The sequence below is a fragment of the Brevundimonas naejangsanensis genome, from assembly GCF_003627995.1.
Lineage (GTDB): Bacteria > Pseudomonadota > Alphaproteobacteria > Caulobacterales > Caulobacteraceae > Brevundimonas > Brevundimonas naejangsanensis_B.
The window spans coordinates 1,956,969-2,014,639 of the sequence record NZ_CP032707.1; the positions used below are offsets into that span (position 1 = coordinate 1,956,969).

Here is a 57,671-nt window from a genome sequence, read left to right on the forward strand (position 1 = left end):
GCGATGCGGCGCATGACGCCGTTGTCGAAGATGGCGGTGACGAAGCCCGTCTCGTCGATCTTGACCTCGGTCAGGTTCCCGAAGGCGGTGCCGTTCGTATAGGTGGCCTGGACGATCGAGGTGCTGTCGTACTGGGTCAGGCCGCCCGCCGAGGCGTTCAGGTCGAAGGTGATGGTTTGGGCGGCGATGCCCAGCGAGGGATCCCAGTTGCCGACCGGAGGGACCGGGCCGGCGGGCGCGGTGCCGTCGGACGCGCCGATGCTGAGCACCGCATTGGTCGGGTCGTCGAACAGGCCGGTGCCCGCCGGCCACCCCTGCATGGTGGCGACGTCCAGGCGGCCGTCCTGGGTGAAGGCGATGCGGCCCGAGCGCAGCAGGCCGAAGGCCGTGGTCGGATCGGCCGGGTTCGGCGGCGAACCCAGGTCGGTCACGATGCCCGCCGGAGCGCGGATTTCGGCGTACCACTCGTTGGCGACGTCGCTCTTGAGAAGGGCGATGGTGATGTTGCGCTGGCCGCCCTTGGAATCGGAGACCGGAACGGTGATCTCGAAGTCGGGCTTCACCCCCGTGGCCGGGTCGGTGGCGTACATCGACATGGAGTGGGTCGCCGGGTCATAGGCGGTGGCGCCGGCGGGCAGGGGAACCTGGGCCGATTCATTGATCGCCTGGCTCGACTTCAGGTTGGCGTTCAGGCTGACGCGGGTGGTCGGTTCGGCGGCGCCGCCGACCGAGCCGACGTTGATGGTGCGCAGGCGGCTCATGTCCGACGGGTCGCTGTTGACCGTGCCGTCGGCGGCCACCGGCCAGCCCTGCAGGTACAGCCCCGAGGTGTTCTGCAGATAGCCCAGGTCGTCGATCTTGAAGGCCCCGGCGCGGGTGAACAGGCGCGCGTCCGAGAGGGTCAGGTTCTCGGACTTCTCGGTCACGACGAAGAAGCCCTGGCCGGCGATGGCCAGGTCGGTGGCCGAACTGGTGCGCTGCAGTTGCCCGGCCTGGCTGATGAAGTGGCGGGCCGCCGCTTGGACCCCCCCGGCCGAATAGCCGACGCCCGCCGTCTGGGCGTTGACCACGGTGGAGAATTCCGTCGACGCGCGCTTGTAGCCGACGGTGTTCACGTTGGCGATGTTCTGCGAAATCGTCGAAAGGGCCGCGGCGTTCGCGGTCAGGCCGGACACGCCGGCCAGCATGGCGCCGTTGATGCTCATGGCGGGGGTTCCTTACGAGAGAAGATTGAGAGGGTTGAGGCGGGAGGCGAGGGCGTTGAGCGCGCCGGCGTCCTCCTCGGGATCGGGTTTGGCGGCGACCTTCTGCTCCTCCAGCGCGATCAGGCTGGAGACCGGCATGATCGACTTGCCGACGATGACGAAGGGCGTGCCGTCGTACATTTCGACACCCGTAACGCGACCGCGGATCAGCACTTGGGCGTCGACGTCCTTGCCCGCGCCGTCCTTGGCGACGACCTTCAACGTATAGACGCCGCCGTCGTCGACCTGGCCGCCGCCGGTGGTCTTGCCGTCCCACTTGAAGTCATGCAGGCCGTTGGTCTTGTCGGGGGCCTCGCCGCTCCAGACCACCTTGCCCGAAGCGTCCAGGACCTGAAGCGTGGCGTTGGTCGCGTCGGCCGCCAGTTCATAGCTCCAGCTGGCCTCGCCGTCCTCGAAGCGGGTGGCGGCCCAGACGGCGGTGGCGTCCTTGCCGATGTACTGGGCGGCGCCCGTCAGGCCGTCGCCCTGCTGGGCCTTCAGCAGGCTGGTCAAGAGGTCGTTGGTCAGGAGCTGCTGCTCGACGCCCGCCATCTGGGTCAGCTGGGCGGTGAACTCGTTGGAATCGACCGGCGACAGCGGATCCTGGTTCTTGAGCTGGGTGGTCAGCAGTGACAGGAAGGTCTGGAAGTTGGAGGCCAGCATCTGGCCCCCGGCGTTGACCCGGCCTGCGGCGTTGCTGTTGGAGACGGCGTCAACCATCGTCAGACCTTCAGATCGACGCGGTCAGGCGTCAGGGAAAGGGATGTCCAGGCGCCGGGCGGCGGCACGGCGGCGTCGGCCTCGGCGGCCAGGCGGGCGGCTCCGGCGAAGGCGCGACGGTCGGGCTGGCGCTCAAAGCCGCCGCCGAAGTTCGAGGACGGATCGCGCTCGGCGAACTCCAGCGAGTCCTCGGCCAGGTGGAAGCCGGCTTCCTGAAGCTGGCGGCGCAATTCGTCGGCCCGGCCACGCAGGTCGGCGGCGGCGGCCGGATTGTCGAAGGCCAGGCGGGCCGTCAGACGGCCGTCGCTGTCGATTTCGAGACTGACGTCGACGCGGCCCAGCTCCTCGGGCGTCAGGGCCATGTCGAAGCGCGTCGAACGGCCGTCCAGCGTCTTCAGGATGCGGGCGGCGATCTGAGCCGTCGTCTCGACCGTGGCGCGCGACAGCGTGGACAGACCGAGATCACGCGGAGCGCTCGAGGCGGACTGCGCCTCGGGGGCGGGGGGCGGAGCCTCGCCGTTGACCGTGGACGGGGTGTCGGGCGCGGCCGAGGAGATCGCGGCGGCGGCCGGGTCGGCCTGAGCCGCGCTGGCCGGGGCGTTGGCCGTAGTGCTGATCGTAGCGCCGGCCTTAGGCGAGGCGGCTGCGTTCGGACGGGCGGCGGGCTCCGAGCCGGAGCGCGGCTCCTGGGCGGCGTTCGCATCGACCTTCATGGGCGCGGCGGTCAAGGTCGAGGGTAACGGCGGCGGCTGCGACGACGGCGCGGCGCGTGGAGCGGTCGGGGCGGCGGGCGCGGGCGGCTCTTCGCCTTCCGCGACGGCGTCGGGCGCGTCGTCCAGACCCATCGTCGGCTGCGGTCGGGCGGGGGCGCTCGACGCAGCCACGGCGGCCAGGGCGGCGTTGACGGCGCGGTTTTCAGCCGGGCGGGCCGGAGGCGCGGCGGGGATAGCCCCGGCGGCCGTCTCCGGTGGCCGCGGCGCGGGCGACGGCGCCTCGGCAGAAGCCGGAGCGGCCGGGGTGATGACGGCGCCGGGCCGGGCCGGGGGTGGAGGCTGAGGCGCGCCCGGCTGCGGCGTCGCGGCCTGGGGCTGGGCGGAGGCGGGCGCCTCGGCGTCGGGCTGAGCCGTTGTAGCGGCCGGGGCCGAAGCGACGGGGACCTCGACGTCGGCCGGGACGGGCGCTGCTTCCAGGACAGGGGCCGAGGCGGCGGGCGAGGACGGGTCCGAAAGAGCATCGCCGCCGTCGAGCGCGGCGGGGAGCGTCGCCAGGGACGCAGGCGCGGCGACCGGCCAGAACGGCAGGGCGGCGGGATAGGCGGTCTCGCTCGACTCCCCCGCGGCGTCGGGCGAAGCGAGCGCGGGCGTTTCGGCGGCGGTCGCGTCCGGCGCAGGGACGGAAGCCGGGCTGGCCTCGGCCACCAGGGCGGCGAACAGGCCGTCGGGCGCCGCCCCCTCGGCGGAGGCGTCGCCGCCCGCGCCGGGGACGGCGACGGGCATCAGGACGGACAGGACGCTATGCGCGGACATGGCGGCGGCAGGCGCTTTCACGAGGGAGATGGAGGCGGCGCCTGCTGCGCCCGGGTCATTCGACAGGGCCGTCGCAAACGGCGGGCCAACTGGCGATGGCGGCGATAACCGTATGATATTGCTGATTAATGTGTGTGGTTTTGGGGCGGTTCATAGGGGCCGGGCGCCGGGCGCTTCTTGCCGCGCCCGTCGCTTTTTGCCGGGCGTGGGCGGCGCCGGGCGACTTGGCCCGCCGCTTGCGCCTCTGCTGGACGACTGCACAAGGGCCGAATGCCGATGTCTAATAAAATCAAAGAGATGGCTAGAAAGCCTGCTCAGAACGCCGGGCAAGATTTGCGCGGACGGCTGCAAGCCTTGCCGGGCGGCGCGCCCGTGGCTGGACCGAGAGGAGACGCCTGATGTCCCTGACGTCGATCATGAACATCGCCACCTCGGGCATGAACGCGGCCCAGACGCAGCTGCGGGTGGTTTCGGACAACGTCTCGAACGTCAACACGCCCGGCTATGTCCGCAAGATCGCCGACCAGCAATCCTGGGTCAGTCAGGGCGTCGGCGCCGGCGTCGAGATCGCGCGCATCCGCCTGGCCACCGACCGCTTCCTGCAGGCCGCCAGCCTGAACGCCAGCGCCGACGCGGGGCGTCAGACGGTGCGTTATGAACTTTATGACCGCATCCAGTCGCTGTTCGGCGATCCGGGCGCGGACAGCGGCTTCTTCTCTCAGATCGACAACGTCTTCGCCGCCTTCGCCGCCTCGGCCGAGAATGCGACCTCCAATCCTCTGCGCCAGGAAGCCCTCTGGAAGACGCAGGGACTGTTCGACGACGCCGCCCGCATCGCCGCCCAGATCCAGTCGGTGCGCGAGGACGCCGACGCCCGGATCAAGAGCGCGGTCGAGACGGCCAACGCCCTGCTGGAGCAGATCGAGAAGCTGAACGTCGAGATCGCCAAGGCCACGGTGGTCAACGCCGACGCCTCTGGCGCGCAGACCGCCCAGGCGGCGCTGATCGACCAGTTGTCGGGCCTGATGGACATCCGCATCACCGGCCGGGGCGTCGGCGGGGTCGAGATCCGCACCGGCGCCGGCATCCTGCTGGCGGGGCAGGGGGCGGCTCGGCTCGACTACGGCCGGGCGGGCGCCGTTTCGTCCGAGACGGTGTTCAACGAGGTGATGGTGATCGAGCCGCCGGCCGGCAGGCCGCGTTCCCTGGCCGAGGGGCTGACCTCGGGCGAGATCAAGGGGCTGCTGGAGTTGCGCGACGGCGAGGCTCCGGCGGCGGCCGAACGCCTGGCCGAGCTGATGACGCGCCTGTCTGATGAATTGAACCGGGCGCATAACGCCTCCTCGGCCGCGCCGCCGCCCAACAGCCTGACCGGGCGCAATGTCGGCCAGACGCTGGAGACGGCGGTGGCGGGCTTCACCGGCAAGACGTCCATTGTCATCACCGACGGCCAGGGCGTCGCCCTGCACCGGGTGGACCTGGACTTCGCGACAGTGAACCCGGCCACCTTCCTGGCTGACCTGAACGCCCAGTTGGGCGCGTTCGGCAGCGCCAGCTTCGTCGATGGGCGGCTGTCGATCCAGGGAGCCGGAACCAACGGCGTGGCTGTAGCCGACGATCCGGCCGCCCCCACGAACAAGGCGGGGCGCGGCTTCTCCCATTATTTCGGTCTCAACGATCTGGTCACGACCCAGCGTCCGGCGATCTATGACACGGGCCTGGCCCCGGCGTCGTCGCACGGATTCACGCCGGGCGGGACCATCACCTTCCGCTTCAGCGACGCATCGGGCGTCAAGCTGCGCGACATAGAGGTGGCCGTGCCCGGCGGAGCCGGCGACATGACCGGTCTGCTGGCGGCGCTGAACGACCCGGCGACGGGGGCGGGGCGGATGGGGACCTTCAGCCTGAGCGCATCGGGCGAGATGGTCTTCACCCCGCGCCCCGGCACGGGCGCGACCCTCGCGGTGCTGCAGGACCGCACGATCCAGGTTCCCTCGGGCGTGTCGATGAGCGACCTGTTCGGCCTGGGCGGGACGCGCGCCTCGCGATCGGACGCGTTCTCGATCCGCGCCGACATCGCCCGCGACCCGGCCCGCATGGCCCTGGGCCAGGTCGACCTGACGGTCGCGCCGGGCGTGGCGGTGGTGAGTCGGAACGACGCGCGCGGCGGCCGTCTGTTGGCCGGCGCGGACCAGAGGGCCTCGCCCTTTTCAGCGGCGGGCGGGGCGGCCGGGGGCTCCATGTCGGTGGGGCGCTATGCGTCGGAGCTGTCGGGCGAGATCGGCAGCCGGGCCTCGATGGCCAAGAACAGCGCCCACAGCGCCCAGGCCCTGGCCAAGGAGGCGACGGCGCGCCGCGTCTCCGTCGAAGGCGTCAATCTGGACGAGGAGCTGGTGCTGATGACCACCTATCAGCAAGCCTTTAACGCTTCGGCCCGCATGGTCCAGGCGGCCAAGGACCTGTACGACATCCTGCTGGGAATGGTGCGATGACCCGCGTATCGACCTATGGAAACTATCAATCGGCCCTGCTGGACCTGATGTCGGCCCAGTCGCGAGCCGAGGCGGCGCAGAAGAAGGTCAACACCCAGAAGAACGCCACCGACCTGGTCGGCTTCGGGCGAGGGGCGGAGACGGTCAGCGCGCTGAAGTCCAGCCAGACCCGCATCCAGAGCTTCATCGACACCAACACGTCGGTCGCCGCCCGGCTGGAGACCCAGGACCTGGCCATGGGCCGTGTCGCCGACGCCGCCACCGAGGCGCGCAAGGCCCTGGCCGACGCCATCGCCGCCGGGCGCATGGACGCGCTCGTGAGCACGCTCGAGAGCCTGTTCATGGAGGCTCAGGACGGGCTGAACGCCAAGCATCAGGGCAAGTTCCTGTTCGCCGGAGGCGCGATCGACCAGGCGCCGGTCCAGGTTGCGACCCTGGCCGATCTGGCGGCCCTGCCGGACGCGCTCTCGGCCTTCGGCAACGACCAGTTGAGGCAGACCTCCTGGCTGGACGAAAACGTGGCCCTGGACACCGGCTTCCTGGCGGACGCCATGGGCCAGGAGCTGTTCGCCATCTTCCGCGACATACAACTTGAGCACCAGACGACGCCGCTGGACGGCCAGATGAGCGACGCCCAGAAAGCCTTCCTGACCACCCAGATGGGCCGCTTCGAGGCGGCGGCGAAGGGCGTGGTCGAGCTGCAGGCCCGCAATGGCGGGATGCAGAATCGGGTTGAACGCCTGCTGGAGTCGCAGGAGGCGCGCAAGATTTCGGTCGACACCATCCTGGCCGGCAAGACGGACGCCAACATGGCCGAGGCGGTGACCGAGCTGGAAATGGCCCAGGTCGCCCTCCAGGCCTCGGCCCAGGTGATCAGCCAACTGCGCCGGGTCTCCCTGCTCGACTATCTGCGCTGAGGCGCCGCCGCCTGACCTCCGCCTGAACGAAAACCGCCCGGCGACGTTCACGAAGCTGCGCCGTGGCGGGAGAGCCGGGCTTGCGTCGAGGATCGCCGGAAGTGGTCGTGGATTGTCATCGGGCGTTGACGAGGGGCGAGAAGCGGAGCTTTAAGCGGCGTATGCGAGCGGGCGGGCCTGTGACAGTGTCGAACTCATGAAACGGGCCGCGGATTTCCAGATCGGCGAGGCGGAGGACGGGCAGGCGCAGCTGCGGCTGTCGGGCGACTGGTCGACCACCGCCGTCGGGCGCACCGGCGAACGGCTGAAGGCCGCGCTGGGGGGGCGGCCGGTGACGGCGCTGGATCTGGATGACCTGGGCCGGTTCGACACGGCCGGCGCCCTGGCCGTGGCCCAGGCCATGACGCGCGCCATTCCCGAGGCCGCCTGGACGGCCCGCCCCGAAGCCGGGCGCCTTTACCGCATGGTTGCGCGGCTGGACTGCATGACGGCCGAGCCGCCGCGCCGGTCGGCGGGAATGACGCGCGGCTTCGCCAAGGTCGGGCGCGGGGTCTATGACTTCGGCGCCGAGGCCATGCTGTCCCTGGCCTTCCTGGGGCGGTTGATGGCCGCCGTGGTGACGGCGCTGAAACATCCGGGCCGCATCCGCTGGGCCGCCTGGTTCAGCCAGGCCGAGCGCACGGGCCTGGACGCCATTCCGATCGTGGTGGTGACCAACTTCTTCATCGGCGCCGTGGTGGCCTTCATCGGGGTGGACCTGCTGACCCAGTTCGGCGCCGGGGTCTTCGCCGTGCAACTGATCGGCGTCGCCGTGTTCCGCGAATTCGCCGTGGTCATCACGGCCGTCCTGCTGGCGGGTCGTTCCGCCTCCTCCTTCGCCGCCGAAATCGGCTCCATGCGGATGAACCAGGAAGTCGACGCCATGCAGGTGATGGGGGTCGACCCGTTCCAGGCGCTGGTGATCCCGCGCCTGGCGGCCCTGCTGGTCATGCTGCCCCTGCTGACCTTCCTGGCCATGCTGGGCGGTCTTCTGGGCGGTCTGCTGGTGTCGTGGAGCCAGCTGAACCTGGGGCCGGCCTTCTTCCTGCAGCGGCTGGTCGAGGACGGCTATATGCCCACCCACATGATGGTCGGCCTGATCAAGGCGCCCGTCTTCGCCCTGGTGGTCGCGGCCATCGGCTGCCGCCAGGGGATGTCCGTGGCGGGCGACGTCGAGAGCCTGGGTCGTCGGGTGACGGCGGCGGTGGTGCAGGCCATCTTCGCCATCATCCTGCTGGACGCGGTCTTCGCCCTGATCTTCATCGAGCTGAACATATGACGGGCGCGGCGCGGGCAACCGAGGACCGGGAGCCGGTCATCCAGGTGCGCGGCCTGCTCAGCCAGTTCGGCGAGCGGGTGATCCATCAGGATCTCGACCTGGAGGTGATGCGCGGCCAGATTCTGGGCGTCGTCGGCGGCTCGGGAACGGGCAAGACGGTGCTGCTGAACTCCATCATCGGCCTGAAGGAGCCCGAGGGCGGGGAGGTCCGCCTGTTCGGCCGGGACCGCGCCGCCATGACCAAGGCGGAAGCCGAGGCGGTCGAGCGCCGCACCGGCGTCCTGTTCCAGCAGGGGGCGCTGTTCTCGTCCCTGACGGTATTGGAGAACGTGGCCTCGCCCCTGGTCGAGCACACCCGGCTGCCCAAGGCGACGATCCGCGAACTGGCGGAGATGAAGGTGGCCATGGTCGGGCTGAAGCCCGAGGCCCTGTATCTGAAGCCGGCCGAACTGTCGGGCGGGATGCGCAAGCGCGTCGGCCTGGCCCGCGCCCTGGCGCTGGACCCCGAACTGGTCTTTCTGGACGAGCCCACGGCGGGGCTCGACCCCATCGGGGCGGCGGCCTTCGATGACCTGATCCGTCAGTTGTCGGACGATCTGGGGCTGACGGTCTTCATGATTACCCACGACCTCGACAGCCTTTACGCCATCTGTGACGAGGTGGCCGTGCTGGCCGACAAGCGGGTGGTGGCCAAGGCGCCGGTGGCCGAGCTGGAACGCTCGGACCACCCGTGGATCAAGGAATACTTCCTGGGGCCGCGCGGTCGCGCGGCCCACAAGAGCGCGGCCTGAGGAGGACGCGAGACGATGGAAAGAGACGCCCACTACGCCGCCGTCGGCATCGCCACCATCGCCCTTGTGGTGGCGCTGGCGGTGTTCACCATCTGGCTGGCGCGACTGCAGTTCAACAAGGACTTCGACATCTACGACATCGTCTTCCACGGGCCGGTGCGCGGCCTGTCGGAAGGCGGCGAGGTCCACTTCAACGGCATCCGCGTGGGCGAGGTCACCGACCTGAACCTGAACCCCAAGCAGGCCGATCAGGTCATCGCCCGCGTCCGCCTGAACGGCACGACGCCGGTGCGCGTCACCTCGCGCGCCCAGTTGGAGCCCCAGGGCATCACCGGCCTGAATTACATCCAGATCACGGCGGGCGATCCCAACAGTCCTCTGCTGAAGAGCCAGTATCCCGAGCACGTGGTTCCGGTCATCCAGAGCCAGCCCAGCCCCATCGCCGAGCTGCTGAGCGGATCGGGCACGGTTCTGGCCCAGACGGTGGACGTCCTGAATCGCATCAACCGGGTCCTGTCGGACGACAACATCCGCAGCTTCTCATCCAGCGTGAAGAACGTCGAGGCCCTGACCGCCGAACTGGAAGCCCGCAAGGGCATGTTCCAGCAGCTCGAAGAGACGATCATCAAGGCCAACGCCGCCGTCGGCGAGTATCAGGCCTTGGGCGCCAGCGCGCGCCAGATGGTCGACACCGACGGCAAGCAGGCCATCGCCAACATCAACGCCGCGACGCGCGAGGCCCAGGCCGCCATCGCCTCGATCAACCGTTCGGCCACGGGCCTGGAAGGGCCGCTGGGCGACTTCGGCACGCAGACGGTGCCGCAGATGAACGACACCATCCGCCAGCTGGATCAGGCGACGCGCTCGCTGCAGGCGCTGATCGACAGCGTGCGCGAGAGCCCGCGCGACTTCATCGCCAGGGCCCCGTCCAAGGAAATCGAGGTGAAGCCATGATCCGCAACCGCCTGACCGTCGCGGCCGCCTGCCTTTTGCTTGGCGGCGCCCTGTCGGGGTGCGCCCTGCTGGCGACGCCCGATCCGGTGCAGCTCTATCGCTTCGGCGGGGCGTCGGCCTTCGCCGGGACGGGGGCGACCTCGGCCTGCCCTGACGTCAACGTCAGCATGCGCCGGGTGGACTTTCCCGAGGCGGCGCGCGGCGACCGCCTGCTAGCCGTGACCGGGGCCGAGGCCGCCTACATCAAGGGCGCGCGCTGGGTGTCGCCGGCCGAGACCTTGTTCGAGGAAGCCCTGCGCAACGCCTTCCTGGACGGCGCGGCCTGCACGGTGCTGAGCGCGGGGCCGATGGCGCGCGACGCCCTGACGCTGAGCGTCGACGTGCGCCGGTTCGAGGCCGCCTACGCCGCGCCGGGCGCCGTGCCGGATGCGAACATCGTGGTGCTGCTGCGTCTGGTCCGGCCGGGCGACCGTTCGATCGTGGCCGAGGACCGCATTTCGGTCAGCGAGAGCGCCGGCGAGAACCGCCAATCGGCCATCGTCGCCGCCTTCGACCGCGCCACCGCCGAGGCCAGCCGCCAGATCGTCCTCTGGACGGATCAGCAGGCCAGCCAGGCGACCCAGAACTAGTTTCCTTCTCCCACAAGGGGAGAAGGAAGAATTGAAAAACCCCGGCGGCCTCGCGGTCGCCGGGGTTTGTTCGTTCAGACGGGCGGGGGGATCAGGCGACGCCCGGGGCCACCGTGTAGTCGGCCTCGGTCTTGGCCGCGACCTCGTCCAGGGTCACGCCCTCGGCCAGTTCGATCAGCTCCAGGCCCGAGCCGTCCGGGTTGACGTCGAAGGTCGCCAGGTCGGTGATGATGCGGCTGACCACGCCCGTGCCGGTCAGCGGCAGGGTGCATTCCTTCAGAACCTTGGACTGGCCGTGCTTGTTGGCGTGCTCCATGACCACGACCACGCGCTTGACGCCCGCGACCAGGTCCATGGCGCCGCCCATGCCCTTCACCAGCTTGCCGGGGATCATCCAGTTGGCGATGTCGCCGTTCTGGGCCACTTCCATCGCGCCCAGGATCGACAGGTTGATGTGGCCGCCGCGGATCATGGCGAAGCTGTCGGCCGAGGAGAAGTAGGCGCTCTCGGGGATCTCGGTGATCGTCTGCTTGCCGGCGTTGATCAGGTCGGGATCTTCCTCGCCCTCATAGGGGAAGGGGCCCATGCCCAGCATGCCGTTCTCCGACTGCAGGGTCACGACCATGCCTTCGGGGATGTAGTTGGCCACCAGGGTCGGGATGCCGATGCCCAGGTTGACGTAGAAGCCGTCCTGCAGCTCCTTGGCGGCGCGTTCGGCCAGTTGTTCGCGAGTGCGGGCCATCAGGCGGCTTCCTTCTTGCGGACGGTGCGCTGTTCGATGCGCTTTTCGGACACGGTCTGGATCAGGCGGTCGACATAGACGCCCGGCGTGTGGATGCAGTCGGGGTCCAGCGAGCCGACGGGGACGATCTCCTCGACCTCGACGACGGTGACCTTGCCGGCTGTGGCCATCATCGGGTTGAAGTTGCGGGCCGTCTTGCGGAACACGAGGTTGCCGCGCTCGTCGGCCTTCCACGCCTTGATGATGGCCAGGTCGGCGACCAGGCCGGTCTCCATGATGTAGCGGCGGCCGTTGAACTCGCGCTCTTCCTTGCCTTCGGCCACCAGGGTGCCGACGCCGGTGGCGGTGAAGAAGGCCGGGATGCCCGCGCCGCCCGCGCGGATGCGCTCGGCCAGGGTGCCCTGGGGGTTGAACTCCAGCTGCAGCTCGCCGGCCAGGTACTGGCGCTCGAACTCCTTGTTCTCGCCGACGTAGGACGAGATCATCTTGGCGATCTGGCGCGTCTCCAGGAGCTGGCCCAGACCGAAGCCGTCCACGCCCGCATTGTTGGAGATGACCGTCAGGCCCTTGACGCCCGAGGCCTTCAGTCCCGCGATCAGGTTTTCGGGGATGCCGCACAGGCCGAAGCCGCCGGACATGACGGTCATGCCGTCGAATGTCAGCCCCTCCAGCGCGGACGTCACGTCAGCGTAGATCTTGCGCATCGCTCTCCCTTTTTCACCGTCTGATGAATATTGCGGTCTTATCCGTCCTTAAAGCGGGCGAGGGCGGCGGGCAAGCGGCAAGCGCGGCTGTCAGGCGGGCGATCCGTCCAAGCCTGACGGTTGACCCCGAAGGCGGAGGGCTCCAAACCGGACGCTACGTAAAATCGTCTCAGTGGGGAAAAATCTGATGCGTCATCGACTGCTGCGGGCCGCGCTGCCCGCCCTGGTTCTCGCCGCCGCCGTTCCGGCCCTGGCCCTGCCGGTTGCGGCGATGGCCCAGGACGCGGCGCCCACCTATCACCAGCCGCCGTCGCCGATCGCCCAGATCCTGGACGCCAAGCCCAATCCGGGCGTCAGCGTCAGCCCCGACCGCAAGACCCTGCTGCTGAGCGACCGCTCCAACCTGCCGGCCATCGCCGAACTGGCCGAGCCGATGCTGCGTCTGGGCGGCTATCGCATCAATCCCAAGAACAACGGCCCGGCCAACAGCCGCGTCTCCTGGCTGACGGGGCTCAGCTTCCAGGCGGTCGACGGCGGCGCCGCGCGCGCGGTGACGGGCCTGCCCGCCAATGCGCGCCTGACCAATGTGTCCTGGGCGCCGAACGGCCAGGCGGTGGCCTTCCTGATCAATGCGCCGAACGGGCTGGAGCTGTGGACGGCCGACGTCGCCCAGGCCAAGGCGCGCAAGCTGAACGGCCCCATGGTCAACGCTGCCGTCGGTTCGGGCTTCTCCTGGCTGCCGGACTCCTCGGGCCTGCTGGTGCTGGCGGTTCCGGCCGGGCGCGGCGTGGCGCCGAACGTGGACCATCCGCCGGAAGGCCCGATCGTGGACGAGACCGGCGGCCGCGCGGCCCCGGTGCGCACCTATCAGGATCTGCTGGCCAATGCCGGCGACGAAGCCCTGTTCACCTACTACTTCACCAGCCAGCCGACGGTGGTGTCGCTGAACGGGCGGGCCCGCACCGTGGGCCAGCCGGGCGTGGTGATGGACGCCTCGGTCTCGCCCGACGGCCGCTACGTCCTGCAGACGCGGGTCAAGAAGCCTTACTCCTATGTGGTTCCGGCGCGTCTGTTCCCGACCGATGTCATCGTCACCGACCTGAACGGGCGCGAGGTTCACCGCGTGGCCGACCTGCCGCTGCGCGACAATGTGCCGACGCCGTTCGACGCCGTGGCCCCCGGTCCGCGTTCGGTCCAGTGGCGGGCTGACGCCGACGCGACCCTGGTCTGGGCCGAGGCCCAGGACGGCGGTGATCCGCGCAACGCCGCCGAGGTGCGCGACCGCGTCTTCATGCTGCGCGCGCCGTTCAACGACCGTCCTCAGGTGCTGATCGACCTGAAGGAACGTTACGCCGGGACCACCTGGGGCCGGAACGACGTGGCCATCGTCAACAGCCGCTGGTTCAACACCCGCCACGAGACCCGCACCCTGGTCGATCCGTCGAACCCCGGCGCGGGCCGCGTCCTGGTCGATCGCAACTATCAGGACCGCTACAATGATCCGGGCTCGGTGGTGACCGAGCCGAACGCGCGCGGCCGCTCGGTCATGCGCTTCAACGCCGACGGCTCCAAGGTCTTCGTCGAGGGCGACGGCGCCACGCGTCAGGGCCAGTATCCCTTCCTCGACCTGATGGACCTGAAGACCGGCGAGACCGAGCGCGTCTGGCGCTCGGCCCAGGGCGAGTATGAGACGGTCGTCGGCGTGCTGGACGAGAACGGCCGCAAGCTGGTCACCTACCGCGAAAGCCGCAGCGACCCGGCCAACCTGCGCGTGCGCGACCTGGACGGCGGCGTGACGGCCCTGACCCACTTCCCGGACCCGGCGCCGCAGCTGGCCGGGGTCAGCCGCCAGCTGATCACCTACACCCGCGACGACGGGGTGGAGCTGTCGGGGACGCTGTATCTTCCCGCCGGCTACGACAAGGACCGCGACGGCCCGCTGCCGCTGCTGATGTGGGCCTATCCGGCCGAGTTCACCGACGCGGCCGTGGCCGGCCAGGTCGTTGACACCGACAACCGCTTCGTGCGCCCGTCGGGGTCGAGCCACCTGTTCCTGCTGACCCAGGGCTACGCCGTCCTGGACAACCCGACGATGCCGATCATCGGCCGCGACGGGGCCGAGCCGAACGACACCTACATCGAGCAGCTGTCGGCCAGCGCCAAGGCGGCGGTCGACGCCGTGGTGGCCCTGGGCGTGGCGGATCGCGAGCGCATCGCGGTGGGCGGCCACTCCTACGGCGCCTTCATGACGGCCAACCTGCTGGCCCACACCGATCTGTTCAAGACCGGCATCGCGCGTTCGGGCGCCTATAACCGCACCCTGACGCCGTTCGGCTTCCAGGCCGAGCAGCGCACCTATTGGGAGGCGACCGAGACCTATACGGAGATGTCGCCCTTCACCTACGCCAACAAGGTGAACGAGCCGATCCTGCTGATCCACGGCGAGGCCGACGACAACTCGGGCACCTTCCCGGTGCAGTCGGAGCGCTTCTATGCGGCGCTGAAGGGCAATGGGGCGACGGCGCGCTATGTCGTCCTGCCACTGGAGGCCCACGGCTACCGCGCGCGGGAATCGGTTGGGCACGCTCTGTACGAGATGTCGTCCTGGCTGGACCGCTGGATGAAGTAGAACGCAGCCCTTCTCCCCTTGTGGGAGAAGGTGGCCCGTCAGGGCCGGATGAGGGGTGTTGGCTCCATGCTTGATTGGAGCCGACAGCCTCGCATCCTCGCACCCCTCATCCGTCCGGCTACGCCGTCCACCTTCTCCCGCAAGGGGAGAAGGGTCATTTGTCCCATTCTGGGACATCGCCATACAGGCCGCTCAGGAAGTCGATGAAGGCGCGGACGCGGGTTTCGGCCCGCGCCCGCCCCGCCGTCAGGGCGAAGATCGCCACGTCGGACGAGCCGGCATATTGAGGCAGCACCACCTTCAGCCGCCCGTCCTTCAGTTCCTCGCCGACGTCCCAGGTCGAGCGCAGGGCGACGCCGAGGCCCGCCAGGGCCAGTTCGCGCGCCACTTCGCTGGAGTTGGTCCGCACCCGGCTGCGGGCGCGGAAGACGACGGGGCCTTCGGGGCCTTCGAGACGCCAGGTCGACTGGTTCTCGGCCGCCAGCTGGGCGTGTCGGCGCAGATCGTCGAGACTTTCCGGCGCGCCGTGCGCGGCCAGATAGGTGGGCGCCGCGCACAGCACCCGCCGGTTCGGTGCCAGCCGGTGCATCAGCGGGTTTTCCGCCTCATAGCTGCCGATCCGCACCGCCACGTCCACGTCCTCGGCCATCAGGTCGACGAAGGCATCGGACAGGTTCAGCTCCAGCGTCAGGCGAGGCTGTGCCGCCAGAAACGGCTGGAGCAGCGGCGCCAGCCGCCGCCGCCCGAAGGAGGTCGGGGCCGAGACGCGCAGCAGGCCGCGCGCCTGGGTCGTGCGGCGCGACACCACGGCCTCCAGGTCCTCGACCCCTTCTAGCAGTTGCGCCGCGCGGTCATAGACCAGCCGCCCCGCCTCGGTCGGAGCCAGGCGGCGCGAGGTGCGCTCGATCAGGCGCACCCCCAGCCGGTCCTCCAGCCGCGCCAGCCTGCGCGAGGCCACGGCGGGCGACAGGTCCAGCCGACGTGCCGCGGCGGACAGGCTGCCTTCCTCGAGAGCGCGGACGAAGATCTCGTATTCGGCCAGCATGGCGGCGCCTCATCTTTGTGGATTCGGCAAAGATAAGCGTCTTTCTTCGCCGTGGATAGTGCGTGCTGTCCAGAGTAGCTTTGAAGCTGCCGCCTCTCTCGATCGTCATCCTCGGCCCTGTGCCGAGGATTCAGAAACGCCGACGTTGATCGTGAGGGACGCCGCCCATTGGATTCTCGGGACAAGCCCGAGAATGACGGATGAAGGAAAAGCCTGTGACCCCCTGCGGGGCGCGGGACGAAGGAGACCGCCATGTTCGACGCCCCCGAAACCTCCGCCTACGTCCGCCACGGCGGGCTGAAGGTCGCCGCCGAACTGGACGTCTTCGTGCGCGATCAGGCGGCGCCTGGCACGGGCGTTACGGCCGAGGCCTTCTGGGCCGGGGTCGAGGGGCTGCTGGCCCGGTTCGGTCGCCGCAACCGCGACCTGCTGGAGCGCCGCGACCAGCTTCAGGTCAGGCTGGACGACTGGCACCGCGCCTATCCGGGCCCGCCGGATCAGGCGGCCTATCAGGCCTATCTGCGCGAGATCGGCTACATTGAGCCCGAGCGCGAAGACGTGCAGGCCGAGACGGCTGACGTCGACCCCGAGATCGCCAGCATGGCTGGGCCGCAACTGGTCGTGCCCCTGACCAACGCCCGCTATTTGCTGAACGCGGCCAATGCGCGTTGGGGCAGCCTGTATGACGCCCTCTATGGCACGGATGCGCTGGGCGAGGCGCCCCAGGCGGGCGGCTATGATGCCGAACGCGGCGCCCGCGTCATCGCCCGCGCCCGCGCCTTCCTGGATCAGGCGGCGCCCTTGGCCGAGGGCGGCCACGGCGAGGCGGTCGGCTATCGCGTCGAGGACGGGCGGCTGATCGTCGCCCTGTCCGGCGGGCGCGAGACGGGGCTGGCCGATCCGGCCGTCTTCGCGGGCCATGCGGGCGAGGCGCCGTCGCCGTCGGGCGTCCTGCTGCGTCACAACGGCCTGCATCTGGAGATCGTCATCGACCGCGCGCACCGCATCGGTCGGGATGACCCGGCGGGCGTCGCCGATGTCGTGGTCGAGGCGGCCCTGTCGGCCATCGCCGACGCCGAGGACAGCGTCGCCGCCGTCGATGCGGCGGACAAGCGGCTGGTCTACGCCAACTGGCTGGGCCTGATGCGCGGCGACCTTCAGGCCGAGTTCGAGAAGGACGGCCGCGCGGTCGAGCGGCGCTTGAACCCGGACCGCCTCTATACGGCGCCGGACGGCTCGGCGCTGGCGCTGAAGGGGCGCAGCCTGATGCTGGTGCGCAACGTCGGCCTGCACCTGACGACCGACGCCGTGCTGGACGCTCACGGGCGCGAGACGCCCGAACACCTGCTGGACATCGCCATGACCGGCCTGATCGGCCTGCACGACCTGAAGCGCCCGGCCATTGAGCGCAACAGCCCGGCGGGCTCGGTCTATGTCGTGCGGCCCAAGATGCACGGTTCGGACGAGACAGCCTTCGCCGACGACCTGTTCGGCGCGGTCGAGGCCATGCTGGGCCTGCCCGCCCTGACGCTGAAGATGGGCATTATGGACGAGGAGCGCCGCACCAGCGTCAATCTGATGAACTGCATCGCGGCGGCGAAGGGGCGGGTGGTCTTCATCAACACGGGCTTCCTGGATCGCACGGGCGACGAGATCCACACGGTGATGGAGGGCGGTCCCGTCGTGCGCAAGGAGGCGGTGCGCGAGACCGGCTGGATCAAGGCCTATGAGGACCGCAACGTCGACATCGGCCTGAAGGCGGGCCTGTCGGGCCGGGCCCAGATCGGCAAGGGGATGTGGGCCGCGCCCGACCGCATGGGCGACATGCTGGCGGCCAAGGCGGGCCATCCGCGCGCGGGCGCCTCGACGGCCTGGGTGCCTTCGCCGACGGCGGCGACGCTGCACGCCCTGCATTATCACGAGGTCGACGTCTGGGCGCGGCAGGCCGAGATCGCAACGCGTCCCGCGACGGGACTGGCGCCCCTGCTGACCCCGCCGTTCGCGACGGGAACGCCCGGCGCCGACGAAATCCGGCAGGAGCTGGACAACAACGCCCAGGGCATCCTCGGCTACGTCGTGCGTTGGGTGGATCAGGGCGTCGGCTGCTCCAAGGTGCCGGACATCCACGACGTGGGCCTGATGGAGGACCGGGCGACGCTGCGGATCTCCAGCCAGCACCTGGCCAACTGGCTGCGCCACGGCGTCACGACCGAGGAAGAGGTCATGGCGGCCCTGAAGCGGATGGCCGTGGTGGTGGACCGCCAGAACGCGGGCGATCCGGCCTATCGCCCCCTGGCGCCCGCCTATGACGGCCCGGCCTGGCAGGCGGCCTGCGACCTGGTCTTCAAGGGCCGCGAGCAGCCGAACGGCTACACCGAACACCTGCTGACCCACTGGCGGCGCAAGGCCAAGGCGGGCTGAAGCTCACAAGAAAACCCCTGCAATCCCATAATGAAACATTCGCTTGCCCTGCTGGCGACGTCGCCCTAGAGAGCTTGACGTTAACGTTTCATTAACCATTGTTCGGGCGGCCGTAGCCGCCTGAACGCTGGAAAGTGTGCCGAAATGGGATGGCACGCCTCTTGGAACGCTGACCGCTGAAGCCCTCGCGGAGAGGGCGCCGCGATCTGCGGCCAAGGGGAGGCGACTGGTGAAGCTCGGGGGGACCACTTCCACTGCGAAGCGCGCAAGCACGCGCCTGGCGGCCTGTGCATTCGGCGCGCTGGCGCTGGCCGCTGCGGCCGCCGCGCCGGCGAGGGCTGAGACAATGGTCGCCGACGGCGCGCGGCTGGACGTCGAGGTGACGGGCCGCATCACGGCCAGCTGTCGCCTGGCGGGCGGCGGCGACATCGATTTCGGTGAACTCACCGGCGGCCAGCAGGTCGATGCGGAATTCGCCCTGGCGTGCAACGTGCCCTTCGACATCAGCTTCCAGTCGCAGAGCGGCGGCCTGGCTCACGTGAGCAAGCCGCGCGGCGAGGGGCCCTTCGCAGGCCTGCTCGGCTACACCCTGAGTGTCGCCATCCCGACCCTCAGCCCCCATGCGGCGACGCTGGGCGGCACGTTCGCCAGTCAGAACCTGATGGCCAAGAAGACCCTCAGCAGCGGCGACGGCATCGCCCAGGGCGGCGGCCGCATCCAGATTCGCACCGATCGATTGGAAGGCGCTGGTCTTCTGGCTGGCGAGTATTCGGAAGTGCTAAATATCACTCTGACGCCAAGAGTGTAGCGCTCCAGCTGCATTATCAATGTATTCGATAGATTTCTAGGCGACCGATCTTGATATGATCGGTCGCTAAAGGTGTTTAATTGGGGCAGTTTATTTATCCCCTTGCGGTTGAATTGAAGAAAACATGCCTAACGGCGGTTTATTTTCATTGACTTGCTTTTTAGCGTCTTGCTAACAAATCCTCAGATCGGGGGGGCTTCTCCATCTCGGTCGGCACATTTCGTCAGAACCTCGCTTGGAGAATTCCTATGAAAATCGCTTCGATCCTCGCCGGCGTCGCCATCGCCGCCCTGTCCGCCTCGGCCGCTTCGGCCGAGATCAAGACTTATGGGCAGTACACTCTCGGCGCCGCTGCTCCCGTCGGCCCGATCAACGGCGGCGCTGCCGGGGCTGCCTATAATGCGAGCCAAGTCCGCACCATCGCTTCGGGCGGGACGATCCCCGGCGCTTCCACCTCCAACGTTTCGGCCTGGGCGGTGAACAGCAACTCCGCGGACATGCGCGGCACGGCTTCGACCTCGGACGGCGCGACGTTCACGCTGCAGGGCAAGGTGTCGCCGAGCTGCATCTTCTACTCGGGCGACAACACGACCCAGACCCTGGATTTCGGCACCATCGGCATCTGGGCGGATGAAAACGCCGGCCCGAACAACGCCTTCCGGATGTCCGGCCAAGCCTACTTCAACATCGACACCAACCTGGCCGGCTGCAACACCGCCAACACGGTGACGCTGTCGAAGACGCACATGACCAATGCCTCGGCCTCGGCGGCTGGCTATGACACGAACGTCTTCACCAACCAGCTGCGCTTCACGGCCGACGCCAAGTACACGGCGGGCGCCAAGGGCGTGGCCGCCAATGCTGCTGAAACCACCCTGTCCCTCACGCGCGAACAGATGACCAAGCCCGCTGAGCACGGCGCCTGGAAGTCGCGCATGAACATCTATGTGCTCGTTGGTCAGCCGGACAAGGCTCTGGTCGCGGGCGACTACGTCGGCTCGGTGTCGATCCAGCTGCAAGCGCTCTGATCCGTCAGTAGCGCTGAAACGAGCGGCGGCCCTGCCGCCGCTCGTTCTCAATTTAGTGATGTCTGACTGGCAGAACGACTGTTTCCGAATGAGCTGGAGCGCCTGATGCCCAACCGCAAGTCTGTCCGTAAGAGTGTCGTGGCGCTGGGCTCTGCTGTCGCGCTTCTGGCCAGCGTTACCCTGTTCGCCGCCGGTGCATGGGCTATGCGGGTTTCCCCCATGGTGTCGGAGCTGACGACGACGGGGGCGGGTTCAGCTGCCCGGATCGAGGTCGGAAATGTCGGCTCGGCCACACTGCCGTTCGAGACCATGATTACTCGGATGGACATGGACTCCGACGGGAACATCGTCGAGACACCGGCCGATGAGGATTTCCTGGTATTTCCCCCGCAGGGGCTGGTCCCTGTCGGCGGCCGCCAAGTGGTGCGGGTCCAGTGGGTCGGCGAGCCCGCTGTCGATTCCTCGCAAGCCTATTATCTGTGGGTGAAGCAACTGCCGGTGGTGACCGACCCCAATGCGCCGGAGAGCGGGGGAGCGTTGTCGGTCCAGGTGCTTTACACCATGAAGGCGCTGATCGTCGTGGCCCCGCCAGGCGCTCAACCTAGGGTCGAAATCGTTTCGGTTTCGCCGGCCATGGTGACGCCGCCGGCCCCCCAGGTCGATCCGAGCTTGAGCGGCGATGAAGCGCCGCCCCCGCCGCCCGCCGAACCTGGCGTGGAAGTGGTCGTGACCAACTCGGGCAAGAGATACGCGCTGATGAGCGGCGCGACCTGGATCATCGAGGGGACTGACAAGAGCGGCGACGCCTTTCGCCGGGAATACGCCGGAGGTGAAATTTCCCAACTTGTCGGCGTCGGCTATCTGGCGCCGCTAGGCGGCAAGCGGACGTTCAAACTGCCGACCGGCGTCGAACTGGACCCGGCCAAGCCGGTGAACGTGCGGTTCGCGCGATGAAAACAACGGGGGGGCAGGTGCTGCGGGGCGCAGCATCAAGGATCGCTTTGGTGACCGCCGTGATGGCCGTGCCAGGCGGCTGGGCCCACGCCCAGGTCACGGGGCTGCTTCACACTGCGTCCCAGGCCGTCGCCCAGGCGGCTGATGTGGTCGCGCCTCAGCCTGCGGCCGCTGAAGCGGCGCGGCAAACGCGGCCGAACATCAATCCGTACGAGCGCGACATCGCCATGACGGTGCCGCTGAATTTCAACCGGCGCGTTCTGGGCGAGATGCCTGTGGTGTTGACGCGCGACGATCGTTTCATTGTCGAAAGCGCCGGGTTCCGCGCACTGATCGATCCCTTGCTGACGCCCGAGGCGCAGGAGGAGTTGCGGCTGAAACTTGAAGGGGTGGACTCCTTTGCCCCGGAAGAGATCAACGAGACCGGCATCAAGCTGGACTATGATCCCGATCAGCTGGCGGTTCTGGTGCTGCGCATCGACCCGACCAAGAGGTCGGTCGAATCCCTGTTCCAGGGCGGCCGTCCTGAAGCGCCGGGCAGTGCGCCCGAGGACTTCAGCGCCTATCTGAACACCAATCTCGCGGTGTCGCGGCGACAGTCGACCGGCGACATCTCTTCGCCCAGCGTCTTTTTCAACGGGGCGATGCGCTACAAGAGCCTGGTGTTCGAGGCCGACGTCCAGGGGCGTGAGGACTTTTTTTCGGGCGATTACGAGATCGAACGTCGGTACGCGCGTTTCGTCTTCGATCAGCCCGAGGACTATCGCCGCTGGTACCTGGGCGATCTCAACGTGGAGACACGCGGCCGCCAGGGCTTTGTCGAAATGGGTGGCGTCGGCGTGACCCGTCAGAGGCAGCGTTTCGACAGCTACCGCAACAATGTTCTGGCCGGCGGTCGTCAGCTGGTGTTGCAGGAATCCTCGACGGTGCGTGTCCTGCGCAACGGCGTCTTTGTGCGCGAGTTCCAGCTCGATCCGGGCCAGTACGACGTCTCCAACCTGCCGCTCGACACCGGTTCGAACGACATCCAGCTCGAGATTCAGAATGAGTCCGGCCGCCGCGAGACCATCGCCTATAGCGCCTATCTGGATTCCATCGAACTGGAGCCGGGCGACTATGAATACGGCGCCTATTTGGGCGTGACGAACGCCGGCTCATTCGGCTCGCCCGACTATTCGGACGGCGACCTGGCGTTTAGCGGGTTCTGGCGCAAGGCCTTTGTGAACCGCCCCGCCGTCGGCTTGGGACTTCAGGCCTCTGATACGGTCCAGAACGTCGCTGGCCAGACCCAGTTCATCCTGCGCAACGGCGCGCGCCTGCAGCTGGACGCTTCGGCCAGCCATGCTGACGGTGGCGCCGGCTACGCCTATGCGGTGAGCGTCGACCATTTTGTCGATATGGGCGGAACCTACGACAGCTGGACGGTCGTGGCCGACTACACGTCGGAGGACTACGCGACGCTGGGCAATGAGTCCGGGATCAATCCGGCTTCCTGGGTGTTCACCGGCGGTTATTCGCACCAGTTCTCCGAAAACTGGACGGCGACGATGAGCGCCTCCTACCGCCTGGGACGCGGCGACGCCGACGATTCCTATGCGCTAAGCGCCGTCAGCTCCTATCGCTTCACCCCGCAGTGGAGCCTGCAGGTCGGGGCCGAATGGATCGACTACGGCGCCAATTTCGGCACGCGCGGCGCCGGTGGCGCCGGTGTCACACTGGCCCTGGTCTGGCAGCCCCGCTACGACCGTCGCGCCGAAGCGCGCTACAGTTCGGCGCGCAACAACGGCAGCCTGCGCTTCCAGCAGTCCACGGAAAACCGGGTCGGCTCCTTCGGCTATTCGGTCGCCTCGACCTATGACGACGGGCCCGGCACGGTGAGCGGCCAGCTCGACTATGTGGCCAATCGCTTCGACGCCAGCCTAATGCACACCACCTTCGGGCGGAGCTTCAGCAACATCACCGACGAACAGGTGACCTCGTTGCGCGTCGGCACGTCGATCTCGACCGCGGGCGGCAAGGTGGCGGTCGGGCGCAACATCTACGACAGCTTCGCCATCCTGTATCCGCACGAGACGCTGAGGGACAAGCCGGTCATCGTCGGAGAGTCGTTCGAGCGCGGCAACTACACCTCGCGCAGCGGCGCCTTGGGGCCGGCGGTGGCGAATTCCCTGAGCTCCTATGTCGACCAGTCGGTCCGATACGACGTGCTGAACGTCCCGCCGGGTTATGACATCGGCGAGGGCGTGCGCCGTGTGCGGCCGACCTACAAGAGCGGCTACGCCATCCAGGTGGGCAGCGACGCCTTCGTCTCGGCCCTGGGCCGCCTGGTCGGCAACGCCGGCAAGCCTGCGGCGTTGATCTCGGGCCGCGTGCGTCCGGTGGACGATCCTGCGGCCGAACCGGAACTGTTCTTCACCAATTCGGTCGGCCGTTTCGCCATCCAGAAGCTGGTTCCGGGCAAGACCTATCGCGTCGAGTTGTTCACATCGCCTGGCGCCGGGTTCGAGTTCACCGTCCCGGCTGACAACGAAGGCTTGCTGGATCTCAAGACTGTCGCCGTGCCGGTCGACATCACCGACCAATGAACGGGAGGAAGACGAACATGGTCTCCAAATGCTCGATGACGGCCCTGGCCGCCGCAGCGGCGCTGGCCTCCGTGATGTTGGCGCCGACGCAGGCCGCGGCCCAGGCCAAGTGCGACCTGGCGATCGAACCCGCTCAGGAACAGTGGATCATCCGCTACAATCCCTTCGAGGATGAAATCGCCCTACGCCAGTTCGAGGTGCGCCTGGTGAACCGGGGGGCGACGCCGTGCAACGGCAACATCCTGGCCACGCTCCAGGGCGAAGCCTACGGGCTGACCTCGCCCAACGCGGCGGGACGGGTGGACTATGAACTGATCGACGACGATTTCGGGCGCGTTGACATCGCGCCGGTGCGCGGCCAGGTCACGCGCAACGGCGTCAGCGTCAAGGTCGATCCGGGCGAGCACAAGCTGGCGCGGCTGACGTTCATCGCCCATCCCGGCGATGGTCTCTCGCGGGGCCTGTACACCCAGACCCTGTCCCTGTTCGTCCAGCACGCCAACGACACGATCCACGCCTCGCGGCCGATCGTCCTGGGGCTGGACGTGGCCGCGTCGACGGTCATGGGGCTGAAGGGCGAGTTCAGCCGCGTGCAGGGGCGGGCGGTCATTGACCTGGGCGAACTGGCGACGGGGACGCGGGCGCTCAACACCCAGCTCTACGTGCATAGCACGGGCGGCTATCGCGTGACGGTCAGCTCCGCCAATGGCGGGCGGCTGGTGCAGCGCGGCACGGCCTGGGACGTCGAATACAGCCTGATGGTGGGATCGCACGCCTTTACGTTGAAGGCGCCGAGCAGCTTCGAGACGCCGTCGCTGCGCGCGCGTCGCGACGACTACCCGCTGAGCATCGGCGTCGGCGACGTGACGGGAAAACGCGCGGGCGACTACAGCGACACCATCACCTTCACCGTCGCGGCTATCTGATCGGCCCAGGCGACGTCCTGAAACGGCGAACGCCCCGCAGACGGATCTGCGGGGCGTTTTCGTTTGGACCCGGATCGGGCTTCAGATCGGCTGGATCGTCAGCGCCAGGATCAGGGGGGCGTCCAGCTGGACGTCGTCGAAGCGGTAGTCGACGGTGCGGATGGTCGCCATGCTGGAGCGGCGCAGTTCCAGCATCCCGCTCGAGGAGGCGAGATCCAGCGAGCGGTCGCCATAGGTGATCCTGGCCTTTTCGCTCTCCGCCAGCGGGCGATACTGAGCCGAGACCGTGAAGCCGCCCGGGCTGTTGCAGGCTTCGATCACCGAGCCGACGCGGCCCGACTCGGCCATGACCGTCTCGTTCGGGCGCACCCAGCAGGCGACCGGCACGGTGGCGCGCAACTGGTAGGAGCCGCCCGCCGTGGGGCCGGCGGCCGCGATCTGTGGGGCCGCCATGGCCGTCAGGCCGGCGGCGATCGCTAGAAGCGCACGGCGTTTTGCCGGGAACAGCTTGGTCATGACGTCCTCATCACCCTTGATTTCAAAGTGACGATACTCAGCCGCTCTTAACGTCAGGCGATCAGACAGACTTAGCGGAGGCTTAAGTCCTATCGTAAACCGATGATAACCTTATGGACCCGCCGCCGAACGAGAGGCGGGAGGTGGGCGGGTCGCGGCATGGAACGCATGAACACGGCGCGCGATCCACGGCGCGCGCGACGCGAGGGGGAAGGGCCGAGGGAGGCGCGCCTCGGGCCCCGCCCCGTCAGGCCTTGCCGCCCGCGCGGCCCTTGGCCAGTTCGCGGTTGAGCCACAGGGCCAGCAGGGTGCCGACGGCGCCCGACAGCAGATAGGCGCCCCCGGCGACGACGCCGAAACGGCTGGACACCGCCAGGGCGGCCAGGGGGGCGAAGCCCGCGCCGAACAGCCAGGCCAGGTCCGACGTCAGGGCCGAGGCCGTGTAGCGGTTGGTCAGGCTGAAGCTGGAGGCCACGGCGCCCGAGGCCTGGCCGAACGACAGGCCCAGCAGGATGAAGCCCAGGATCATATAGGCCAGTTCGCCCGTCGGGCCGCCGTCCAGCATCTGCGGCGCGAAGCCCGAGAAGGCGGCGATGCCCGCGGCGGTCACGGCCAGCAGGGCGCGGCGGCCGTAGCGGTCGGCCAGCCAGCCCGAGGCCAGGATGGCGACCAGGCCGAAGACGGCGCCGATCAGCTCGATCATCAGGAAGCGGCTGGGGGCCTCGTCGGTATAGAGGAAGACCCAGGACAGGGGGAACACCGTCACCATGTGGAACATGGCGAAGCTGGCCAGGGGGGCGAAGGCGCCGATGACGATCTTTCCGCCTTCCTCGCCCACGGCCTTGGCGACTGGCGTGGGGTGCAGCTCCAGCGTCTCGAAGGCGGCCTGGAAGGCGGGCGTCACCACGATGCGCAGACGCGCGAACAGGGCCACGACGTTGATGGCGAAGGCCACGAAGAAGGGATAGCGCCAGCCCCAGTCCATGAAGTCGGCGGCCGACAGCTTGGTCAGGAAATAGGCGAACAGGGCGCTGGCCACGATCAGGCCGATCGGCGCGCCCAACTGCGGGACCATGGCGTACCAGCCGCGTCGCTGCTCGGGCGCGCTGACGGACAGCAGGGAGGCCATGCCGTCCCACGCGCCGCCCAGGGCCACGCCCTGGCCGATGCGCAGGGCGATGAGCAGGGCCGCCGCCCAGTGGCCGACCTGGTCATAGCTGGGCAGGAAGCCCAGGCAGACCGTCGACAGCCCCAGAAGGAACAGGGCGATCGTCAGCTTGGTCCCGCGCCCGAAGCGCCGGTCGACGCCGATGAACAGCGCCGTGCCGAGCGGCCGGGCGAGGAAGGCCACGGCGAAGACGGCGAAGGACAGCAACGTCCCGCCCAGCGGCCCTGCATAGGGAAACACCAGCTGCGGAAACACCACGACCGAGGCGATCGCATAGACGAAGAAGTCGAAGAATTCCGACGTCCGGCCGATGATGACGCCGATGGCGATTTCGCCCGCGTCGATTTTGCCGTCTCGCGCGTTGATGCGGCTGGCGTCCCGCTCAAGGGGCTCTGAAGAAGGCGCGCCGCTGGCTGCGTTCATGACCATGAGGTTCCCTGGGCCGGGGCGCACGCGCGCCCGCGACAATAGAATGACCGAAGCGCCCCTTTGCTCCCGCCGATGGGATCAAGGGATAGGGCAGATTGTCCAATGTCGCGTCCCGGAGGCCGGGTTTACGGGGCCTGCACGATGACCGAGCCCTCGTCCCAAATCCCGACTGGAGCCGCCGTGCGCCGACTGCGCCCCCTGTTGCTGCTGCCCCTCCTGGCCTTGCTGCCCGGCTGCGAGGCCGTCGTTCTGGCCCCCGCCGGCGACATCGCCGCCCAGCAGCGCGACCTGCTGATGATGTCGGTCTATCTGATGCTGATCATCATCATCCCGGTGATGGCGCTGACCGTCTTCTTCGCCTGGAAGTATCGGGAATCGAACAAGGAAGCCCGTTACGAGCCGGACTGGGATCACTCGACCCATCTGGAGCTGGTGATCTGGGCGGCGCCGCTGCTGATCATCATCTGCCTCGGGGCCATCACCTGGGCGGGCACGCACCTGCTGGACCCCTATCGTCCGCTGGACCGCATCGCCGAAGGCCAGGCCGTGGCCGAGGAGCACCGGCCACTGCAGGTCGAGGTGGTCGCCATGGACTGGAAGTGGCTGTTCATCTACCCCGAGTACGGCATCGCCACGGTGAACGAGCTGGCCGCCCCGGTCGACCGGCCGATCCGCTTCCACATCACCTCGACCGGGGTGATGAACTCCTTCTACATCCCAGCCCTGGCCGGTCAGATCTACGCCATGCCGGGGATGGAGACGAAGCTGCACGCCGTCATCAACCGTCCGGGCGAATACGTCGGCTTCTCGGCCAACTATTCCGGCGACGGCTTCTCCAACATGCGGTTCGCCTTCCACGGCCTGGACGATGCGGGCTTCGACCAGTGGGTCGCGGGCGTGCGCGCGGCGGGGCAGGGCCTGGACCGCGAGGCCTATCTGGAGCTGGAGAAGCCCAGCGAGAAGGTGCCCGTCATCCACTACGCCTCGGTCGACGACCGCCTGTTCGACGCCGTGGTCAACATGTGCGTCGAGCCGGGCAAGATGTGCATGGGCGAGATGATGGACATCGACCGCAAGGGCGGGCTGGGCCTGGCGGCGGTCAAGAACACCCTGCCGCTGGTCCATGACAAATACGCCCGGCGCGGCGACGCCGTCTTCGGCGCCGGCGAATCCTACGTCCTGACCGTCTGCACCCCGCTGGAGGCCGAGCGCGCCGCCGTCGAGGCCGCCCGTCGCCGCCAGGCCTTCGGCCAGGAGGTGGCCCGCGACACTGTGCTGAACCGCGTCACGGGCCTGGGACTGGAGCGTCCCGGTCGGTCCGAGGCCGGCGAACGCTTCGCCGCCCTTTCGCCTTCGCCCTTCTCGCGGACGCCCGCGCCCGCCGCGTCGCAATCCTGAGCGCCTGAACGATCATGACCGTTGAACATGCCACATCGCCGCTTCTGGGACGGCTGGACTGGAACGCCCTGCCGCTCCACGAGCCCATCCTGGTCGCCACCTTCGCCGTCGTCGTTCTGGGCGGCCTGGCCGTCCTGGGCCTGATCACCCGTTACAAGCTGTGGGGCTATCTCTGGACGGAGTGGTTCACCACCGTCGATCACAAGAAGATCGGCATCATGTACATGATCCTGGGGCTGGTCATGCTGCTGCGCGGCTTCGCCGACGCCGTCATGATGCGGCTGCAGCAGGCCATGGCCTTCGGCGGGTCCGAGGGCTACCTCAACGCTCACCACTACGACCAGATCTTCACCGCCCACGGCGTGATCATGATCTTCTTCGTGGCCATGCCCCTGATCACCGGCCTGATGAACTACATCGTGCCGCTGCAGATCGGGGCGCGGGACGTCTCCTTTCCTTTCCTGAACAACTTCAGCTTCTGGATGACCACGGCGGGCGCCGTGGTGGTGATGATGTCGCTGTTCGTCGGCGAGTTCGCCCGCACGGGATGGCTGGCCTATCCGCCGCTGTCGGGCATCGGCTACAGTCCGGGCGTCGGCGTCGACTATTACATCTGGGCCCTGCAGATCGCGGGGGTGGGCACGACGCTGTCCGGCATCAACCTGATCGCCACCATCGTGAAGATGCGCGCCCCGGGCATGGGCCTGATGAAGATGCCGGTCTTCACCTGGACCTCGCTGTGCGCCAACATCCTGATCGTGGCCTCCTTCCCGATCCTGACGGCCACCCTGGCTCTGCTGTCGGCCGACCGCTACGTGGGCACCAACTTTTTCACGAACGACTTCGGCGGCAATCCGATGATGTACGTGAACATGATCTGGATCTGGGGCCACCCCGAGGTCTACATCCTGATCCTGCCGCTGTTCGGCGTGTTTTCTGAAGTCACCTCGACCTTCTCGGGCAAGAAGCTCTTCGGCTACACCTCCATGGTCTATGCGACGGTGGTCATCACCATCCTGTCCTACCTGGTGTGGCTGCACCACTTCTTCACCATGGGCTCGGGCGCGTCCGTGAACTCCTTCTTCGGGATCACGACGATGATCATCTCAATCCCGACAGGGGCCAAGCTGTTCAACTGGCTCTTCACCATGTACCGCGGCCGCATCCGGTTCGAGCTGCCGATGATGTGGACGGTCGCCTTCATGCTGACCTTCGTGATCGGCGGCATGACGGGGGTGATGCTGGCGGTGCCGCCGGCCGACTTCGTCCTGCACAACTCCCTGTTCCTGATCGCCCACTTCCACAACGTCATCATCGGCGGGGTGCTGTTCGGCCTGTTCGCCGCCATCAACTACTGGTGGCCCAAGGCCTTCGGCTTTCGGCTGGAGAAGAAGTGGGGCCTGGTCAGCTTCTGGTGCTGGGTGATCGGCTTCTGGGTCGCCTTCATGCCGCTGTACGTCCTGGGCTTCATGGGCGTGACGCGGCGGATGCGGGTGTTCGACGACCCGGCCTATCAGATCTGGTTCATCATCGCGGGCGTGGGCGTGGCGATCATCGCCGTCGGCATCCTGGCCATGCTGATCCAGTTCGCCGTCAGCATCCTCAACCGCGACAAGCTGCGCGACGAGACCGGCGATCCCTGGCATGGCCGCACCCTGGAGTGGGCCACCTCCTCGCCGCCACCCGACTACAACTTCGCCAGGACGCCGGTCATCCACGACAGCGACGCCTGGTGGGACATGAAGACCCGCGGCTATGAGCGCCCGGTCGAGGGCTTCCAGCCGATCCACATGCCCAGGAACACGGGCGCCGGGGTCATCCTGGCGGCGCTGTCGACGGTCGTGGGCGTGGCCCTGATCTGGTACATCTGGTGGCTGGCGGCCGTCGGGTTCGCGGCCCTGGTCGCCTACGCCGTCTTCCACACCTTCAACTACAAGCGCGACTACTACATCCCGGCCGAGACGGTGCGGGCGACCGAGGATGCGCGCACCCAGGCCCTCGCGGCCTCGGCGACGCAGGGGTGATCCGATGAGTCACGCACCTTCCTTCCACCCCGACTACGTCGACGAGGCTGGCCGGCCGATCTTCCACCCGGAGGAGGAGCCGCATCACCCGGAAGGCCACAGCACCATGCTGGGCTTCTGGATGTATCTGATGAGCGACTGCCTCATCTTCGCGATGCTGTTCGCCGTCTATGCGGTGCTGGGGGCCAACTACGCCGCGGGCCCGTCGCCCAAGGACCTGTTCGACCTGCCGCTGGTGGCGCTGAACACCTCCATGCTGCTGCTGTCGTCGATCACCTACGGTTTCGCCATGCTGGCCATGGTCAAGAACCGCACGGCGCAGATGCAGGCCTGGCTGGCGATCACCGGCCTGTTCGGCCTCTGCTTCCTGGGGATCGAGCTCTATGAGTTCGCCCACATGATCCACCTGGGCGCCACGCCCCAGCGCAGCGGCTTCCTGTCGGCCTTCTTCTTCCTGGTGGGGACCCACGGCCTGCACGTCACCTTCGGCATCATCTGGCTGGTGACGCTGATGGTGCAGGTGGCGCAGAAAGGGCTGATCCCGGCCAACAAGCGCCGGCTGATGTGCCTCAGCCTGTTCTGGCACTTCCTGGACGTCATCTGGATCGGCGTCTTCACCTTCGTCTATCTGATGGGGATGCTGCGATGAGCGCCGAAGACCACGCCGTGAACCACCATGACGACCACGCCGCCCATGGCGAGGCGCACGACCACGGCTCGTTCAAGACCTATATGATCGGCTTCCTGCTGTCGGTCGTGCTGACGGCCATCCCGTTCTGGCTGGTCATGACGGGGACGCTGGCGCCGGCCACGACGGGGCTGATCATCACCGCCTTCGCCGTGGTGCAGATCGTGGTGCACATGGTTTTCTTCCTGCACATGAACCATCGCTCCGAGGGCGGGTGGAACATGCTGGCGCTGATCTTCACCCTGGTCATCCTGGTGATCGCCGTCGCCGGGTCGGTGTGGGTCATGTATCACCTGAACGCGAACATGATGCCCGTCCACGACATGCAGGTGATGGGCTGACCCCGGAGCGGGAGAGGCCATGCCGCCTTCGTCAGAACCAGCGCCCGGCCGGGCGGGCGAGCGAGGGCGAGGGCGGGGGCGGCTGGTCCTCGCCCTGGCGGTCTTCGCCGTCCTGTTCGCGGGCTTCTCGGCCCTGGGCGTCTGGCAGGTGCAGCGGCTGACCTGGAAGCGTGAGCTGATCCGCCAGGTCGACGCCCGCATCCACGCCGCGCCCGTCCCCGCGCCGGGGCCTGCGGGCTTCGCCGCCGTCACGCGCGGGGCGGACCAGTATCGTCGCGTCACGGCCACGGGCCGCTTCCTGCACGCGGGCGAGACCCGGGTGAAGGCGGTCACCGAACTGGGGCCGGGCTTCTGGGTGCTGACGCCCCTGGCCGAGAACAGGGGCTTCACCGTCCTGGTCAACCGGGGCTTCGTCCCGTCCGAGCGCGCGGCGCCCGAGGCGCGTGTCGAGGGACAGGTCGAGGGGCCGGTCGCCGTCACCGGCCTGCTGCGCATCACCGAGCCCGGCGGCGGCTTCCTGCGCGCCAACGATCCGGCGGGCGACCGCTGGTTCTCGCGCGACGTGGCGGCCATCGCCCAGGCGCGGGGGCTGAAGGGGCCGGTCGCCCCTTATTTCATCGACGCGGACGCCGCGCCCAATCCCGGCGGCTGGCCGCGCGGCGGGCTGACGGTGGTGCGCTTCGTCAACAGCCATCTGGTCTATGCTTTGACCTGGTTCGGGCTGGCGCTGATGTCGGCGGGCGGCGCTGTGCTGTGGGCGCGCGAGGCGCGGCGGCGCAGGGGAGGGGAGCGATAATGCAGACGCCGATCATGGGGCGGATCGCCCGCACCCTTCTCGGCATGGACGCGCGCGCCGAGGCGCCGGTGTCGCCGGGCGCGGCCGGGCGGCGCAATATGCTGCTGCTGATCCAGTTGCGCTGGCTGGCGGTGATCGGCCAGGTGCTGACCATCGTCATCGTGCACTGGGGCCTGGGCATCACCGTGCCGCTGGGGCCGCTGCTGCTGGCGCCGACGGCCCTGGCGGTGATGAACCTGATCAGCGCTCCCGTGACCCTGCGGCGCAAGGCGGTCACCGACCCGGAGCTGCTGCTGGCCCTGTGCGTCGACGTCGCGGCCCTCAGCTGGCTGCTCTACTTCAGCGGCGGGGCGACCAATCCCTTCGCCGCCCTCTATCTGATGCAGGTGGTTCTGGCGGCGGTGCTGCTGCGGCCCTCCTACGCCTGGGGCTTCGTGCTGGTGACCAGCGCCTGCCTGGCCGTTCTGGCGATCTGGCGGCGGCCGCTGCCCCTGCCGGAGGGCGCCGACGCGCGGCTGGGGTTGCTCCAGCAGGGCGCCCTGATCAACTTCATCCTGATCGCCATCCTGCTGGTCGCCTTCGTGACGCGGACCAGCCAGAACGTGCGCGCCCGCGACGCCTATCTGGCCGAGGCGCGGCAGCAGGCGGCGGAGCAGGACCATATCGTCCGCATGGGGCTGCTGGCCTCGGGCGCAGCACATGAACTCGGCACGCCCCTGGCCTCGCTGTCGGTCATCCTCAGCGACTGGCGGCGGATGACCGCCCTGACGGCGGACGAGGACCTGAGCCAGGACATCGCGCAGATGCAGGCCGAGGTCGAGCGCTGCAAATCCATCGTCACCAACATCCTGATGTCGGCGGGCGAGGCGAGGGGCGAGGCGCCGACCGTCACCACCCTGGGCGCCTTCCTGACCGAGATCATCGCCGACTGGTCGGCCAAGGCGGGCGAGGCCCTGCGGGTCCGGCTGATCGGGCCGGCGCCGCGCGACCCGCGCATCATCGCCGATCCCGCGCTGAAGCAGGTGTTCAGCGCCCTGCTGGACAACGCCCTCGAGGCGGGGGCCCGCAGCCTGGAGGTGCGCGCGGCCGCCGACGGCGACGGCCTGTTCATCGCCTTCGAGGACGACGGGCCGGGCTTCTCCCCGACCGTGCTGGAGAAGCTGGGCCAGCCCTATCAGTCGACCAAGGCCCGGGCGGGCGCGGGCCTGGGCCTGTTCCTGCTGGTCAATGTGGTGCGCAAGCTGGGGGGGACCGTCGCCGCCGCCAACCGGCCTGCGCCGGGCGGCGGCGGAGCCGTGGTGCGCCTGACCTTGCCGATTGACGCCCTGGCGCCGAAATGAGGGAAGACATGAACGAGACGCCCCGCCAGTTGCTGATCGTCGAGGACGACGAGTCCTTTTCGCGGACCCTGCGGCGGTCGTTCGAGCGGCGCGGCTATCAGGTCGTCAGCGCGCACAGCCATGACCAGATGGTCGAAGTGCTGAAGACGCATCATCCCGACTACGCCGTGGTGGACCTGAAGCTGGGGGCGGCGTCGGGCCTGACCTGCGTCCAGACCCTGCACGCCTTCGATCCCGACCTGGTGATCGTGGTCCTGACCGGCTTCGCCAGCATCGCCACGGCGGTCGAGGCCATCAAGCTGGGCGCGCGCCACTACCTGGCCAAGCCGGCGGGCACCGATGACATCGAGGCCGCCTTCGGCCGCGAGGCGGGCGACCCGGATGCGCCCCTGAGCGCGCGACCCACTTCGATCAAGACCCTGGAGTGGGAGCGGATTCACGAGGTCCTGGCCGAGACCGACTTCAACATCTCCGAAGCCGCCCGCCGCCTGGGCATGCACCGCCGCACCCTGGCGCGGAAGCTGGAGAAGCGGCAGGTCAGCTGAGCCAAACAGCGCGCTCATCCTTACCTCGCTGTCATTCTCGGGCTTGACCCGAGAATCCAGCCCCTCAACGCTTGAACAGGCATGGGTTGATGCGGTCGCCGTCGTGCTTGCTGGATTCTCGGGTCAAGCCCGAGAATGACGGCCTGAGAGAGGGGGGAGGCGTCACCCCTCCGCCTTCAACGCCCCCAACACTTCTTCGGTATCCTGCCCCAGTCTCGGCGGCGGCGCGTCATAGCGCACCGGCGTCTTCGACAGGCGGATGGGCGAGGCGACCGTGCGGATCGGTTGGGCCAGATCGGCGCGCGACTGCTCCACCGTCAGGCCGCGATGGACGGCCTGGGGCTCCTGGAACACCTGGTCGATCGTATTGACCGGGCCGCAGGGCACGCCCGCCCTCTCCAGCGCCTGCATGAGGCCGTGCATGGTGAAGCCCTGCGTCCGCGCGGCGATCAGCGGCCCCAGCGCCTCGCGGTTGGCGACGCGCAGGGCGTTGGTGGCGAAGCGGTCCTCGGCCTCCAGCTCCAGGGCGCCGCACAGGGCGCGGAACTGGCCGTCGTTGCCCACGGCGATGATCACCATGCCGTCCGAGCAGGGGAAGGGCTGGTAGGGGGCCAGGTTGGGGTGGGCGTTGCCCATCCGCGTCGGGGCCTTGCCGGACACGAAGTAATTGGTCGCCTGATTGGCCAGCATGGCGGCCTGAACGTCGAACAGGGCGATGTCGATGTGCTGGCCCTCGCCGGTCGCCCGGGCGTGCCACAGGGCCGCCAGGATGGCGTTGGAGGCGTAGAGGCCGGTGAACAGGTCCACGACCGCCACCCCGACCTTCATCGGCTCGGCGCCGGGCGCGCCGTCCGGCTGGCCGGTGATGGACATCAGCCCGCCCATGGCCTGGATCATGTAGTCGTAGCCCGCGCGGTGCGCGTCCGGCCCGTCCTGGCCGAAGCCGGTGATGGAGCAATAGACCAGCGTCGGATTGACCGCCGCCAGGGCGGCGTAGTCGAGGCCGTACTTCTTCAGCCCGCCGGTCTTGAAGTTCTCGACCACCACGTCGCAGGTCGCGGCCAGACGGCGCGCCGCCTCCGCGCCTTCAGGGCTGGCGATGTCCAGCTCGACCGACTTCTTGCCCCGGTTGGCGCACAGGAAATAGGCGGCGTCGCCGGGCGCGCCGTCGGCCGTGGTGGTGAAGGGCGGGCCCCAATGGCGGGTGTCGTCGCCGGCGCCCGGCCGCTCGATCTTGATGACCTCGGCGCCCAGGTCGGCCAGGGTCTGCGTCGCCCACGGCCCGGCCAGGACTCGCGACAGATCCAGCACGCGCAGGCCCGCGAGGGGGCCGTGAGGGGCGGAGAGCGAAGCGGAGGGAATCGAGGCGGCGTCGGACATGGCCGACTCCTAGCAGAATCCGCGCGCGCCCGAACGATCCGCGCCGAAGCGCGACCGCATTTCAGCGATGTAGAAGAAAGAGACGATGGTGGGTGATCACAGGTTCGAACTGTGGACCCGCTGATTAAGAGTCAGCTGCTCTACCAACTGAGCTAATCACCCGTACCGTCGTCTGCGCCCTTGGTGAGGCGCCGGTCCTTCGCCGCGGCGTTGATGGCCTCGGCGAAGGGCGCTCCTATTACTCGCGAGCGGGGGGAGGCGCAAGCGCCAAATGCATCTTTTATGACGTTTACATCGCGCGCTAAGGTCGCGGCTTGAATCAGCCGCCGAAAGAGAGCGGCGACGGGAGTGAGAGACTATGGCCTTCTGGAATCGTCGGCGCTCGATCGACGCCATGCTGGCCCCGCACACGGGGCCGGCGCTGAAGAAAACCCTCAGTTGGCCGCACCTGATGGCCCTGGGCGTCGGGGCCATCGTCGGCACCGGCATTCTGACCCTGATCGGGGTCGGCGCGGGGCTGGCGGGCCCGGCGGTGCTGATCAGCTTCGGTCTGGCGGGCCTGGTCTGCGCCTGCGCGGCCCTGGCCTACGCCGAGCTGTCGACCATCATGCCCGCCTCGGGCAGCGCCTATACCTATTCCTATGCGGCGCTGGGCGAGATCTTCGCCTGGGTCGTGGGGTGGAGCCTGATCCTCGAATACTCCCTGGTCGTCTCGGCCGTGGCCGTGGGCTGGTCGGGCTACGCCGTGCCCTTCCTGGCCGGGCTGGGGCTTGACCTGCCGACGGCCCTGACGGTCGGGCCGCACGTCGAGGGCGGGCTGATCAACCTGCCCGCCGTGGCCATCATTGGCGTGGTGACCGGCCTGCTGCTGCTGGGCACGCGCGAGAGCGCCACGCTGAACGCCGTGCTGGTGCTGGTGAAGATCGCGGCCCTGGTCGCCTTCGTCGCCATCGCCCTGCCGAACTTCGACGCGGCCCACTTCACCCCCTTCATGCCGCACGGCTTCGGCGCCCCCTTCGTCCAGACGGGCGTCATGGCGGCGGCGGCCATCATCTTCTTCGCCTTCTACGGCTTTGACGCCATCGCCACGGCGGCCGAGGAGACCAAGAAGCCCGAGCGCGACCTGGCCATCGGCATCGTCGGTTCGATGGTGGTCTGCACCGTCCTCTATATCGCCGTCGCCGCCGCCGCGATCGGCGCCGCTCCGGTCGCCAGCTTCGCCGACAGCCCCGAGCCCCTGGCTCTGATCATGCGCGGCCTGGGCCAGGGCGTTGCGGCCCAGTGGATCGCCGCCGCCGCCGTGGTGGCCCTGCCGACCGTGCTGCTGGCCTTCCTGTTCGGCCAGAGCCGCATCTTCCTGGGCATGGCCCGTGACGGCCTGCTGCCCAACCGCCTGGCCAAGATCTCGAACCGCGGCGTGCCGACGGTGGTGACGATCTTCACCGCCATCGTCGTGGCCGTCCTGGCCGGCATCATGCGCCTGGATGAACTGGCGTCGCTGGCCAACGCCGGCACCCTGATGGCCTTCATGGCCGTGGGGGTCAGCCTGATCGTTCTGCGCGTGCGCGAGCCGAACCGCGAGCGCAAGTTCAAGGCGCCGCTGTGGTGGCTGGTCGGCGGCATCGCCATCATCGGCTGCATCACCTTCTTCTTCAGCCTGAAGGCCTCGACCCAGTTCTACTTCCTGCTGTGGAACCTGTTCGGCCTGGCGGTCTATCTGGTCTGGTCGTCGCGCAACTCGCGCCTGGCCAAGGGCCAGGAGGCCGAGGGCTGATGGCCAGGCGCGACCTGTCGGGGGCGGTGGATTTCACCGTCCTCGAGACCATGACCGGCGGCATGGACGACGTGACCGACGAAGTGCTGGGCCTGTTCGCTGAACAGGCCCGCATGTGGTCGGCCCTGCTGGACGCCTCGAGCGAGGGCTGGCGCGACGCCGTGCACACCATTCGCGGGGCCGGGGCCGGCATCGGGGCCAAGACCCTGGCCGAGGTCTGCGCCGCGGTGGAGCATGGCGAACAGGCCGCCGCCCCGGCGGGGCTGGAGCGGGTGCGAACGGCCCTGGACGCGGCCCTGGCCGATGTCGCCGCCTATCGCCACGAACTGGCGCTCAGGAGTTTGAAGGGCTGAAGCATGAGTCCTTCTCCCCTTGTGGGAGAAGGTGGCCCGTCAGGGCCGGATGAGGGGTTTCTCGACTGTTGATCATGAAGCTGACGGATGCGTGGGCATGACCCCTCATCCGTCAGGCTTCGCCTGCCACCTTCTCCCACAAGGGGAGAAGGAAACTCAGACCCGCGTCTTGTCCCAGGTGCCGAACTCGTGGGCGATGCAGCGGTCGATCAGCAGGCGCCAGACCGGCTCGGCGATGTCGGGCGAGAGACCGGCGGGCTCGGCCGCCTTCAGCACCTTGGCCACCACGTCGTCGATGCGGGCCTGATCGAAGACGGCGTCGCGGTTCGGCTTGATGCGGGCGGCGGCGTCCATGTAGCGCTGGCGCTCGGCCAGCAGGGTCACCAGCGCGCGGTCGAGCGCATCCACGCCCTGACGCACGTCGACCATGGTGGCGCAGTCCTCGGGCGCCTTGCGCGCGTCGATGGCGACGGTGCGGGGGGCGGTCATCAGGTCAGCCGACAAAGGCGCGCTCCAGAACATAGTCGCCGGGTTCGGCGTTCGAGCCTTCCTTGAGGCCATAGGATTCCAGCAGTTCGCCGGTCTCCTTGATCATGGCCATCGAGCCGCACAGCATGACGCGGTCGCTGTTGGGCGAAAAGCCGATGGGCAGTTGCAGGTCGGCGAAGACGTCGCCCGACTTGATGCGGTCGGTGATGCGGCCCGGCGTCTCGAAGCGTTCGCGCGTCACGGTCGGATAATAGGTCAGCTGGGCCTTGGCCTCGTCGCCGATCAGGGGATCGTTGTGGATGCCGTGGGTGAAGAAGTCGCGATAGGCCAGGTCGGCGACGTTGCGCACCGTGTGGCAGACGATGACCTGCTTGAACCGCGAATAGGTCTCGGGGTCGCGCGCCACCGACAGCCAGGGCGCCAGGCCGGTGCCCGTGCCGATCAGCCACAGACGCTCGCCGCCGGTCAGGGCGTCCAGCACCAGGGTGCCGGTCGGCTTCTTGCCCATCAGCACGCTGTCGCCCGGCTGGATCTTCTGCAGGCGCGAGGTCAGGGGGCCGTCCTCGACCTTGATGGAGAAGAACTCCAGCTCCTCGGCCCAGAAGGGGCTGGCGATGGAATAGGCGCGCAGGATGGGCTTGCCGCCGTCTTCGCCCGGCAGGCCGATCATGACGAACTCGCCCGAGCGGAAGCGGAAATCCTCGGGCCGTTTCACGCCGAAGCTGAACAGCTGGTCGTTCCAGTGGCGGACCCACAGGACTTCGAGATCGTGGAACGGGCTGGCCTTGACGGGCGGCGCGGCGAGGGAGGCGTCGGACATGGGGCCTAACTAGGCGGTCGAGGGCGATTGCGAAAGGTGGTGCGGCGATCCTTCCATCCTTGCGGCGGCAGGGATGCTGAACCGCAATCGGCCAGCCTGCCTCTCCGCCTGTGCTAGGCTGCGTTCCGGTCGAGTGGGGGAAATGATCGCGCGCCGCATGGGATTTCAGACGATTCAGACGAATTGGACTCTGTTTTTCTCCCTTCTCCCCTTGTGGGAGAAGGTGGCGGGCGGAGCCTGACGGATGAGGGGTCTCGCGACCTGTCCGATCACGCGGCTTTTGCCCCTGTCGGAGAAACCCCTCATCCGAGCCCTTCGGGCCCACCTTCTCCCACAAGGGGAGAAGGACGAATTGCGGATGACGACGGAGGATTCCGCCTCTAGCTTCGCCGCCATGCGCACTTTTCTCCTTGCTTCGACGATCCTGATGGCCGCGACCTCGGCCTTCGCCCAATCCACGCCGCAGCCCGCGACGCCGCCCGCCGCCACGGCGCCCGCGTCCTCGATCCTGACGGTCGAGCGGGTCTTCTCGAACCCTTCGCTGGCCGGGCCGGTGGCGCGCGGCGTCAGCCTGTCGCCGGACGGCGAACTGGTCGCCTTCCTGCGCTCGCGCGAGGATGACGTGGACGTGCTGGACCTGTGGGCCGCGCCGGTGAAGGGCGGCGAGCCGTTCAAGCTGATCGACGCCCGCGCCCTGGTCCCCGATGCGGGCGAACTGTCCGAGGCCGAGAAGGCGCGCCGTGAACGCATGCGCATCAGCCAGCGCGGCGTGGTCGAATATTCGTGGGACGAACAGGGCCGCTACATTCTGGCGCCGCTGGAAGGCGACGTCTTCCTGGCGAACCGCGCCGACGGCTCGGTGCGACGTCTGACCGAGACGACGGCCGATGAGATCGACGCCAAGGTGTCGCCCAAGGGCGCCTTCGTCAGCTTCGTGCGCGACCAGAACCTGTTCCTGATCAACCTTGAGACGGGCGCCGAACAGGCGATCACCACGGACGGCAAGGACCTGATCACCTGGGCCACGGCCGAGTTCATCGCCCAGGAAGAGCTGGACCGCGACACCGGCTATTGGTGGAGCCCGGACGAGCGCTACATCGCCCTGCAACGCACGGACGAGAGCCCGGTCGACGTCATCCCGCGTCTGGACATCACCGGCGGCGGGGCCTCGGTCATTTCGCAACGCTATCCGCGCGCCGGGCGGCCCAACGCCGTGGTCGAACTCTATGTCCAGGACGTGCAGAGCGGCCAGCGGGTCAAGGTCGATCTGGGCGCCGATACCGACATCTATCTGGGCCGGGTGAACTGGGCGGCGGATGGCTCGGTCGCCTATGTCCAGCGCCTGTCGCGCGACCAGAAGCGGCTGGACCTGCTGAGCGTCGATCCGGCCACGGGCGCCAGCCGCGTGATCGCCAGCCAGACCTCGAACGCCTGGGTCAACGTCACCCATGACTTCAAGGCGCTGAAGGACGGGAACTTCATCTGGTCCAGCGAGGAGAGCGGGTGGCGTCACCTGTACCTCTACGCCAAGGACGGACGCCGCCTGCGCGCGATCACGCGCGGCGACTATCCGGTCAAGTCGCTGGCGGGCGTCAACCAGGACACGGGCGAGGTCTTCTTCACCGCCTCCATGCGCGACGGCAAGGAATACCCGATCGAGCAGCAGCTGTTCCGCGCCAGCTATAAGCGCACGCTGGCGCCGAGCGAGGTCACCCCGCGCGGCGGCTGGTGGAGCGCCACGGTCAACGGCACGGGCACGGCCTATGTCGGCAACTACAGCGACGTGAACACCCCGTCGCAGTCGGCGCTTTATTCGATCAACGGTCAGCGCGTGCGCTGGATCGAAGAGAACAAGCTGCAGCCCGGCCACCCCTTCTGGCCCTACGCCGAGCGCCAGCAGAAGCCGACTTTCGGCACCCTGCAGAGCCATGGCGAGACCGTGGTCTGGCAGATGACTACGCCGCCGGGCTTTAATCCGTCGAAGCAGTATCCTGTGGTGATGCAGGTCTATGGCGGCCCGTCGGGCGGCGGCGTCAAGAACGCCTGGCAGGGGGCGACGACGCAGTTGCTGACCGAGGCGGGCTATATCGTCTTCCGCTTGGACAACCGGGGCGAGGGCGACCGCTCGGCCGCCTTCAAACAGGCCCTCTATCTGAAGATGGGCCAGCCCGAGATCGAGGATCAGGTCATCGGCGCCGACTATCTGCGCTCGCTGCCCTACGTCGACGCCGACCGCATCGCCATGATGGGCTGGTCCTACGGCGGGTTCATGAGCCTGATGGCCCTGACCGAGCCGAAGATGGGTCTGGCCGCCGCCCTAGCCGGCGCCCCGCCGACGGAGTGGAGCCTCTACGACACGGCTTACACCGAGCGGTACATGTCGACGCCGCAGGCGAACGTAGAGGGCTACGCCGCCTCGGACGTGCTGGGCCGTCTCGACCACCTGACCGGACGTCTGCTGCTGCTGCACGGCATGGCCGACGACAACGTCATCTTCGAGAACACCACCCGGGTGCTGAACGCGCTGCAGGAAAAGAGCATCCCCTTCGAGACCATGCTCTATCCGGGTCAGCGCCACGGCGTGCGCGGCAATGAGAGGCAGCTTCACCTATGGCGCACCTATCTCGACTTCCTGGACCGCACCATCGGCACGCGGGCGCCCGCAAAGGCGGACTGATCGCGGCGGCGGCCGCCGGGGCTCTCTGTTGGGGGGCTGTAACCCCGGCAGCCGCCCAGGCGACAGCATCCCATTCCGGCTGTCGCTTGCTCAGCCAGATGGCTCCCGCCGAGCAAGCTGAAATTCGTCGCGGCGCCGTGGCGCGTGGCGGCTCCATTCCCGATGGAGCCGACATCGAGGTCTGCCGAGAGCGGGCGCCTTCGGCGGCGTCTTTCGTTGGAATGCTGCAGCTGACGGATGCGCGTTATGGGAGCGTGCTCCGATGGTCGCGGCCAGAAGCCATGAGGATGCAAGACGGAAGCTCCGCTCAGATGCGGGGCATGATGGTTCTCCTCAAGGACAATATCGAGACGCGCGACATGCCGACCACGGCCGGATCTCTGGCCCTGGCCGACAACGCGCCCGGCCGCGACGCCCCCATCGTGGCGCGGTTGCGGGACGCCGGCGCGGTGATCCTGGGCAAGACCAATCTGTCGGAATGGGCCAACATTCGTTCGTCGCGCTCCATCAGCGGCTGGAGCGCCGTCGGCGGCCAGACGCGCAATCCCTATGATCCGGAGCGGACGCCGTGCGGCTCGTCCTCGGGCAGCGCCGTGGCGGTCGCCATCGGCCTGGCGCCCGTCGGCATCGGCACCGAGACGGACGGCTCCATCGTCTGCCCGGCCTCGGTCAACGGCGTGGTCGGGTTCAAGCCGACCGTGGGCCTGGTCAGCCGCACCCACGTCATCCCGATCAGCCATTCCCAGGACACGCCGGGCCCCTTCGCCACGACGGTGGAGGACGCGGCCATCGTCCTGACCGTCATGGCCGGGTCCGATCCGGCCGACCCGGCGACGGCCGAGGCGGACGCGCGCAAGGTCGACTATCGCGCGGCCCTGGACCCCGGCAGCCTGCGCGGCGCGCGACTGGGGGTGATGGGCTTCCTGCTGCCCGCCTATTCGCCCGAGACCCGGGCGGAGTTCGACCGGGCGGTGGCCGCCCTGCGCGCCGCCGGCGCCGAGGTGGTCGAGATCGCCGCGGGGCCGAACCTGCAGGCCATCGGCGGCTGGGAGCTCACCGGCATGCTGACTGAGCTGAAGCACGGCCTGAATGCCTATCTGGCCTCGACCGACCCGGCCCAGGTCAGGACGCGGACCCTGGCCGAGGTGATCGGGTTCAACGCCGCCGAACCGCGCGAGACGGAACTGTTCGGGCAGGAGTTCTTCGAGATGGCCGAAGCGACCTCCGGGCTGGACGACCCGGCCTATCTCGAGGCGCGGGCCAAGGCGTTCCAGGCGGCGGGGCCGGACGGCATCGATCGCATGATGCGCGAGCACGGCGTGGCGGCCCTGATCGCCCCGACCACTTCGCGCGCCTGGACCAATGATCCCAACGACGACGACCGCGCCCAGGGCTCGGCTAGCCGGCTGGCGGCCGTGGCGGGCTATCCGCACCTGACGGTGCCGATGGGCTTCGATCGCGGAATGCCGGTCGGCCTCAGCTTCATCGGCGGCCAGTGGGACGACGCCCGCATCCTGTCGCTGGGCCACGCCTACGAACAGGCGACGCGCGAGCGCCGACCGCCGCCGGGGTCAGGCGCTTCGGGCGGCTAGAAAAACAGAGTCCAATTCGTCTGAATCGTCTGAAATCCCCTCTGCGGTGCTGAGCGAGGGGCATGATGAGGCATGGCCGGAAGGCGGCGGGCAAAAGCGCTTGGGAAGGGCGCAAGGCCGCGAATTCATTGAGATCGGGGCGCGGGATCAGGGTGGCTGTCCCAATCCGGAACGCTCAGCCTGCCTTCTTCTCCCGTCATTCTCGGGCCTGTCCCGAGAATCCATAAACTCGAGGTTTGATCCCAAGGCGCGCGGGCGGTGGGCCAAGGTTGAGTGTCTGGATCCCCGGGACAGGCCCGGGGATGACGGCAAGAAGGAAACGGCCCTCGGGACGAGCCCGAGGGCAACGACGCATCAGTCGCGGTAGTTCAGCGCCGGGGTGCGGTCGCCCAGCAGGGCGCGGTACTGGAAGTTCGGGCCGCGACGGCGTTCGAACTCGGCCTTGGCGGTCGCGATCGTCTCGGGGCTCTGGAACAGTTCGGCGGTGGTCAGGGCCAGGGTCTTGGCCGCCAGGTGGGCGCCCTTCAGGCCGATGGTCGTGCCCGCCGCCACCACGTTCTGCCAGGAGTGGCCGGCCGAGCCGGGCACGAAGGTCGCCGTCGACAGGCCGACCGTCGGGGTGACCCAGGACACGTCCGACACATCGGTGGAGCCGCCGAAGTCGCCGCCGATCACGGCGTCCTCGATCTGGCCGACGCTGGCGAGGTCCGGCTTGGTCGGCAGGGTCTTCTGGATCTCGGTGGCCAGGGCGATTTCCTCGGGCGTCCAGGTGATGCCGCCGACGCTGCGCAGGTTGCGGTCCATGACGGTCATCAGGGCCTCGTTCGGCAGCATGGAATAGACGCCGCCGATGGCCTCGAACTCGACGCGGGTGCCGGTGCCCAGGGCGGCGCCGTCGGCGGCCAGCTTCACCCGCTCCAGCACGTCGCGGACGATCTCCGGATTGTTGTGGCGGACGTAGTAATAGGCCTCGGCATAGGCGGGGACGACGTTGGGCGCCTTGCCGCCGTCGGTAATGGCGTAGTGGATGCGGGTGCGGTCAGGCACGTGCTCGCGCATCAGATTGACCATGGCGTTCATGGCCTCGACGCCGTCCAGGGCCGAGCGGCCCTTGTCGGGCGCGGCGGCGGCGTGGGCGGCGGTGCCGTAGAAGCGGAACTTGCCCGAGACGTTGGCCATGGTGTCGCCCTGGCGGGCCGAGTTCACATTGCCGGGGTGCCAGTGCAGCGACACGTCGACGTCGTCGAACAGGCCGTCGCGGACCATATAGACCTTGCCCGAGCCGCCTTCCTCGGCGGGGGTGCCATAGACGCGCAGCTCGCCCTTGATGTTGTTGGCGACCATCCATTCCTTGACCGCGATGGCGGCGTGGACCGAGGCGGCGCCGAACAGGTTGTGGCCGCAGCCGTGGCCGCCCGCCGCGCCGGCGGATTCCTGCACGGGGTTCAGGGTTTGCGACAGGCCGGGCAGGGCGTCGTACTCGGCCAGGACGGCGATGATCGGGCCGTCGCCGGTCTTGAAGCTGGCCAGGAAGGCGGTCGGCTCATTGGCGATGCCGGGGGTGACGGTGAAGCCCGCGTCGCGCAACTGGCCCTGCAGCAAGGTGGAGCTCTGCGTCTCCTGATAGCCCAGCTCGGCGAATTTCCAGATCTCCAGCGCGGCGTGATCCAGGGCGGGCTGATTGCGTTCGACCGTGCCGGTGATCTGGGCCTTGGCCTGGGGCGACAGTTCGGCGGCCATGGCGGGGGCGGCGAGGCCGGTCAGGGCGGCGGCGAACGCGAGGACGCGCATCGAGACGGGTTTCATCAGGGAACTCCAGAAAACTGACTTCGTGAAAGCGAAAAGGGCGGGGGATGGTCGTCCCCCGCCCGAGAAGGCCTCAAGACCGGATCAGAAGGTCTTGCGGATGCTGCCGTACCAGTAGCGGCCATAGGGTTGGTGAACCGTGCCCAGGTAGCCGTCGGCGGCCAGCGGCGGCTGCTCGTCGGTCAGGTTGCGCACCCCGATGCGGACGGCGGTCCCTTCCAGCAGGCCGTTGTCGAACTCATACTCGCCGTAGAGGTTGGCGGTCAGCAGGGAGTCCACCACCCAGGCCTGGCCCGCGCCGTTGGTCAGGAAGTCCTGATAGACGCTGCCCGTATAGGAGGTGTAGGCGCCGACCGTGACGTTCTGATAGCGCCAGGTGGCCGAGGCCGACCACTTCCACTCGGGGCGGCTGTTGTCGCGGATCAGGTCGCCCGCCGCGCCGCTGAAGGAGACGACGGGGTCAATCTCGCCCTTGGCCTTGGCGTCCATCAGGGCCTGCACCTGGGGCGAGGGCTCCAGGTAGTATTTCAGCAGGTGCGAGACGTTCAGGTTGGCGCTGAAGTCGCCGACGCGGGTGCCGCGCAGGCTCCACATGACGCCCAGGTCGATGCCCTGGACCTCCTGCGGCTGCAGGTTGTCGTACAGGTCCTTGACGTAGAGGATCTCGCCCGCCGGGGTCAGGCCGGTGCCAGCGTAGATGGCGATGTCCTCGGGCGTGGGCGCGGCGCGCACGACGTTGGGGTTGGACGAGCCCTGCTTGCGCAGCAGATAGTCCAGCGTCAGGGCGTTCTGGCCGCGGAAGACGCCGACCATGCCTTCCTGCTGCACGTTCCACCAGTCGACCGTGACGGTGAAGTCGCCCAGGTTGGCCGGGGTGAAGTCCGGCTGCAGGACCACGCCGAACGACATGGTTTCGGACTCTTCCGGCTTCAGGTTCGGGTTGCCCGCGCGCTGTTCGGCCACGTTGCGGCGAATGCGGGCGGTGTTGACCGAGGCGGCGTCGGGGAAGGCGTTCGGGATGCTGGCCCCGACGCAGCTGCCCAGGCCCGCGATGGCGCCCCGGCGAGACAGGGCTTCGCAATAGGCCCAGTCGGTGCTGCTGTTCGAACGGGTGACGATGCTGGCGTTGATCTGCTCCAGGTTCGGGGCGCGGAAGCCCTGGGCCCAGGAGCCGCGAACGCGGACGCCCTCGGCCAGGTCCCAGGCCACGGCGACCTTGGGCTTGGCCACGTCGCCGAAGTCCGAATAGTGCTCGTAACGGCCCGCCACCTGGGCTTCCAGGTTGTGGACGAACGGGATGTTCATCTCGGGCGAGACCAGGGGAACGGCGAACTCGAGGTAGGCCGAATAGACGTCGCGCTCGCCCTCGGTGTCCGGGTTCATCGAGGAGTTGATCAGGTCGCTGTAAACGGCGCCCGAGACGTCGGTGAAGGTGGTCGTGCCGTCGATGCGATGGTCGCGATCGTCCAGCTGGGTTTCGTGACGCGCCTCGACGCCCGCGGCCATGCCGACGGGGCCGGCCGGCAGGGTGAACAGGTCAGGCCGGGAGATCTTGAAGTCCCACAGGGCCAGGCTGGTTTCGGTATAGCGCCGCATCTTGGTGCGGATGGCGTCCAGGGCGGCCTGGCTGCTGGGCGTGCCGTCGCCGAAGCTCGGGTGAGACAGGTCGCCGCCGTTGAACGGGTTGTAGGCGTCGGGCGTCGACAGGGCGAGTTGCTTCTGCAGGGCGCTGGTGACGATGTTGTCGCTCAGGTCCTCGGCGCTGGCCTCGGAGTAGAGCAGGGCGGTTTCCCAGTTCCAGCCGTTCCAGTCGCCGCGCAGTCCGCCCAGGGCGCGATACTGCTTGTTGGTGACGTCCACCTCGATCGGGCCCAGGTCGCTGAAGCGATAGCCGCTGAGCTGCAGATCGACCCCGCCCGCCGGAGCGGTGATGCCCGGCATGCGGTTCGGGTTGACCGTGCCGTCGGCGAAGGTGATCGGGCCGAACGGGTTGTAGTAGTTGGTCTTGGGGATCGTCAGGATGATCGACGACAGGGTGTTGATCGGCGCCTGGCGCGCCCAGGTCTCGGCGTAGTAGCCGCCCAGTTCGCCGAAGGCCTCGACGCTGTCGTTCAGCTTGTAGCGGCCGGTCATGAACAGGTTGTAGCGGTCGACCTGAGGCATGACGGTCAGGTCTTCGGCCGCGACGTCGGACTGGATGGCCGGATCGACAGAGACGCCCGACTTGACGCACAGGCCATTGCCCAGGGCGGCGGCGCAGTTCTTCAGGGTGCCGGGCTGGATGCCGAAGGAGGCCAGGTTGCTGCTGGCGCCCGGCAGGCGCACGGCCCCGCCCGACGTGCGGAAATAGCCCCAGGGCGTCAGCGACGACAGGCCGTTCAGCGAGGTGCTGGTCTCAAAGCCCGTGCCCGCGAACAGCGGACGGCGGTCGGACGAGGCGGTGTAGTCCTGATCCAGCGTCGAAAGCTCGTCGCGGTGGTCGTAGTTGAAGAAGAGGGAGATGTTGCCCCGGCCGTCGGCGATGTCATGGCCGCCGTAGAGGGAGAAGTTGGTCTCCCACATGTCGGTGCCTTCGGCGACGCCGTACTGGGCCGAGACGGTCCAGTTGTTCATGTCGTCGCGCAGGACAGTGTTGACCACCCCGGCCACGGCGTCGGCGCCGTAGATGGCCGCGGCGCCGTCGCGCAGCACCTCCAGCCGCTTCAGGCCCGACACCGGGATGGCATTGGTGTTGTAGGTCAGGACCGGGACCAGGTGCTCGTTCGCCTGGGACGTCGGGTGGCCCACGACGCGGCGGCCGTTCAGCAGCACCAGGGTGTTGCCGATGCCCAGGTTGCGCAGGTTGACCGAGCCGGTGTCGCCGCGCGCCGAGTTGGAGCTGGCCGGCAGATAGGCCGAGTTGAAGGTCACATCGCCCATCTGGGGGATGGAGCGCATCAGCTCGTCGCCCGAGGTGGCGGCCGAGGACAGAATCTGCTCCTCGCCGATGTTGGTGACCGGCAGCGCCGCCGTCACCTTGGCGCCGCGAATCTGCGAGCCGACGACGACGATCTCATCGAGCTGGGTGGCCTGGTCGGCCTCCTGGGCGGCGGCGGCGGTTGCGCCGAACAGGGCAGTGGTGGCCAGCAAGGCCGTTCTCATGCTGCGACGCGCGAAGACTGAACTCATGAAACTTGGCATCCCCATTGATGATCAGCGCGCGGCTCCCCTCCGATTAGGCGCCTTGTCCCTGACCGATTGTGTCGAAGAGGCGAATCCGGTGAGCGTCGTTCGATGAAAATCAAATTCGGCGCGGCGATTTGCCTCGGTTCTGACTAAATGCGGCCATAGTGGGGTCGTCAACCTTTGCCGAATAAATATTGCTGATATCCGAGATATTGAGCGCTATAATCGCCAAAACTCGCCCTTGAACTGCGGTTTTCAGCAATGCTATCGCTAGGAATATTGACAATATTGTCCTGACGCGGCCGCGCGTTCGCAGCTGTCGAGGGGATTTGTGGCGGGGAACAGCATGCGTTTTGGTTTGATGAGGTCGGCGACGGCGGTGTCCGCGGCGGCGCTGATGTTGCTGGCGGGGCCGGTGCTGGCGCAGGAAGCGGCGGTCCGTCCGGCGACCGGCAGCGGCGGCGACATCGTCAACTACGGCCAGATCCACAGCCCCGTGGTCGGCCGCGGCGGCATGGTGGTCAGCCAGAGCGATCCGGCCACCCGCGTCGGCGTCGAGATCCTGCGCCAGGGCGGCAATGCGGTGGATTCGGCCATCGCCGTGGCCTTCGCCGAAGCGGTGACCCTGCCGCGCGCCGGCAATATCGGCGGCAGCGGCTACATGATCATCCACATGGCGGCGACGGCCCAGCGCCCGGCCCAGACCATCGCCATCAACTATTACGGCACGGCTCCGGCGGCGACGACGCCGGACCTGCTGCTGGACGACAACGGCCGGTTCGACCGTTCCAAGCCGTCAGGCTTCATCAACGTCTCGGTGCCGGGCACCGTCATGGGCATGTGGGAGGCGCACCAGCGCTTCGGCTCCATGCCCTGGGCCGACCTGCTGGCCCCGGCGGTCAAGCTGGCCGAGGAGGGCTATGTCCTGTCCGACGGCGAGGCCGACGCCACGGCGGGCCGGGCGCGGGTGCTGGCCACCGATCCGGGCGCGCGCGAAGCCTATCTGAAGGCGGACGGCACGCCCTATCGCGCGGGCGAAATCTTCCGCCAGCCCCTGCTGGCCGAGAGCCTGCGCAAGGTGGCGCGCGGCGGGGCGGACGAATTCTACAAGGGCGAACTGGCGCGCCAGATCGTGGCCGGCGTCCAGGCCGGCGGCGGCGTCATCACGATGGCCGACATGGCCGCCTATCGCGCCGACGTGTCGGAGCCGATCTGGGGCAGCTATCGCGACCACCGCATCGCCTATATGCCGCCCACGGCCTCGGGGGTCAGCGTCGCCCAGGCGCTGAACCTGCTGGAGCATTTCGACCTGCGCTCGATGGGCTGGGGCAGCGTCGACAGCCTGCACCTGATCTCCGAGGCGATGAAGATCACCTCTTCCGACCGTCGCCTCATCGGCGGGGCGCCGCAGTGGAACACCCCGGCCCACGGCCTGGCCAGCAAGGAATTCGCCGCCGAGCGGGTCAAGCTGATCTCGACCGACAAGACGCTGAAGGCCGCCGACATTCCCGAGGGCAATCCCTATCCGTATGAGAGCCAGGATACGACCCACTATTCGGTGGCCGACGCCTACGGCAATGCGGTGTCGAACACCTACACCCTGTCCAACTCCTATGGCGCGCACGTGGCCCCGGCGGGGACGGGCATCCTGCTGAACAACCACCTGGACAACTTCTCCTGGGGCACGCGCGGCGAGCCGAACTCGCCGGCGCCGGGCAAGCGCCTGGGCTCGACCATCACGCCGATGATCGTGTTCGAGGACGAAAAGCCCTGGCTGGTCACCGGCACGCCGGGCGGCGGCTACATCATCGCCACCATGGTGCAGCTGATCTCCAACGTCATCGATCACCGGCTGAACGTGGCCGAGGCCGCCATGCGTCCGCGCCTGAACCAGGGCGGCGGCGACAGCCCGCTGGAGCTGGAGGGCGGCTTCTCGCCCGACGTGGAGCGCCTGCTGCGCGAGCGCGGCCATACGGTGCGTCCGTCCATGACCATGGGCAGCACCCAGTCCATCATGGTCGAGGGCGATCGATTCCTGGGCGCGGCCGACACCCGTCGCCCGGACGCCCTGGCTCTGGGAGTGCGCTGAGCGGCCGCTTGCCGTTCCGGACGTTCAGTGATCTGAACGTCCGCTGTTGATTCAGTCGGAGGGGGAAGCCGATGTTGCGCAAGGTTCTGCTGGCGGGCGCCGCCGGCTTGGTGTTGGCCGGGGCTGCGGTCCCGACGGCGGCGCAGACGGCGCCCGCTTCGGCTGCCGCGTCGGCCGCCTGGCAGGACGGGCTGTTCGGGGTTCGCCAGGACAGCCGCAAGGGCAAGATTTCGGTGCGCCTGCCCGCGCCGGGGGCGGACGGCGTCCTGGGCCGATACCTCTATCAGCCGGGCCTGTCGGCGGGCCTGGGCATGGATGGGGCGGGGCTGGATCGCTCGGGCCTGGGGCAGGCGCAGATCGTGGTCTTCCGCAAGGTCGGGGACCGGGTCTTCGCCGCGTTCGAGAACACTCGCTTCCGCGCCGTGGACGCCGACCCGGACCAGGTGAACGCCGTCGCCGCCTCCTTCGTCTCGCCGGTCGTCTGGTCGGGCGAGGTGGCTGAGACCGGCGCCGACGGCTCGGTCACGGTCGATCTGTCGGGCTTTCTGGAACGGGATGCGATCAACGCCGTCGGGCGCCTGAAGCGGGCGAAGCTGGGGACCTTCAAGCCCGCCGCCAACCTCAGCTACGTCGACACGGCCGAGACCCTGGTCTTCCCCGACAACGTCGAGTTCCAGACGGTCCAGACCTTCACCAGCGACGAGCCGGGAGGCGAGCTGTCACGCGTCTCGCCCGAGACGCGCTCGGTCACCCTGGCGGTGCGCCATTCGTTCATCCGCCTGCCGGACGAGGGCTTCAAGCCTGTCCTGCACGACCCGCGTTCGGGCACCTCGGCCCAGGTGCTGGTGACCGACTTCGCCGCCGACCTGGACACGCCGGTGGTCAGCCGCCTGGCGCGCCGCTTCCGGCTGGAGAAGACCGACCCTTCGGCTGCCCGCTCGCCGGTGAAGACGCCGATCGTCTTCTACGTCGACCGCGCCGCCCCGCCCGCCATCCGCGAGGCCTTGATCGAGGGCGGCAATTGGTGGGCGCAAGCCTTTGAACAGGCGGGCTATCTGAACGCCTTCCGCGTCGAGCTCCTGCCCGAGGGGGCGCATCCGATGGATGCCCGCTACAACATCATCTCCTGGGTCCACCGCGAGACGCGCGGCTGGTCGACCGGCACCAGCGTTAACGATCCGCGCACCGGCGAGATCGTGCGCGGCGTGGTGCAACTGGGCTCGCTGCGCGACCGCCAGGACAAGATGATCATCGAGGGCCTGGTCGGCGCCGCCCGCGCCGGCACGGGCGGCGAGGACGACCCCGACCGTCTCGCCTATCACCGCCTGCGCCACCTGTCGGCGCACGAGATCGGCCACGCCCTGGGCATCTCCCACAATTTCGCCGCCTCGACCTATGAGGGGCGCGCCTCGGTCATGGACTATCCGGCGCCCTGGGTGATCGCGGACGGCGACCGTCTGGACTTCAGCCGCGCCTATACGACCGGCGTCGGGGCCTGGGACCGCTATGTCGTCGACTGGCTGTACGGCGATGCGCCGGGCCAGGACCCGGTCGCGCGTCGCGCGGCCCTGGCGGCCGAGGCGCAAGCCAAGGGCTATCGTTTCGTCTCGGACGGCGACACCCGGCCGCTGGGCAGCCTGCAGGCCTACGGCGCCATGTGGGACAACGGCGAGGATTCGACGGCGGAGTTCGCCAACACCCTGGCGGTGCGTCGCATCGCCCTGTCGCGCTTTGGCCTGGACAACCTGCCTGACGGGGCGGCTGCGGCGGACCTGCGCCGGGTGATCGTGCCCATCTACCTCTATCACCGCTATCAGACGACGGCGGTGGGGCGGCTGGTCGGCGGCGTGGACTACGCCTATGCGGTCAAGGGCGACGGGCACGAGCGCGCCGACCCTATCGCCGCCGAGCGCCAGCGTGGCGCGCTGGAGGCCCTGATGCGGGCCCTGTCGCCCGAGGTGCTGGACCTGCCCGACCGGGTCATCGACCTGCTGTCCTCGGTGCAGTCGGGCAGCGGCGACCGGCAGACCCAGATCGAACTGTTCGAGGGCAAGACCGACGCCGTCTTCGACCCGTCGTCGGCGGCCGCCTCAGCGACGGAGGTGGTGTTCGAGACCCTGCTGGCGCCCGAGCGCCTGAACCGCCTGGTCGAGCAGCAACGCCGCGATCCGGGGCAGCTGGGCCTGATCGAGACGCTGGACCGGGTGGCCGTGGTAGTGGGGCCGGGCGCCGCCCTGAACCCGCGTCAGGCCGAGTTGCGCCGCGTGGCCCGCGCCCGCTACGCCGCCCATCTGGCCGCCCTGATCCAGGGCAAGGACCTGTCCTCGACGGCGCAGGGCGCGGTGCGCGACAGCGCGCGGCGGTTCGGCGAGCAGTTGAAACGCTGCCGCGGCGACCGGCTGGAAACGGCGCAGTGCGCCTATCTGGCGGAAGCGTTGACGGGTCCGGTCGAGGGGTTGAAGGCGTTGAGCGAGACGCTGCCGGTGGCGCAACCGGTCCCGCCGGGCGCGCCTATCTGAACTCAACCCTCTCCCGGCGGGAGAGGGCTTGAGCCTCGGAGAGCCGGACGCGATCCGCGAAGGCGAGAGGGTGAGGGGCTTGTCCTGTCAGTCGGCGTCAGCCGTGGCGCGACATCTTTTACCGCGAACCCTCACCCTTTCGCGCAAGAACGCTCGCTGCGCTCTCGTGCGCTCAAGCCCTCTCCCAACAGGAGAGGGTCAGGACATCTCGCGCCATGTCTTGCCCGTCACGCCCTCATAGTTGGTCGCGTGATAGACGCCGCGCGCGATCGCTCGGGCCAGGACGTCGGCGGCGACATTGCCCAGCTGGGCGACCGCGATCTGGCGCATGGCCGGGTCCGCGATCACCTTCTTGCCGGTGGACAGGCTGAACAGGGTGTCGCCGTCGAAGGGCGCGTGGGCGGGGCGGATGGCGCGAGCCATGCCGTCCTGCGCCATGATGGCCACGCGCTGAAGCTCGACGCGGGTCAGGGCCACGTCGGTGGCGATGCAGGCGATGGTGGTGTTCTCGCGCGGCTGGGGCCGGAACTTGGACGGGCCCCAGTCCTCGGCCGAGGCGTGCAGGCCCGACGAACCCAGGCCGCCGAACTCGTCGCCGATCTCATAGGGGGCGGCCCAGAAGCTCTTGCCGCCCGGCGCCACGACCGAGCCGACGCTGTTGACCGCCACGATGGCGCCGACGGTCCAGCCTGAGGCCATGACGGCGGAGGCCGAGCCGATGCCGCCCTTCAGCGCGCCCGCCTCGGCGCCATAGCCCGCGCCGGCGGTGCCGAGGTCGAAGCGGTCGCCCGCCGCCTCCAGCGCCTGAACCGAGAGGCGGCGATAGGGCGGCTCCATCTCCCACTGCTTGTCGCCGCCGTTGGCCAGATCATAAAGGCAGGCGGTCGGAATGATGGGCGAGGGCGGCACGCCGGGCGCCCCGCCCATGCCATAGCCGCGCCCGCGCATCCCCATCCATGCGGCGACGCTGTCGGCCGAGCCGAGGCCATAGACCGACCCGCCCGACAGGATGATGGCGTCCACCTCCTGCACTAGGTTTTCGGGGCGCAGCACGTCGGTTTCGCGCCCGGCGGGACCGCCGCCGCGCACATCGACGGCGGCGATGGCGGGCTTTTCGGCCAGGATGACGGTGACGCCGGTGCGCACCTTGGCGTCGTGCGCCTGGCCGACCTTGATGCCCTCGACGTCGGTGATCAGGTTCAGCGGCCCGGTGCGGCCCGAGGCGCGCGGGGCCTGTTTTGCGCTCGCAGCGCCGGCGGCGGAGGCTGCGGCGCCGATCAGGGCCGAGCCGAGGACGGTTCTGCGGTTCATCCGGCGGTTTCCTTTTCCAGAGCTCTATTGCGGACCAGATCCGGCGTCGCCGCCAGAAGTTTCTGCGTATAGGGATGCGACGGCGCGGCGAAGACGGCGGCCGTCTCGCCCTGTTCGACGATCCTGCCCGCCTGCATGACCAGCAGGCGATCCGTCACCGTGCGCACCACGCTGAGGTCGTGGGTGACGAAGAGGTACGACAGGCCCAGACGGTCCGACAGGTCGGCCAGCAGGTCGAGGATTTGCGCGCGCACCGAGACGTCCAGCGCCGAGACCGCCTCGTCCAGACAGATGACCGAGGGCTCGGTGATCAGGGCGCGGGCGATGGCGATGCGCTGGCGCTGGCCGCCCGAGAACTCGTGCGGATAACGGTCGGCGGCGGCGCTGTTCAGGCCCACGCGCTCCAGCATCTCATCGACGCGGCGACGGGCCTCGGCGGGGCTGGGGCGGGCGTCGAGCAGGTGGAAGTTCTCGGCCACCAGATCGCTGACCTTCCAGCGCGGGTCGAAGCTGCCGTAGGGGTCCTGGAACACCACCTGAATGTCGCGGCGGATGGACTTCAGGGCGGCGCCGCGCGCGGCGGTGATGTCGCGGCCCTTGACCCGGACGCGGCCCGCCTGCGGCGTCTCCAGCGCCAGGATGGCGCGTAGCAGGGTGGACTTGCCGCAGCCGCTCTCGCCGACGAGGCCGACGCTCTCGCCGGGCAGGATCGACAGGCTGACCTGATCGACGGCGCGGAAGGCTTTCGACTTGCCGAACAGGGCGGGGGCGCCGCCGTATTCGCGCACCAGTCCCTCGACCTGAAGCACAGGGGCGGCGTCGAGCTGAGGGCGGCTGCGGCGCACGGGGGCGTGTGTCGCGTTGGCCAGCAGGCGTTGGGAATAGGGGTGCGCCATGCCGGTGCGGATGCGGCCGACGGGCGCTGCCTCGACCAGTTCGCCGTCCTTCATCACCGCCAGCCGGTCGGCGGTCTCGGCCACGACGGCGAGGTCGTGGGTGATGAGGATCAGGCCCATGCCGTCCTCCCGCACCAGTCGCTTCAGCAGATCCAGCACCTGAGCCTGCGTCGTCACGTCCAGCGCCGTCGTCGCCTCGTCCGCGATCAACAGTTTCGGCGTCAATGCGATGGCGATGGCGATGGCGACGCGCTGGCGCTGGCCGCCCGACAGCTCGTGCGGATAGCGGCTCAGGGGGAAGCGCTCGGCGGGCAGGCCGACGCGCTCCAGCACGGCGCGGGCCACGGAGAGGGCTTCCTTGCGCGAGGTTTTCTTGTGCAGGCGCACGGTCTCGGCGACCTGATCGCCGATGGTCATGACGGGGTTCAGGGCCGTCATCGGCTCCTGAAAGATTATGCCCACGTCGCGGCCCCGCACCTGTTGCATCACGGCGTCGGGGGCGTTCGAGACGAGCTGGCCGTTCAGGCGGATCTCGCCGGTCATCGTCGCGCGCGGCGGCGTCAGGCCCAGCACGGCCAGAGCGGTCATGGACTTGCCCGAGCCGCTTTCGCCGACAAGGCCGAGGATCTCGCCGGGGGCGACGGACAGGCTGACGTTCTTCAGGATCGGCGTCGAACCGATCGACAGGCTGAGGTCGCGGATGTCGAGGACGGTCATGCTCAACGCTCCCGCCGCACGCGCGGGTCGAACAGGTCGCGCAGGCCGTCGCCGGTCAGGCTGAGGCCCAGCACGGTCACGAAGATGGCCAGCCCCGGCATGATCGCCAGCCAGGGCGCGAAGCCGATCATGGTTTGGGCTTCGGCCAGCATCCGGCCCCAACTGGGCGCGGGCGGCTGGGCGCCGAGGCCGACGTAGGAGAGCCCGGCCTCGGCCACGATGCCGACGGCGAACTGGATGGCCGCCTGCACGACCAGCAGGCTTATCAGATTGGGCAGGATGTGCTGGAGCGAGATCAGCGTCTTAGACTTGCCCGCCGTGCGGGCGGCCAGGACGTATTCGCGGGTCCACAGGCCTTGGGCGGCGCCACGCGCGACGCGGGTGAAGACGGGGATGTTGAAGACGCCGATGGCGATGACGGCGTTGATCGCGCCCGGACCCATGACGGCGGTGATCATCACGGCCAGCAGCAGGGCGGGGAAGGCGAAGATCAGGTCGTTGCCGCGCATGACCAGTTCGTCGATCCAGCCGCCGCGCGCCGCCGCCGTCAGGCCCAGCGGCGTGCCGATCCCGACGCCTATGCCGACGGCGACGAAGGCGACGACGAGGGAGTTCTGCGCCCCCGCCATGATCATCGACAGCACGTCGCGACCGAAGTGGTCGGTGCCCATCCAGTGGGCGGCCGAGGGGGCGGTCAGCTTGGCGGCGATGTTGACCGCCTCGACGTCATAGGGCGTCCAGGCCAACGCCAGCAGGGCGGTCGCCAGCGCGACGGAGGTCAGGCCTGCGCCGACGATCAGCGACAGAGGCCAGCGCACGCGCGGCTTGGTGGGGGCGGTGATGGCGGGGGCGCCGGTCATGCGCGACGCCCCCTCAGGCGCGGATCAGCGAACAGATAGGCCAGGTCGATCAGGAAGCTGACCAGAACCACGGCGAAGACCAGCACCACCACCACGCTCTGCACCACGATCAGGTCGCGCTGGGTGATGGCCTGGAAGACCAGTCGGCCCAAGCCGGGCAGGGAGAAGACGTTTTCGATGATGATGCCGCCCGCCAGCAGGAAGGGGAACTGAAGCCCGAGAATGGTCAGGACCGGGATCCAGGCGTTGCGCAGCGCGTGTCGCCACAGCGCCTGATTGACCGAGAGACCTTTGGCGCGGGCGGTGCGCACATAGTCCTCGTTCATCGTGTCGAGCAGGGCGGTGCGCAGCACGCGGGCCAGGATGGCGGCCTGCGGCGCGGCCAGCGCCACGGCGGGCAGGATCAGGGCCTTGAAGGCGGGCCAGAAGCCAGCGCTCCAGCCGGGGAAGCCGCCCGCCGAGAACCAGCCCAGGTTCACCGAGAACAGCAGGATCAGCAGCATGGCGATCCAGAAGTTGGGCAGGGCGACGCCGATCTGGGTCACGCCGATCAGGCCGGTGTCGACAGCGGTTCCCCGGCGGCTGGCGGCGGTGACGCCGATGGGCAGGGCGACCAGCAGCGACAGGACGGTGGCCATCAGGGCCAGCGGCGCGGATACAGCCAGACGTTCAGCGATCAGGCCGCCGACCGGCACCTGATAGGTGTAGCTGGTGCCGAACTTTCCGGTCAGCAGGTCGCCGAGCCAGGCGAAGTAGCGCTCAAGGCCGGAGCCTTCGAGGCCCATCTGCTGGCGCAGGGCGGCGATGGATTCCGGGCTGGCGTTCAGCCCCATCATATAGCTGGCCGGATCGCCCGGCACGACCTGCAGCAGCAGGAAGATGACGACGGTCGCCGTCAGCAGCGTCAGGGCGTGGCCGCCCAGCTTCTTCAGCAGCCAGGCCGCGCCGAAGCGCCAGGCGACGAAGGCCAGTAAGGCGCCGCCCGCGATCAGGCTGATCCAGCCCCAGGGCAGGGCGCCGCCGGTGCGCTCAGTGCTGGCGGTTGCAGCCGCGCCTGCGCCGGTCCAGTAGGCGCCGGTGACATCGTTGGCGGCGATGGGGCCGTTGATCCACAGGCCGTTCACGTCCGCCTTCCACACGCCGATGCGCGAGGACTGGAACAGGAAGCCGTTGACCGCGTCATCGGCGATGCGGCGTTGCAGATCGCCCAGCAGGCGGTTGCGCGTCGGCTCGTCGGGGGCGGCGTTCACCTGGGCCAGCAGAGCGTCGAAGGCCGGGCTGTCGTAGCCGAAATAGTAGTCCTTGCGGCCATAGATGTCGTAGTCCATCGGTTCAACGTGTTCGACGATGGTCAGGTCGAACTGGCGGCGTTTGAAGACCTGATCCAGCCACTGGGCCCATTCCAGATTCTCGATCTTCGCGCGGATGCCCGCTTCGGCCAGTTGCGAGATCAGCACCTCGCCGCTGCGTCGGGCGTAGGGGCGGGGCGGCAGACGCAGCGTCACGTCGATGCCGTTGGGATAGCCCGCCTCGTCCAGCAGTTCA

The 57,671-nt window shown here is 68.6% G+C and carries 43 protein-coding genes and 1 tRNA gene (2 of these 44 cut by a window edge); 26 read left to right on the forward strand and 18 right to left on the reverse strand.

Going from position 1 to position 57,671, the window contains the following annotated elements; all coding sequences use genetic code 11:
• The 3 genes in view from flgE to D8I30_RS14780 are tightly spaced (at most 12 nt apart) and all read right to left on the reverse strand, a layout consistent with a single transcriptional unit that may run on beyond the window.
• On the reverse strand, positions 1–1,205 hold the 5' portion of the coding sequence (gene flgE / locus D8I30_RS09260) for a flagellar hook protein FlgE (protein WP_121482490.1). 277 nt of this gene lie to the left of the window's left edge; the window shows 1,205 of its 1,482 coding nt (coding positions 1–1,205); it begins with the start codon at positions 1,203–1,205; its stop codon lies off the left edge, out of view.
• A 12-nt stretch (positions 1,206–1,217) separates the two neighbouring features.
• A complete protein-coding gene (locus tag D8I30_RS09265; protein WP_121482491.1) occupies positions 1,218–1,964 on the reverse strand; it encodes a flagellar hook assembly protein FlgD in 747 nt (248 codons plus the stop codon).
• A gap of 2 nt (positions 1,965–1,966) precedes the next feature.
• Positions 1,967–3,490 carry a flagellar hook-length control protein FliK gene (locus D8I30_RS14780; RefSeq protein ID WP_240387201.1) on the reverse strand — a complete coding sequence of 508 codons (1,524 nt, stop codon included), beginning with the start codon at positions 3,488–3,490 and terminating at the stop codon, positions 1,967–1,969.
• A 398-nt stretch (positions 3,491–3,888) separates the two neighbouring features.
• Here D8I30_RS14780 and flgK point away from each other — a divergent pair, with 398 nt between their 5' ends.
• The 6 genes from flgK to D8I30_RS09300 all read left to right on the forward strand — a co-directional run bounded on the left by flgK (position 3,889) and on the right by D8I30_RS09300 (position 10,591).
• Positions 3,889–5,982 carry a flagellar hook-associated protein FlgK gene (flgK, locus tag D8I30_RS09275; protein WP_121482492.1) on the forward strand — a complete coding sequence of 698 codons (2,094 nt, stop codon included), beginning with the start codon at positions 3,889–3,891 and terminating at the stop codon, positions 5,980–5,982.
• Entirely contained in the window at positions 5,979–6,899 is a 921-nt protein-coding gene (locus tag D8I30_RS09280; RefSeq protein WP_121482493.1) for a flagellin, read from the forward strand. The genes flgK and D8I30_RS09280 overlap by 4 nt, the downstream gene beginning before the upstream one ends.
• A 196-nt stretch (positions 6,900–7,095) precedes the next feature.
• Positions 7,096–8,217 carry an ABC transporter permease gene (locus tag D8I30_RS09285; RefSeq protein WP_121482494.1) on the forward strand — a complete coding sequence of 374 codons (1,122 nt, stop codon included), beginning with the start codon at positions 7,096–7,098 and terminating at the stop codon, positions 8,215–8,217.
• The gene (locus tag D8I30_RS09290; RefSeq protein ID WP_121482495.1) at positions 8,214–9,008 is read left to right on the forward strand and encodes an ABC transporter ATP-binding protein; all 795 of its coding nucleotides are present in this window, start codon (positions 8,214–8,216) and stop codon (positions 9,006–9,008) included. Before D8I30_RS09285 ends, D8I30_RS09290 begins: the two co-directional genes overlap by 4 nt.
• Positions 9,009–9,023: 15 nt before the next feature.
• Entirely contained in the window at positions 9,024–9,962 is a 939-nt protein-coding gene (locus D8I30_RS09295; RefSeq protein ID WP_121482496.1) for an MlaD family protein, read from the forward strand.
• Entirely contained in the window at positions 9,959–10,591 is a 633-nt protein-coding gene (locus D8I30_RS09300; protein ID WP_121482497.1) for an ABC-type transport auxiliary lipoprotein family protein, read from the forward strand. Before D8I30_RS09295 ends, D8I30_RS09300 begins: the two co-directional genes overlap by 4 nt.
• 91 nt (positions 10,592–10,682) lie before the next feature.
• Here D8I30_RS09300 and D8I30_RS09305 read toward each other — a convergent pair whose 3' ends face one another.
• Positions 10,683–11,333, reverse strand: a complete 651-nt coding sequence (locus D8I30_RS09305; RefSeq protein WP_121482498.1) for a 3-oxoacid CoA-transferase subunit B — start codon at positions 11,331–11,333, stop codon at positions 10,683–10,685.
• Positions 11,333–12,037 carry a CoA transferase subunit A gene (locus D8I30_RS09310; RefSeq protein WP_121482499.1) on the reverse strand — a complete coding sequence of 235 codons (705 nt, stop codon included), beginning with the start codon at positions 12,035–12,037 and terminating at the stop codon, positions 11,333–11,335. The genes D8I30_RS09305 and D8I30_RS09310 overlap by 1 nt, the downstream gene beginning before the upstream one ends.
• A gap of 187 nt (positions 12,038–12,224) precedes the next feature.
• On the opposite strand from D8I30_RS09310, the gene D8I30_RS09315 reads away from it, so the two are divergent.
• On the forward strand, positions 12,225–14,666 hold the full coding sequence (locus D8I30_RS09315; RefSeq protein WP_240387202.1) for a S9 family peptidase: 2,442 nt from the start codon (positions 12,225–12,227) through the stop codon (positions 14,664–14,666).
• 154 nt (positions 14,667–14,820) lie between these two features.
• Here the strand turns inward: D8I30_RS09315 and D8I30_RS09320 are convergent, their stop codons facing one another.
• Positions 14,821–15,711, reverse strand: coding sequence for a LysR family transcriptional regulator (locus tag D8I30_RS09320; protein WP_121482500.1), 891 nt, complete (start codon positions 15,709–15,711; stop codon positions 14,821–14,823).
• Between the two features lie 252 nt (positions 15,712–15,963).
• Between D8I30_RS09320 and D8I30_RS09325 the strand changes: the two genes are divergently transcribed.
• The 6 genes from D8I30_RS09325 (at position 15,964) to D8I30_RS09350 (ending at position 24,433) form a co-directional block, all read left to right on the forward strand.
• Positions 15,964–18,132, forward strand: a complete 2,169-nt coding sequence (locus tag D8I30_RS09325) for a malate synthase G (RefSeq protein WP_121482501.1) — start codon at positions 15,964–15,966, stop codon at positions 18,130–18,132.
• 346 nt (positions 18,133–18,478) lie between these two features.
• On the forward strand, positions 18,479–18,940 hold the full coding sequence (locus D8I30_RS09330; RefSeq protein ID WP_121482502.1) for a hypothetical protein: 462 nt from the start codon (positions 18,479–18,481) through the stop codon (positions 18,938–18,940).
• A 248-nt stretch (positions 18,941–19,188) separates the two neighbouring features.
• Positions 19,189–19,968 (forward strand): hypothetical protein, encoded by a 780-nt coding sequence (locus D8I30_RS09335; RefSeq protein WP_121482503.1) that lies wholly within the window; start codon positions 19,189–19,191, stop codon positions 19,966–19,968.
• 105 nt (positions 19,969–20,073) lie between these two features.
• Positions 20,074–20,922 (forward strand): fimbria/pilus periplasmic chaperone, encoded by an 849-nt coding sequence (locus D8I30_RS09340; protein ID WP_121482504.1) that lies wholly within the window; start codon positions 20,074–20,076, stop codon positions 20,920–20,922.
• 50 nt (positions 20,923–20,972) lie between these two features.
• Entirely contained in the window at positions 20,973–23,507 is a 2,535-nt protein-coding gene (locus D8I30_RS09345) for a hypothetical protein (protein WP_205570687.1), read from the forward strand.
• Positions 23,508–23,524: 17 nt separating this feature from the next.
• Complete coding sequence (locus D8I30_RS09350; RefSeq protein WP_121482505.1) at positions 23,525–24,433, forward strand: hypothetical protein; 909 nt, start codon at positions 23,525–23,527, stop codon at positions 24,431–24,433.
• Positions 24,434–24,514: 81 nt separating this feature from the next.
• On the opposite strand, the gene D8I30_RS09355 is transcribed toward D8I30_RS09350, so the two are convergent.
• The gene (locus D8I30_RS09355) at positions 24,515–24,949 is read right to left on the reverse strand and encodes a hypothetical protein (RefSeq protein WP_121482506.1); all 435 of its coding nucleotides are present in this window, start codon (positions 24,947–24,949) and stop codon (positions 24,515–24,517) included.
• 247 nt (positions 24,950–25,196) lie between these two features.
• Positions 25,197–26,540: an MFS transporter gene (locus D8I30_RS09360; protein ID WP_121483481.1), complete on the reverse strand. Its 1,344-nt coding sequence runs from the start codon at positions 26,538–26,540 to the stop codon at positions 25,197–25,199.
• A 186-nt stretch (positions 26,541–26,726) separates the two neighbouring features.
• Between D8I30_RS09360 and cyoA the strand changes: the two genes are divergently transcribed.
• From cyoA to D8I30_RS09395, 7 genes are read left to right on the forward strand one after another with little or no spacing between them, the layout of a single operon-like run.
• Complete coding sequence (gene cyoA / locus D8I30_RS09365) at positions 26,727–27,944, forward strand: ubiquinol oxidase subunit II (RefSeq protein ID WP_121482507.1); 1,218 nt, start codon at positions 26,727–26,729, stop codon at positions 27,942–27,944.
• 14 nt (positions 27,945–27,958) lie between these two features.
• On the forward strand, positions 27,959–29,968 hold the full coding sequence (cyoB, locus tag D8I30_RS09370) for a cytochrome o ubiquinol oxidase subunit I (protein ID WP_121482508.1): 2,010 nt from the start codon (positions 27,959–27,961) through the stop codon (positions 29,966–29,968).
• Positions 29,969–29,972: 4 nt separating this feature from the next.
• Positions 29,973–30,617, forward strand: coding sequence for a cytochrome o ubiquinol oxidase subunit III (gene cyoC / locus D8I30_RS09375; protein WP_121482509.1), 645 nt, complete (start codon positions 29,973–29,975; stop codon positions 30,615–30,617).
• On the forward strand, positions 30,614–30,997 hold the full coding sequence (cyoD, locus tag D8I30_RS09380) for a cytochrome o ubiquinol oxidase subunit IV (RefSeq protein WP_121482510.1): 384 nt from the start codon (positions 30,614–30,616) through the stop codon (positions 30,995–30,997). The genes cyoC and cyoD overlap by 4 nt, the downstream gene beginning before the upstream one ends.
• 19 nt (positions 30,998–31,016) lie before the next feature.
• Positions 31,017–31,793 carry an SURF1 family protein gene (locus D8I30_RS09385; RefSeq protein WP_121482511.1) on the forward strand — a complete coding sequence of 259 codons (777 nt, stop codon included), beginning with the start codon at positions 31,017–31,019 and terminating at the stop codon, positions 31,791–31,793.
• The gene (locus D8I30_RS09390; protein WP_121482512.1) at positions 31,793–33,133 is read left to right on the forward strand and encodes an ATP-binding protein; all 1,341 of its coding nucleotides are present in this window, start codon (positions 31,793–31,795) and stop codon (positions 33,131–33,133) included. Before D8I30_RS09385 ends, D8I30_RS09390 begins: the two co-directional genes overlap by 1 nt.
• 8 nt (positions 33,134–33,141) lie before the next feature.
• Positions 33,142–33,678, forward strand: coding sequence for a response regulator transcription factor (locus D8I30_RS09395; RefSeq protein WP_121482513.1), 537 nt, complete (start codon positions 33,142–33,144; stop codon positions 33,676–33,678).
• Positions 33,679–33,840: 162 nt separating this feature from the next.
• Here the strand turns inward: D8I30_RS09395 and D8I30_RS09400 are convergent, their stop codons facing one another.
• Together D8I30_RS09400 and D8I30_RS09405 are read right to left on the reverse strand one after the other, a co-directional pair.
• The gene (locus D8I30_RS09400) at positions 33,841–35,058 is read right to left on the reverse strand and encodes a CaiB/BaiF CoA transferase family protein (protein WP_121482514.1); all 1,218 of its coding nucleotides are present in this window, start codon (positions 35,056–35,058) and stop codon (positions 33,841–33,843) included.
• An 86-nt stretch (positions 35,059–35,144) separates the two neighbouring features.
• A tRNA-Lys gene (locus D8I30_RS09405) sits at positions 35,145–35,220 on the reverse strand.
• A 196-nt stretch (positions 35,221–35,416) separates the two neighbouring features.
• On the opposite strand from D8I30_RS09405, the gene D8I30_RS09410 reads away from it, so the two are divergent.
• Complete coding sequence (locus D8I30_RS09410) at positions 35,417–36,832, forward strand: amino acid permease (RefSeq protein ID WP_121482515.1); 1,416 nt, start codon at positions 35,417–35,419, stop codon at positions 36,830–36,832.
• Positions 36,832–37,185 carry an Hpt domain-containing protein gene (locus D8I30_RS09415; RefSeq protein WP_121482516.1) on the forward strand — a complete coding sequence of 118 codons (354 nt, stop codon included), beginning with the start codon at positions 36,832–36,834 and terminating at the stop codon, positions 37,183–37,185. Before D8I30_RS09410 ends, D8I30_RS09415 begins: the two co-directional genes overlap by 1 nt.
• Before the next feature lie 156 nt (positions 37,186–37,341).
• On the opposite strand, the gene D8I30_RS09420 is transcribed toward D8I30_RS09415, so the two are convergent.
• Positions 37,342–37,674: a chorismate mutase gene (locus D8I30_RS09420; protein WP_121483482.1), complete on the reverse strand. Its 333-nt coding sequence runs from the start codon at positions 37,672–37,674 to the stop codon at positions 37,342–37,344.
• A gap of 4 nt (positions 37,675–37,678) precedes the next feature.
• Entirely contained in the window at positions 37,679–38,494 is an 816-nt protein-coding gene (locus D8I30_RS09425; RefSeq protein WP_121482517.1) for a ferredoxin--NADP reductase, read from the reverse strand.
• A 394-nt stretch (positions 38,495–38,888) separates the two neighbouring features.
• Here D8I30_RS09425 and D8I30_RS09430 point away from each other — a divergent pair, with 394 nt between their 5' ends.
• Positions 38,889–41,171, forward strand: coding sequence for a S9 family peptidase (locus D8I30_RS09430; RefSeq protein ID WP_162938851.1), 2,283 nt, complete (start codon positions 38,889–38,891; stop codon positions 41,169–41,171).
• 221 nt (positions 41,172–41,392) lie between these two features.
• Positions 41,393–42,763 (forward strand): amidase, encoded by a 1,371-nt coding sequence (locus D8I30_RS09435; protein ID WP_240387203.1) that lies wholly within the window; start codon positions 41,393–41,395, stop codon positions 42,761–42,763.
• 354 nt (positions 42,764–43,117) lie between these two features.
• On the opposite strand, the gene D8I30_RS09440 is transcribed toward D8I30_RS09435, so the two are convergent.
• Positions 43,118–44,569 carry an amidohydrolase gene (locus D8I30_RS09440; RefSeq protein ID WP_121482520.1) on the reverse strand — a complete coding sequence of 484 codons (1,452 nt, stop codon included), beginning with the start codon at positions 44,567–44,569 and terminating at the stop codon, positions 43,118–43,120.
• Positions 44,570–44,653: 84 nt separating this feature from the next.
• Positions 44,654–47,698, reverse strand: a complete 3,045-nt coding sequence (locus D8I30_RS09445) for a TonB-dependent receptor domain-containing protein (protein ID WP_346426476.1) — start codon at positions 47,696–47,698, stop codon at positions 44,654–44,656.
• 382 nt (positions 47,699–48,080) lie between these two features.
• On the opposite strand from D8I30_RS09445, the gene ggt reads away from it, so the two are divergent.
• Both ggt and D8I30_RS09455 read left to right on the forward strand, forming a co-directional pair.
• Positions 48,081–49,823 carry a gamma-glutamyltransferase gene (ggt, locus tag D8I30_RS09450; protein ID WP_121482522.1) on the forward strand — a complete coding sequence of 581 codons (1,743 nt, stop codon included), beginning with the start codon at positions 48,081–48,083 and terminating at the stop codon, positions 49,821–49,823.
• Between the two features lie 71 nt (positions 49,824–49,894).
• Positions 49,895–52,342: a zinc-dependent metalloprotease gene (locus D8I30_RS09455; protein ID WP_121482523.1), complete on the forward strand. Its 2,448-nt coding sequence runs from the start codon at positions 49,895–49,897 to the stop codon at positions 52,340–52,342.
• Positions 52,343–52,540: 198 nt separating this feature from the next.
• Here the strand turns inward: D8I30_RS09455 and D8I30_RS09460 are convergent, their stop codons facing one another.
• The 4 genes in view from D8I30_RS09460 to D8I30_RS09475 are tightly spaced (at most 2 nt apart) and all read right to left on the reverse strand, a layout consistent with a single transcriptional unit that may run on beyond the window.
• Positions 52,541–53,653, reverse strand: coding sequence for a P1 family peptidase (locus D8I30_RS09460; protein ID WP_121482524.1), 1,113 nt, complete (start codon positions 53,651–53,653; stop codon positions 52,541–52,543).
• Positions 53,650–55,266 carry an ABC transporter ATP-binding protein gene (locus D8I30_RS09465; protein ID WP_121482525.1) on the reverse strand — a complete coding sequence of 539 codons (1,617 nt, stop codon included), beginning with the start codon at positions 55,264–55,266 and terminating at the stop codon, positions 53,650–53,652. Before D8I30_RS09465 ends, D8I30_RS09460 begins: the two co-directional genes overlap by 4 nt.
• A 2-nt stretch (positions 55,267–55,268) precedes the next feature.
• Entirely contained in the window at positions 55,269–56,126 is an 858-nt protein-coding gene (locus D8I30_RS09470; protein ID WP_121482526.1) for an ABC transporter permease, read from the reverse strand.
• On the reverse strand, positions 56,123–57,671 hold the 3' portion of the coding sequence (locus tag D8I30_RS09475; protein ID WP_121482527.1) for an ABC transporter substrate-binding protein. It continues 986 nt past the right edge of the window; the window shows 1,549 of its 2,535 coding nt (coding positions 987–2,535); the start codon falls outside the window, past its right edge — the gene reads right to left on this strand; its stop codon occupies positions 56,123–56,125. The genes D8I30_RS09470 and D8I30_RS09475 overlap by 4 nt, the downstream gene beginning before the upstream one ends.

Coding starts and splice junctions, on each gene's coding strand:
- D8I30_RS09265 (WP_121482491.1), bottom strand. CDS start 1,964: ATGGTTGACGCCGTCTCCAACAGCAACGCCGCAGGCCGGGTCAACGCC.
- D8I30_RS14780 (WP_240387201.1), bottom strand. CDS start 3,490: ATGTCCGCGCATAGCGTCCTGTCCGTCCTGATGCCCGTCGCCGTCCCC.
- flgK (WP_121482492.1), top strand. CDS start 3,889: ATGTCCCTGACGTCGATCATGAACATCGCCACCTCGGGCATGAACGCG.
- D8I30_RS09280 (WP_121482493.1), top strand. CDS start 5,979: ATGACCCGCGTATCGACCTATGGAAACTATCAATCGGCCCTGCTGGAC.
- D8I30_RS09285 (WP_121482494.1), top strand. CDS start 7,096: ATGAAACGGGCCGCGGATTTCCAGATCGGCGAGGCGGAGGACGGGCAG.
- D8I30_RS09290 (WP_121482495.1), top strand. CDS start 8,214: ATGACGGGCGCGGCGCGGGCAACCGAGGACCGGGAGCCGGTCATCCAG.
- D8I30_RS09295 (WP_121482496.1), top strand. CDS start 9,024: ATGGAAAGAGACGCCCACTACGCCGCCGTCGGCATCGCCACCATCGCC.
- D8I30_RS09300 (WP_121482497.1), top strand. CDS start 9,959: ATGATCCGCAACCGCCTGACCGTCGCGGCCGCCTGCCTTTTGCTTGGC.
- D8I30_RS09305 (WP_121482498.1), bottom strand. CDS start 11,333: ATGGCCCGCACTCGCGAACAACTGGCCGAACGCGCCGCCAAGGAGCTG.
- D8I30_RS09310 (WP_121482499.1), bottom strand. CDS start 12,037: ATGCGCAAGATCTACGCTGACGTGACGTCCGCGCTGGAGGGGCTGACA.
- D8I30_RS09315 (WP_240387202.1), top strand. CDS start 12,225: ATGCGTCATCGACTGCTGCGGGCCGCGCTGCCCGCCCTGGTTCTCGCC.
- D8I30_RS09320 (WP_121482500.1), bottom strand. CDS start 15,711: ATGCTGGCCGAATACGAGATCTTCGTCCGCGCTCTCGAGGAAGGCAGC.
- D8I30_RS09325 (WP_121482501.1), top strand. CDS start 15,964: ATGTTCGACGCCCCCGAAACCTCCGCCTACGTCCGCCACGGCGGGCTG.
- D8I30_RS09330 (WP_121482502.1), top strand. CDS start 18,479: ATGGTCGCCGACGGCGCGCGGCTGGACGTCGAGGTGACGGGCCGCATC.
- D8I30_RS09335 (WP_121482503.1), top strand. CDS start 19,189: ATGAAAATCGCTTCGATCCTCGCCGGCGTCGCCATCGCCGCCCTGTCC.
- D8I30_RS09340 (WP_121482504.1), top strand. CDS start 20,074: ATGCCCAACCGCAAGTCTGTCCGTAAGAGTGTCGTGGCGCTGGGCTCT.
- D8I30_RS09350 (WP_121482505.1), top strand. CDS start 23,525: ATGGTCTCCAAATGCTCGATGACGGCCCTGGCCGCCGCAGCGGCGCTG.
- D8I30_RS09355 (WP_121482506.1), bottom strand. CDS start 24,949: ATGACCAAGCTGTTCCCGGCAAAACGCCGTGCGCTTCTAGCGATCGCC.
- D8I30_RS09360 (WP_121483481.1), bottom strand. CDS start 26,540: ATGAACGCAGCCAGCGGCGCGCCTTCTTCAGAGCCCCTTGAGCGGGAC.
- cyoB (WP_121482508.1), top strand. CDS start 27,959: ATGACCGTTGAACATGCCACATCGCCGCTTCTGGGACGGCTGGACTGG.
- cyoC (WP_121482509.1), top strand. CDS start 29,973: ATGAGTCACGCACCTTCCTTCCACCCCGACTACGTCGACGAGGCTGGC.
- cyoD (WP_121482510.1), top strand. CDS start 30,614: ATGAGCGCCGAAGACCACGCCGTGAACCACCATGACGACCACGCCGCC.
- D8I30_RS09385 (WP_121482511.1), top strand. CDS start 31,017: ATGCCGCCTTCGTCAGAACCAGCGCCCGGCCGGGCGGGCGAGCGAGGG.
- D8I30_RS09390 (WP_121482512.1), top strand. CDS start 31,793: ATGCAGACGCCGATCATGGGGCGGATCGCCCGCACCCTTCTCGGCATG.
- D8I30_RS09395 (WP_121482513.1), top strand. CDS start 33,142: ATGAACGAGACGCCCCGCCAGTTGCTGATCGTCGAGGACGACGAGTCC.
- D8I30_RS09400 (WP_121482514.1), bottom strand. CDS start 35,058: ATGTCCGACGCCGCCTCGATTCCCTCCGCTTCGCTCTCCGCCCCTCAC.
- D8I30_RS09410 (WP_121482515.1), top strand. CDS start 35,417: ATGGCCTTCTGGAATCGTCGGCGCTCGATCGACGCCATGCTGGCCCCG.
- D8I30_RS09415 (WP_121482516.1), top strand. CDS start 36,832: ATGGCCAGGCGCGACCTGTCGGGGGCGGTGGATTTCACCGTCCTCGAG.
- D8I30_RS09420 (WP_121483482.1), bottom strand. CDS start 37,674: ATGACCGCCCCCCGCACCGTCGCCATCGACGCGCGCAAGGCGCCCGAG.
- D8I30_RS09425 (WP_121482517.1), bottom strand. CDS start 38,494: ATGTCCGACGCCTCCCTCGCCGCGCCGCCCGTCAAGGCCAGCCCGTTC.
- D8I30_RS09430 (WP_162938851.1), top strand. CDS start 38,889: ATGCGCACTTTTCTCCTTGCTTCGACGATCCTGATGGCCGCGACCTCG.
- D8I30_RS09435 (WP_240387203.1), top strand. CDS start 41,393: ATGCTGCAGCTGACGGATGCGCGTTATGGGAGCGTGCTCCGATGGTCG.
- D8I30_RS09440 (WP_121482520.1), bottom strand. CDS start 44,569: ATGAAACCCGTCTCGATGCGCGTCCTCGCGTTCGCCGCCGCCCTGACC.
- ggt (WP_121482522.1), top strand. CDS start 48,081: ATGCGTTTTGGTTTGATGAGGTCGGCGACGGCGGTGTCCGCGGCGGCG.
- D8I30_RS09455 (WP_121482523.1), top strand. CDS start 49,895: ATGTTGCGCAAGGTTCTGCTGGCGGGCGCCGCCGGCTTGGTGTTGGCC.
- D8I30_RS09460 (WP_121482524.1), bottom strand. CDS start 53,653: ATGAACCGCAGAACCGTCCTCGGCTCGGCCCTGATCGGCGCCGCAGCC.
- D8I30_RS09465 (WP_121482525.1), bottom strand. CDS start 55,266: ATGACCGTCCTCGACATCCGCGACCTCAGCCTGTCGATCGGTTCGACG.
- D8I30_RS09470 (WP_121482526.1), bottom strand. CDS start 56,126: ATGACCGGCGCCCCCGCCATCACCGCCCCCACCAAGCCGCGCGTGCGC.